The organism is Streptomyces sp. NPDC088097 (assembly GCF_044741845.1).
GTDB lineage: Bacteria > Actinomycetota > Actinomycetes > Streptomycetales > Streptomycetaceae > Streptomyces.
The window spans coordinates 738,544-794,746 of sequence record NZ_JBIUTJ010000004.1; the positions used below are offsets into that span (position 1 = coordinate 738,544).

The following is a 56,203-nucleotide window of genomic DNA, read 5'->3' on the forward strand; positions in this document are numbered from 1 at the left end:
ATCGCGACGGGCGGCCCGACGGGCGGCGCGGGGGCCCCGTACGACTTCGCGGTGTTGCACGTGACCCCGGAGAAGGGGAGCGGCGGCAAGTCGCTGGAGGAGACGGTCGGTTCGGCGCTTCCGGTGGAGTTCAACGCTCCGACGGCGGCGAAGGTCGCGAGCATCACGGCGACGGGTTACCCGGCGGCCGCTCCTTTCGACGGCCAGAAGGCCTTCCAGTGCGCGGACAAGCCCGGCCGGCTGGCGCTGAGCCAGGCCGACCCGGTGATGTACCGCATCGGTTGCACCATGACGGGCGGCGCCTCGGGCGGCGGCTGGGTCGCGGCGGGCGCCGACGGCAAGCCCGCGCTGGTGTCGAACACCTCGATCGGCCCCGTCAAGGCCGGCTGGTTGGCGGGGCCCCATCTGGGCCCGGAGGCCAAGGGGATCTACGCCGCGGTGAGCGCCAAGTTCAAGTAGGCCCCGCCCCGGACGTACGACGACCGGAACGCGAGAGGGCCCCCGCACACCGCGGGGGCCCTCTTTCGTGTCGCGCCGTTCCTACCGCTTGGCGGGAACGTACGGAGCCAGGTCGGCCGCCAGTTCCGCGTGGACCCTGGCCTTGAGCACGGTGCCCTCCGGGGTGTGCTCCTCGGAGAGGACCTCGCCCTCGGCGTGCGCGCGGGCGATCAGCGAGCCGCGGGTGTAGGGCACCAGCGCCTCCACCTCGACCGCCGGTCGCGGCAGCTCGGAATCGATGAGCGCGAGGAGTTCCTCGATGCCCAGGCCCGTGCGCGCCGACACGGCGATGGAGTGCCGTTCGATGCGCAGCAGCCGCTGCAGGACGAGCGGGTCGGCCGCGTCGGCCTTGTTGATCACCACGATTTCGGGCACGTTGACGGCGCCCACCTCGCGGATGACCTCGCGGACCGCCGCCAGCTGCTCCTCCGGCGCCGGGTGCGAGCCGTCCACGATGTGCAGGATGAGGTCGGAGTCGCCGACCTCCTCCATCGTGGAGCGGAACGCCTCGACGAGGTGGTGGGGCAGGTGCCGGACGAAGCCCACGGTGTCGGCCAGGGTGTAGACCCGGCCGGAGGGGGTCTCGGCTCGGCGCACGGTCGGGTCGAGGGTGGCGAACAGCGAGTTCTCCACCAGGACGCCCGCGCCCGTGAGGCGGTTGAGCAGCGAGGACTTTCCGGCGTTGGTGTAGCCGGCGATGGCGACCGAGGGCACCTTGTTCCGGCGACGTTCCTGCCGCTTGATGTCGCGGCCGGTCTTCATGTCCGCGATCTCCCGGCGCATCTTCGCCATCTTCTCGCGGATGCGGCGCCGGTCGGTCTCGATCTTGGTTTCACCGGGGCCACGGGTGGCCATGCCGCCACCGCCGCCGCCACCCATCTGGCGGGACAGCGAGGCACCCCAACCGCGCAGGCGCGGGAGCATGTACTGCATCTGCGCGAGCGCGACCTGTGCCTTGCCCTCTCGGGACTTGGCGTGCTGGGCGAAGATGTCGAGGATCAGGGCGGTCCGGTCGACCACCTTGACCTTGACGACGTCTTCGAGGGCGATGAGCTGGCCGGGGCTGAGCTCTCCGTCGCAGACGACGGTGTCCGCGCCGCTCTCCATGACGATGTCGCGCAGCTCGCGGGCCTTGCCGGAACCGATGAAGGTGGCCGGGTCGGGCTTGTCGCGGCGCTGCATGACGCCGTCGAGGACGAGGGCGCCCGCCGTCTCGGCGAGGGCGGCGAGCTCCGCGAGGGAGTTCTCCGCGTCCTGCACGGTGCCCGAGGTCCAGACGCCGACGAGGACCACGCGCTCCAGGCGGAGCTGTCGGTACTCGACCTCGGTGACGTCTTCGAGTTCGGTCGAGAGACCGGCCACGCGGCGCAGGGCCGCCCGCTCGGAACGGTCGAGCTGGTCGCCGTCCCGCGCTCCGTCGATCTCGTGGCTCCAGGCGACGTCCTCTTCCATCAGGGCATCGGCCCGAAGGCTCTCGGTGAAGCTCTGCGGATCCCGCGCGTCCTGCGCGTCCCGCTGTTCCTGGGAAGGGGAAGAAGAGGAGGTCATTGGATCCTTACGTCGATTCGATCGTGTCCGCGCCCGGCCGAGGCCAAAGCTACCGCTGAGCGTGACATCACACTGTCACGTCCAACGCGGCACCCCGTCCGGTGATTCCCCGAACGGCCTTGTCGATGGTGTCATGCCCGTTCCGCGCCCGTCATACCGTTTTCCCGGCGCCGGGACTCGGAACCCGTGCCCCGGGGGCAACGGGGGCGACGGGGGCCGGGGCCGCCTTGGCCGGGGCGCCGCTCCACTCCGGGTGGCCGGGCATCGGCGGGGTGGTCTGTCCGTAGAGCCAGGGCTCCAGGAACTTCGTCAGGTCGCGTCCGGCCTCCTGCGAGGCGAGGCGCACGAAGTCGGCCGTGCCCGCGACGCCGTCCTTGTGGTCTCCCACCCACCGCCGCTCGACGCGGTCGAAGGCCTCGGTGCCGATCTCCTGGCGCAGGGCGTAGAGGATCAGCGCGGCGCCGTCGTAGACCGCCGGGCGGAACAGCCCGATCTTCTCGCCCGGCGCGGCCGCCTTGGGGGCTGCCGGGGGGCCGCCGGCGGCGCGCCACTGGTCGGAGCGCTGGTACGCCTCGCGCATGCGCCGCTCCAGGGAGTACTTGCCGAGGCCGTCGGCGTACAGGGCCTCGTACCAGGTGGCGTGTCCCTCGTTGAGCCACAGATCGGACCAGGTGCGGGGGCTGACGCTGTCGCCGAACCACTGGTGGGCCAGCTCGTGGACCATGACGGACTCCACGTACCACTCGGGGTAGCCCTCCCCCGTGAAGAGGCCGTGCTCGAAGAGGGAGAGGGTCTGCGTCTCCAGCTCGAAGCCCGTGGTGGCGCGGGCGATGAGCACTCCGTAGTTCTCGAAGGGGTAGCGGCCGACCCGCCGCTCCATCCACTCGATGTGTCCGGCGGTCTTCGCCAGCCAGGGCCGGAGCTGTTCGCGGTCGACCTCGGGGACGACGTCGCGCAGCGGGAGTCCGTGCGGTCCGGTGCCGTGCAGGACGGCGGAGCGGCCGATGGAGACCTGGGCCAGCTCGGTCGCCATGGGGTGCAGGGTGCGGTACGTCCATACGGTCGCGCCGCCGGCGCGGGTCGCCGGGAGGGCTCCGGGAATCCCGTTGGCCACGGCGGTGAGCCCCTCGGGAGCGGTGATGCGGAAGGTGAAGAACGCCTTGTCGGCCGGGTGGTCGTTGCAGGGGAAGACCCGGTGGGCGGCGTCGGCCTGGTTGGCCATGGCGAGGCCGTCCTCGGTGGGGACCCAGCCCCCGTCGGCGCGACCGCGCGGATCGCTGGTGTGCCGGACGGTGATGCGCAGCGGCCCGCTCGCCGGGACCGGCCGCGCGGGGGTCAGTACGAGGTCCTCCCCGGCGCTCTCGAAACGCGCCGGTTCCCCGTTGACCTCGGCGGAAGCCACCGTTCCGTGCGTGAAGTCCAGGTTGATCCGCTCCAGCGGCCGGAGGCTGCGGGCTTCGATGACGGTGACCGCGTCGAGGGGGCTGCGGTTGTCCTTGTACGTGAGGGACAGGTCGTACGAGAGGACGTCGTAGCCCGGGTTGCCGAGCTCCGGGAACAGCCGGTCGCCGATGCCCAGGGCCGGGGGCGGGGGCAGGACGGCGGCGACGAGGGTGAGGGAGGCCGCGGCCAGCAGGGCGGCGCGCAGGCGCGGGGAGGTGAGCTGCATCCCCCACCGCTTACCAGCGCCCGACCGGGCGTCGCGCGCGACGCGCGACGGGGCCACCCGAACGGGGCCCTCCGCGCACGCCCCCGCGCCCTACGCCCGCTCCCCCACGCTCCCTGGTCCCCGACTCCCGTTCCGGCGGGGCGCCCGGCCGGCGCTACGCGCGGCTGACGTCGTACACGCCGGGTACGTCCCGCATGGCCCGCATGAGGGCGGGCAGCTGCGTCGCGTCGGGCAGCTGGAGGGTGTAGCTGTGGTGGACGCGCTGCTCGACGGGCGGCTCGACGGTCGCGGAGACCACCTCGACACCCTCCCGGGCGATGGCCTCGGTGAGGTCGGCCAGCAGGTGGGGGCGGCCGAACGATTCGGCACGGAGGGTGACCCGGCAGTCGGCGGTGGCCCGCCAGTGCACGGCGACGGAGGTGCGGCCCACGGAGCGCATCTGGGCCACGGCCGGGCAGTGGATCCGGTGCACGGTGACGGCTCCGCCGCGCACGACGAACCCGGCGACCGCGTCCGGCGGCACGGGCGTACAGCAGCCGGCGAGGCGGACGTGGGCGTCGGGCAGGTCGGCGACGGCGTTGGCCCCGCCGCCGCGGAGCCCGGTCACGGAGAGCGCGGCCCGGGGCACGGCGGCCGCGGGTCCGGCTCCGTCGGGATGGGCCTGCAGCCAGCTGCTGATGGCGATCCGGGCGGCGGGGGTCCGGGCGTGGTCCAGCCAGTCGGCGGCCGGTCCCGAGGAGGCGTCGTGGGCGAGGAGCAGCTGCACGGTGTCCCCGTCGGAGAGCCGGGAGGAGAGCGAGGTGAGGCGCCCGTTGACCCGGGCGCCGATACAGCCGTGGGCCGCTTCCCCGTACTGGGCGTAGGCGGCGTCGATACAGCTGGCCCCGGCGGGCAGGCTGATGGTGCCGGAGGCGCCGCCGTCCTCCCGGAAGACCGTGATCTCGCGGTCCTGGGCCAACTCGGCGCGCAGCACGGTCCAGAAGGTGTCGGGGTCGGGCGCGGACTGTTGCCAGTCGAGGAGGCGGGAGAGCCAGCCGGGGCGGGTGGGGTCGACGCGTTCCTCGTCGCAGTCGACCGGTTCGCCCGTGGTGTACGGATTGCCGAGGGCGACGACCCCGGCTTCGGCGACGCGGTGCATCTGCCGGGTGCGGACGATGACCTCGGCGACGAAGCCCTCGGGGACGGCGACGGCGGTGTGCAGGGACTGGTAGAGGTTGAACTTGGGCGCGGCGACGAAGTCCTTGAACTCCGAGACGACCGGGGTGAAGCAGGTGTGCAGTTCGCCGAGGACCCCGTAGCAGTCGGCGTTCTCCGCGACGAGGACGAGGATCCGGCCGAAGTCGCAGCCCCGCAGTTCGCCGCGCGTGCGGGAGATGCGGTGGACGGAGACGAAGTGCCGGGGGCGCACCTGGACCTCGGCGGCGATGCCGGCCTCGCGCAGGACGGTGCGGACGGATTCGGCGATGGCGGGGAGCGGGTCGGCCTCGCCGGTGTGGGCGGAGATCAGGGCGCGGGTGCGCTCGTACTCCTCGGGGTGGAGGATCGCGAAGACGAGGTCTTCCAGCTCGGTCTTGAGGGCCTGGACGCCGAGGCGTTCGGCGAGCGGGATCAGGACGTCGCGGGTGACCTTGGCGATGCGGGCCTGCTTCTCGGGGCGCATCACGCCGAGTGTGCGCATGTTGTGCAGGCGGTCGGCGAGCTTGATGGACATGACGCGGACGTCGTTGCCGGTGGCGACGAGCATCTTGCGGAAGGTCTCGGGCTCGGCGGCGGCGCCGTAGTCGATCTTCTCGACCTTGGTGACCCCGTCGACGATGAAGCAGACCTCCTCGCCGAACTCCTCGCGGACCTGGTCGAGTGTCACCTCGGTGTCCTCGACGGTGTCGTGCAGCAGGGAGGCGGTCAAGGTCGTTGTCTCGGCGCCGAGTTCGGCCAGGATCAGGGTCACGGCGAGCGGATGTGTGATGTACGGCTCACCGCTTTTGCGCATCTGACCGCGGTGGGAGGTCTCCGCGAGGAGGTACGCACGCCGCAGTACGGACAGATCCGCGTCCGGATGGTGGGCACGGTGCGCTTCTGCTACGTGTCCGATCGCGTCCGGGAGCCGGTCCCTGGACGTCGGCCCGAGCAGCGCAGCCCGCCCGAGCCTGCGCAGGTCGAGCCGCGATCGGCCCCGTCTGCGCAGCTCAGGGCGCACTTCGGCATGTGCTTCGGGGTTCGTGGCCTCTGCACTCATGGGCACCTCCGACGGCTTCGACCGGCGGTGGCGGGCATGGGGTGAGCCCTCAGGGCCGGTGCCTGATGTTACCGACCCCACCACGTGGCGCAGTCCACCTCTTGCTCAGCGTGAAACGGATCACTCGTGAGAGGGAATCTTCAGGCGAAAGCCGTCTCACTGAGCCAGGTCGGTTCGAACTCTCCGGCGGCCACGATGACGGCCGGTCCGGTCATGTCCACGCGCCCGTCGGGGTGTTCGGTGATGACGAGCGTGCCACCGGGCAGATCGACGGTGTACGTGGCCGGTTCGCCGGTGACGGCGGGTTCGACTCCGTCACGGCGGATGGCGGCCACGGCGACGGCGCAGGCGCCGGTGCCACAGGAGCGGGTCTCGCCGGAGCCGCGCTCGTGGACGCGCATCGCGACGTGACGGGGGCCTCGGTCGACGACGAACTCGACGTTGACCCCGGTGGGGTAGGCGGCGGCCGGGCTGAACGGCGGCGGGCTGTACAGGTCGCCGGCGTGGTCGAGGCTTTCAACGAACGCGACCGCGTGCGGGTTCCCCATGTTCACGTTCCGCGCGGGCCAGGTGCGCTCGCCCACGGAGACGGTGACGTCCCCTTCGGGGAGTTCGGCGCGGCCCATGGAGACGGTGACGTCTCCGGTCTTGTCGAGGTGGACCCGCTTGACGCCGCCCCGGGTGGCGACGGCGAGGTCGCCCGGCTCGATGTGGCCGGCGTGGTGGAGGTAGCGGGCGAACACGCGGACGCCGTTGCCGCACATCTCCGCGATGGAGCCGTCGCTGTTGCGGTAGTCCATGAACCACTCGGCCTCGGAGGCCATGGGGGCGGCCTCGGGGTGGGCGGCGGAGCGGACCACGTGGAGCACACCGTCGGCCCCGATGCCCGCGCGGCGGTCGCACAGGGCGGCCACGGCGGTCGGGGGCAGCTCGATGGCGTTGTCCGGGTCGGGAACGATCACGAAGTCGTTCTCGGTCCCGTGGCCCTTGAGGAAGGAGAGGGTGGTGTGCGTCACCCGCCCATGGTACCGAGCCGATCCGGACCGCATCGGGTGAGGTCAGCGCGGTGTCAGCCGGTCGGCGCAGGCCGGTGGCCGGGATCCGGTCGACGGGGCCCGGGCGGTCAGCGGAGCCGGGCCACCCGGTACACGGCGAGGGAGACGACGGCGAGCGCCGCGAGCGCGTACAGCGCGGCCATGCGCCAGTCGGGGCGGCGGCTGCTGCCGCGCGGCGGGAGTCCGGGCCAGGAGTAGCCGACGCGGCGGGCGGCCATCATGCCCCAGCCGCCGGCGCAGCAGCTGATGAGGAAGCCGAGCATGGCGACCACGGCTCCGCCGTCGCCGAACTCGAAGGCGAGGGGGAAGGCGAACATCAGGGATCCGGCGGCGGCCAGCAGCACGATCGGGGCGATCTGCCACAGGCGCAGGCGGCGCTGCGGCCTCAGCTCGACCTCGAAGGCGGGGCCGGAGGCGGCCTCCACCCCCGACTCCGGGACGTCGGGACCGTCCGGGGTCAACCGTGCCGGGTCGGCGGGCAGGCCGAGGCCGTCGAGGACTTCGGGAGCCCCCGCCGCACCGGGGCCGGACAAGCCGCTCGACCCGCCGGGAAGCATCGGGTCCGCTTCCTGTCTGGTGTCGTCCCGCCCGGTGTCACGAGGGCCGGCCTCCATAGCCACGCGCCCTCCCCACTCGGACTTCGTACGCCACTGTTCAGGAGTTTGATGATGGCACGGTCCCGGGCCGCGGACGGGCGTGCGGGGCGTCCCGATGCCATCACGTGATCAGGCTGTGACCGCTCGTTCGACCAACGACTGCGCGAGTCCGGCCAGTTCCCCGCGGTCGGCGGCCGCCCCGCTGAGCCAGTGCACCCGAGGGTCCCGGCGGAACCACGAATCCTGCCGGCGGGCGAACCTCTTGGTGGCGCGGACCGTCTCGGCCCGCGCCTCCTCCTCGGTGCAGGCGCCGGCGAGGGCGTCGAGCACCTGCTGGTAGCCGAGCGCCCTGGAAGCGGTGATTCCGTCGCGCAGGCCCCGGGACTCCAGGGCCCGGACCTCGTCGACGAGCCCGTCCTCCCACATCCGGTCCACGCGCAGCGCGATCCGTTCGTCGAGTTCCGGCCGCGCCACATCGACGCCGATCTGGACGGTGTCGTAGACGGACTCGTGGCCGGGGAGGTTGGCGGTGTAGGGGCGCCCCGTGATCTCGATGACCTCCAGGGCCCGCACGATGCGCCGGCCGTTGCTCGGCAGGATCGCGGCGCCGGCGGCCGGGTCGGCGGCGGCGAGGCGGGCGTGGAGGGCGCCGGGGCCGCGCAGGGTGGCCTCCTCCTCCAGTCGGGCCCGTACGACCGGGTCGGTGCCGGGGAACTCCATGGCGTCGAGCGCACCGCGCACGTAGAGCCCGGAACCGCCGACGAGGACGGGCGTGCGGCCCTCGGCGAGGAGCCTGTCGATCTCGACCCGCGCGAGCCGCTGGTACTCGGCGACGCTGGCGGTCTCGGTGATCTCCCAGACGTCGAGGAGGTGGTGCGGGACGCCTCCGCGTTCCCCGGTCGTCAGCTTGGCGGTGCCGATGTCCATCCCCCGGTAGAGCTGCATGGAGTCGGCGTTGACGACCTCGCCGTCGAAATGGCGGGCCAGGGCGACGCCCAAGTCGGACTTTCCGGCCGCGGTGGGACCGACGACGGCGATGACCCGCGGGGCGGGAGCTGCATTCCTCACCCGCACAGTCTCGCAAACCCGAAGGCATGTACCCGATCGAGTTACGTGACGGGCTGTGACGGGGGTCGTTGCCCTGAAGAGGTTCCGGCCCGGATGCGCCCGGTGCGCACCCGGCGGAGGCCGGTCCGGCCAGGGCGGAACTTCACCCGCACGAGTAGCGTTGAGGGAGTAGACATGGGCGTTTTTGACCGGCTTTTTCGCCGCAAGGAACAGGTAGTGACCGAGGCGGTCGCGGCCGAGACCGAGGCGACGGAGGAACTGGCGGCGGACACCGCTTCGGCCGACGAGACCGAGGAGGCCGGGACCGTTGCGGCGGCGACCCCCGCGGCGGAAGCCGTGGAGATCCCCAAGCAGCAGTCGGCGGAGGTGGCCGCGGACAGTGAGGCCGGCGAGGCCGCCCGCACGTAGCCACCGCCAAACGGAAGGTGTCCCATGGGCCTGCTGGACAATCTGAAGGCCAAGCTCGCTCCGGCCAAGGACAAGGTCGGTGACCTCGCGCAGCAGCACGAGGGCAAGATCGGCGACAGCCTGGACAAGGTCGCGAAGGCCGTGGACTCCAAGACCCATGGCAAGTACAGCGACAAGCTGGCGACGGGCACCGACAAGGCGAAGGGCGCCCTGGGCAAGATCGCGCACAAGGACACTCCCGGCGGGCCGACACCGCCGGCGGCCTCCTGAACCGCGCTCACACCTGTCCGAAGGGGCGCGGGATCAACTGATCCCGCGCCCCTTCGGCGCGTCCGGAGCCCGCCCGGGTGACCGGAGGGGGCCGGGGAACCTCAGGACCAGGCGGCCACGAAGTAGCCGACCCCGTAGGGAGCGTCCTCGTAGAGCAGGCGGCCGTCGAGGCCCGCGCCCTCGGCGGCGCCGGCGAGCACCTGCCAGGGGCTCCGCCCGGCGACCTGGAGTTCGGCGGCGAGCGAGGGATCGAGGGCGGCCAGCGCGGCGGTGTCGGCGGCGCCGAGGGCGCGGGCGGCCTCCGCGTCGAAGGCGGCCGCGCGGTCGTCGAGGTAGCCGGGGGCCTTGAGGGTGCGGCAGGCGCTGCCGTCGCCCATGACGAGCAGGGCGACCCGGGCCTCGCGGGCGGCGAGCTCGCGGCCCGCCTCCAGGCAGGCGGCGGTGGGCAGCGACCCGTCGAGGGCGAGCCCCTCGACGGGAGCGGCGCCCCAGCCGGCGCGGCCGAGCAGCCAGGCGCCGACGGAGAGGGCGGTGGGCAGCAGCCGTGGCCCCTCCTCGCCGTCGCCGAGCCGGACCTCGGCGGCGACGCCGAAGCCCCGGAAACTGCCCCGGGATCCTTGGGCATAGGCCCCGAGGTGGTCGGCGTCACCGGTACCGACCACCACGAGGAGGTCGGGTCGCGAGGCGGCGAGCACGGCCAGGGCGTCGGAACAGGCGGTACGGGCGTCGCCCAGTTCGGCGGCGGCGCCCGCGGCGACCTCCGGCACGAGGAGCGGCGGGGCGGGGCACACGGCGGCGGCTACGAGCATGATCGGCAGCCTAGCCGTCACCGGGCGGAGCGGGGGGCGGTGCGGAGGTCCGACCACGCGACGGGGCGCCGCGCCGGGCGGCCGGGGCCGGGGCTGCACGCGCGGGCAGCCCCGGCCCCGGCACGATCCGAGAGGGACGGCCTACGCAGGGGCCGCGCAGCCCGAGGTCGTCACGGGCAGCGGGGCCGGGACGCCGAGGGTGGGGATGCCGAGCATGACCCCGGCCGGCTGCGCCGGGGCGGCGTTGCGCTTCTCCCATGCCTCGCCCGCGCGGGTGCGGCGCACGCCGAGGGTCGGGCCCTCGGCGAGGAGGTGGTGCGGGGCCGCGTAGGTGATGTCCACGGTGACCACGTCGCCGGGGCGGACGTCCTCGGCCGGCTTGGTGAAGTGGACCAGGCGGTTGTCGGGCGCGCGGCCCGAAAGGCGGTCGGTGGCGCCGTCCTTGCGGCCCTCGCCCTCGGCGACCATGACCTCCAGGGTGCGGCCGACCTGCTTCTTGTTCTCCTCCCAGGAGATCTCCTCCTGGAGGGCGACCAGACGCATGTAGCGGTCTTGGACGACCTCCTTGGGGATCTGCCCGTCCATCTCGGCGGCCGGGGTTCCGGGGCGCTTGGAGTACTGGAAGGTGAAGGCGTTCGCGAAGCGGGCCTCGCGCACGGTGTGCATGGTCTGCTGGAAGTCCTCCTCCGTCTCACCGGGGAAGCCGATGATGATGTCGGTGGAGATCGCGGCGTGCGGGATCGCGGCGCGGACCTTCTCGATGATCCCGAGGAACCGCTCCTGCCGGTAGGACCGGCGCATCGCCTTGAGGATCGGGTCGGAGCCCGACTGCAACGGCATGTGGAGCTGCGGCATCACGTTCGGGGTCTCGGCCATGGCCGCGATCACGTCGTCGGTGAAGTCGCGCGGGTGCGGGGAGGTGAAGCGGACCCGCTCCAGGCCCTCGATCTGCCCACAGGCGCGCAGCAGCTTGGAGAAGGCCTCGCGGTCCCCGAGGTCGGAGCCGTACGCGTTGACGTTCTGGCCGAGCAGGGTGATCTCGGAGACGCCCTCGGCGACGAGCGCCTCGACCTCGGCGAGGATGTCGCCGGGACGGCGGTCCTCCTCCTTGCCGCGCAGCGCCGGAACGATGCAGAAGGTGCAGGTGTTGTTGCAGCCGACGGAGATCGAGACCCAGGCGGCGTACGCGGATTCGCGACGGGTCGGCAGCGTGGAGGGGAAGGCCTCCAGCGACTCGGCGATCTCGACCTGAGCCTCTTCCTGGACGCGGGCGCGCTCCAGCAGGACGGGCAGCTTGCCGATGTTGTGCGTACCGAAGACCACGTCGACCCAAGGGGCCCGCTTCACGATGGTGTCGCGGTCCTTCTGGGCGAGGCAGCCACCCACGGCGATCTGCATGCCGGGACGCTTGGTCTTCATCGGGGCGAGCCGACCGAGGTTGCCGTAGAGCTTGTTGTCGGCGTTCTCGCGGACGGCGCAGGTGTTGAACACGACCACGTCGGCGTCGCCGTCGGAGCCCTCGGGGGCGCGCGTGTAGCCCGCGCCCTCCAGCAGACCGGACAGCCGCTCGGAGTCGTGCACGTTCATCTGGCACCCGTAGGTGCGCACCTCGTATGTTCCCTTGACGTCCACTGCCGTGCTCCGGTCGCTGCTGCTGGTCATGCGACAAGGGTAGGCGGTACCCGGGAGACCTCCGCTCGCCCGTGGCGACCGTCCGGCCCGGGACCCGTGGTCGGACCGCCCGAGCCGCAGGTCACGGGCCCGGACCGCGTCCCGGACCCAGCGCCCCGGGCCGCCCGTCCCGTGACAGGACGGCGGGCGGGTGGCAGGATCGCCCGCATGTTCCGCGTACCTCCCCGCCTCACCCGACGCCACGCCCTGCGGGGTCTGGTCGCCGTGCTGGCGGTGCTGGGGGCGCTGCTGTGGTGGCTCAAGCCCTTCGGTGAGCCGGAGCTGAAGGGGCACCTCACCTTCAGCACCGGGGTGCGTACGGGCGTCTACCACCGCTACGGCCAGCTACTGGACCAGGAACTGGCCCGGGACATGCCCGGGGTCGAGGTCCGCCTGGAGCCCAGTGAGGGTTCGCAGCAGAACCTTCAGCGGGTGGCCGCCGGTGAGGCCGACTTCACGGTGGCGACGGCGGACGCGGTGTCCAAGTACCGGGCCGACGGCAAGCCGGGCGCGGACCGCCTGCGCGGTGTCGCGCGCCTCTACGACGACTACGTGCAGCTGGTGGTGCCGGCCGGGTCGCCGGTGCAGTCGGCGCGGGACCTGCGCGGCAAACGGGTCGCGATCGGCCAGGCCGGCTCCGGCGTACGGCTGATCTCCGAGCGGCTGCTGACCGCCGCCAAGCTGGATCCGGCGCGCGACATCACCCCGGTCGGGATCGGCATCGACACCATGCCCGCGGAGCTGGAGGCGGGCCGGATCGACGCCTTCTTCTGGTCGGGCGGGCTCCCGACGAGCGCGGTGCGCGAGCTGTCGGAGCGCTTCGACATCCGGCTCGTGCCGCTGGGCGACCTCTTGGAGCAGCTCCAGGCCACCGGGCCGCCGGCCCGCTACTACCGGGCGGCCGTGATGGCGCAGGACGCGTACGCACGGGCCCGCAACACCTCGGCGGTGGCCACGCTGGCGGTGCCGAACCTGCTCGTCACCCGGGACGACACCGGGGACGAGCTGACGGAGCAGTTCACGCGGACGGTGATCCTCAGCCGGGACCGGATCGGGCACGAGGTGCACGCCGCCCAGCTGGTGGACCTGCGGACGGCGATCTACACCGATCCACTGGCGCTGCACGAAGGCGCCCGGCGCTACTACCGCTCGGTCAAGCCGTAGCGGTCGCTCCCCCGGGCAGCAGCATCATCGCGGCGGCGGCGGCGCCGATCAGTCCGGCGTGCGTGCCCAGGGCGGCCGGGACCACCTGGAGGTCCCGGACGAAGGACAGGGTCGCGTACGAGGCCAGGTGGCGCCGGATCGGCTCGAAGAGGGTGTCCCCGGCGGCGGCGACCCCGCCGCCGATGACCGCGATGTCGGTCTCGACGAGGGTGGCGGTGGCCGCGATGGCGGCGGCCAGGGCCCGCCCGGCCCGGTCGAAGGCGGCCAGGGCGACCGGGTCGCCCTCGGCGGCGGAGGCGGCGACACCCGCGGCCGAGGGGTCGGGGCCGGTCCAGCCGTGGTCCAGGGCCCATCGGGCGATGGCCGTGCCGGAGGCGAGGGATTCCACGCAGCCCCGGCCGCCGCAGACGCAGGGCTCGCCGTCGAAGGCGACGCTGATGTGGCCGATGTGACCCGCATTGCCGGTGGGGCCGGTGTGGAGGCGGTTGTCCAGGATCAGCCCGCCCCCGACCCCGGTGGAGACCACCATGCACAGCGCGTTGGCGTGGCCCCGGGCCGCGCCGAGCCAGTGTTCGGCGGCGGTCATGGCCACCCCGTCGCCGGCGAGGACGACCGGGACGCGGGCGCCGCGGGCGCTCAGCTCGGCGGCGACGCGGGCTTGGACGGGGAAGTCCCGCCAGGCGCCGATGTTGACCGGGCTGACCGTGCCCCGGGAGGTGTCCACGGGGCCCGCGCTGCCGATGCCGCACCGTACGACCTGCGGCCACAGGGGAGCCCGGGAGAGGTCGGCGACCACCTCGCCGACGGCCGCCATGACCTCTTCGGCGTCCGCCGAGCGCGGGGTCGGCCGGCGGGTGGCGGAGGTCATCGTGCCGTCGGGGTGGACCAGCGCGCCCGCGATCTTCGTACCGCCGATGTCGATCGCCACGGTCGGACCGGCGACCGCGGCGGCGGCTCGCGGCGCGGGGAAGGCTGAGGTGGGAGTGGTCACGGGGCGCTCCTGGAAGGGGTCGGATTTCAGTATGCGTCCGACGGTGGGGCCGTACTCTCGCGGGGTTCGAGACGGGGCAGTTCGCTCTCCCGCTCCCGGGGCGGGCCGCCGGCGAGGAGGGCGAGGAGTTCCTCGGCCGCGAGCCGTCCGAATCCGGCGGTGTCGCGGACGAGGGCGGTGAGGCGGGGGTGGGTGACCCGGCAGAGCGCCGAGTCGTCCCAGGCGACGATCGAGAGCCGGCCCGGCACCGGGACGCCCAGCTCGGCGGCGACGGCGATGCCGGCCACCGCCATCACGTCGTTGTCGTAGACGAGTGCGGTGGGCGGCCTCGGCTCGGCGAGGACCCGGCGGGTGGCGGCGGCGCCCTCGGCATCGGAGTAGTCGGTGGGCACCGAGCGGACCTGGTCTGCGGGCAGGCTCAGGCGTGCGGCCTCGGCGCGGAGCGAGGCCACGCGGCGGGCGGTGTGGGCGAGGTCGGGCAGCCCGGCGATGTGGGTGACGCGGCGGTGGCCGAGGGCGTGGAGGTGGCCCAGTACGTCGGCCATGGCGCGGGCGTCGTCGGCCCGTACCGAGGAGATCCCGGACGAGGCCGGCGCGGTGGGTTCGGCGGCGGACTCCGAAGCGGATTTCCCGGCGGGCTCCGCTGCGGACTCCGCGAGGTTCCCGTCCGGCTCCGCGCCGCCTCCTATGAGGACGGCGGGCAGGCCGAGCCTGGCGAGCAGTTCGGGGCGGGGGTCGCTCGTACGGGGATCGACGACGAGGACCCCGTCGACGCGGCGCTCGGCCCACCACCGGCGGTAGACGGCGCACTCGGCATCGACGTCCTCGACCACCTGGAAGAGCAGGGCGATCCGGTCGGCGGCCAGCACTTCCTGTATGCCGGAGACCAGTTGGAGGAAGAAGGACTCGACGCCCAGGGTGCGGGCGGGGCGGGCCAGGACGAGGCCCACGGCCCCGGAGCGCTCCCCGGACAGGGCGCGGGCCGCGCTGTTGGCCTGCCAGCCGAGTTCCTCGGCGACCCGGCGGATCCGGGCGCGGGTGTCCTCGGAGACGCCCGGGCGGCCGTTCAGGGCGAAGGAGACGGCGCTCTGCGACACCCCGGCCCGGCGGGCGATGTCCTTGATGGTGGCTCTGCGGGCCATGCCTGCCTCATCCCTCGATGACGTGGACTGCGTGGGGCGGACCGTACGCGATCCGGCCCGCCGGCCGGTCGGCGAGCCCGGTCCGCGGGCCCGGCTGCGAGTTCGACCGCGAGTTCGACCGCGAGCCCCTGCGCGGGGCGCGTTCGCGAACGCGTCCGGCAATAGCGTCGGTTCATTCCGTCGAATCCCTCGGTGGGGGCGCGGAGCAGTTCACACTAAAGCGCATTAGCGCGTTCCGCCTCGACAGCCACAGTCCTTCTGTCAACTGGACTGAAGCGCATAAGTCACGTGCTCCGCAACAGAGTCAGAGGCCCTGTTGACTTCCTCCTCGGGAACGCGGCACTTTATGGGCGCCCGGTGAATTCCCCAGGACTTCAGGGACCTCCATGCGCACAGTCCGGCCCGCCTCCCGCGCCCTCCGCTTCGGCGTCAACTACACGCCGAGCCGCGGCTGGTTCCACCACTGGCTCGACTTCGACCTCGACGAGGTGCGGGCCGACCTCGACTCGGTGGCCGCGCTCGGACTCGACCACATACGGGTGTTCCCGCTGTGGCCGGTGTTCCAGCCGAACCGGACCCTGATCCGGCCGCGCGCCGTCGAGCAGCTCGTCGCCCTCGCGGACGCGGCCGCCGAACGCGGTCTCGACGTCACCGTGGACGGCCTGCAAGGGCACTTGTCCAGCTTCGACTTCCTGCCCTCCTGGACCGCGACCTGGCACCGGCGCGGCATCTTCGACGACCCGGACGTGGTGGCCGGCCAGGAGGAGTACCTGCGCACCCTGGCGTCCGCCCTCGCCGACCGGCCCAACTTCCTGGGCATGACCGTCGGCAACGAGATCAACCAGTTCTCCGACGACCCCCACCCCGACCCCGACCGGATCACCCGGGCCCAGGCCGACCGCTGGCTGGAGCGGATGCTCGCCGCCTGCGAGCGGGGCGCGCCGGGCCGGCTCCACGTGCACGCCGAGTACGACGCCGCCTGGTACCGCGACGGCCACCCCTTCACCCCGGCCCAGGCCGCCCGCCTCGGCGGGGCCACCGCCCTGCACTCGTGGGTGTTCAACGGCACCGCGCAGCGCCACGGCCGCACCGGGACGGCGACCGAGCACCACGCCGCGTACCTCGTCGAGCTGTCCAAGGCGTGGGCGGTGGATCCGGACCGCCCGGTGTGGCTGCAGGAAGTGGGGGCGCCCGCACCGCTGATCGGGCCCGAACACGCCGCCGCCTTCACCGACGCCACCCTCGCGGGCGCCCTGGACTGCACCGGCCTCTGGGGGGTGACCTGGTGGTGCTCGCACGACGTGTCACGGGAGTTGGCCGACTTCCCGGAGCTGGAGTACGGCCTCGGGCTGCTCACCAACGACCGCCGGGTCAAGCCCGCCGGCGCCGTGATCGCCCGGATCGCGAACGAGTGGCGGGGTCGCGCGCACCACCCCGACGTACGGTCGACCGCGCTCGCCCTGGACGTCGGCGGGGCGCTGGAGGCCCCCGCCCGATCGGTGTGCGCGCCGGGCGGGGCCTTCTTCGAGGCCTGGGCGGCGCTGACCGCCCGGGGGGTGCGCCCGACGGTGGTCCTCGCGGAGCACGCCGAGGACCGGGCGCACCTGTCCGCGCGCGGGATCACCGAGGTGCTGCGCGTCCCCGACGCCGTCTGAGGGGGGCCTAGGCCGGGGGCCCGGCACACCCCGCCCGCCCGTTGCACCCCGCCCGCCCGGCACACCCCGCCCGCCCGATACACCCCGCACGTCACACGCCCCGCACGCCCCTTACCCCGAGGAGCCCCGCATGGCCGTGCCCGACGACGCCGCCCCCCGCCCGCCCGCGCGGCGGCCCGCGCCTCCGACCCCGCCCGTGACCCCGCACCCGCCCGCCACCGGCCCGGCCCGCCGGTCCCTCCTCGGCGCGGCCGTCGCCGGAGCGGCAGCCCTGCCCCTGCCCGCCCTCGCCGCCCGACCGGCCACCGCCCGGACCCCGGCGGCCCCCTCCACACCCGGTCGCCGCGACCCGGCCGGGCCCCCGGCCGGCCTGGCCCCGTACGCCTCGTACTGGTTCCCGGACTCCCTCCCCCCGGGCGAGCCGGGGCCGGGCGTCGTGTGGCGCTCGCTCGCGCGGTGGAGCCCGAACGGGGATCCGGACCTGGCCCACAACACCGCGACGGTGCCGCTCGCCCCGCGCTTCACCCCGGTCCCGGCCAACGGCAGCGCCCGCGCCGGCCAGGCCCGGATCTCCGCCCTCGTCTCCTTCGGGCCGACCGCGCGGAACCCCTCCCAGGGCTCGGCGACGGCCGACCACTACGCGCTCACGCACTGGGCCTACCTCGACGAGCTGGTCTTCTGGGGCGGCTCCTCCGGCGAGGGGCTGGTGCTCGCCCCCAACGCGCCCGTGGTCGACGCGGCCCACCGCAACGGCGTCCCGGTCCTCGGGAACGTCTTCCTCCCGCCCGTGGCCTACGGCGGGGACCTGCGCTGGACCCGCGACCTGGTGCGGCGCGACGCCCTCGGCCGGTTCCCGATCGCGGAGAAGCTGGTGGAGGTGGCGCGGACGTACGGGTTCGACGGCTGGTTCGTCAACGCCGAGACGGACGGCGGCGACAGCGAACTGGCCACCCGGACCCGGGAGTTCCTACGGGCCCTGCGCGCCGCCGGCGAACCGCACGGGCTGCGGATCACCTGGTACGACGCGATGAACAGCACGGGCCGGGTCGGCTGGCAGGGCGCCCTGAACCACCTCAACCAGGAGTTCTTCGAGGACCGGGCCGGCAGGGTCGCGGACAACCTGTTCGTCGACTTCCGCTGGACGCCCGAGGGCCTCGCCTCCTCAGGGACGCTCGCCGAGAGCCTCGGCCGTTCCCGGTACGAGCTGTGGGCGGCCGTGGACCTGGAGTCCCGCGGCTGGGACACCCCCGTCCGCTGGGACGCGATCCTGCCGCGCGAACCCGACCGGGACCACGTCCTCAGCCTCGGCCTCTACCGGCCCGAGTGGACCCGGGACCACCTCGCCGACCGCTCCCCCGGCGCCTTCCACCGGGCCGACGACCGGCTCTGGACGGGCGAGTCCCTCGACCCGTCGCGGCCCGCGCCCGAGGCGCTCTGGCGGGCGCCCGCCACCACCGTCGCCGACCGTTCCACGGTGACCGCGCTGCCCTTCGCCTGCTCCTTCAACACCGGGCACGGGCTGCGCTGGTACGAGGACGGCGGCGCGGTCTCGGACACCGCGTGGAACCACCTCGGGCTCCAGGACCGCCTCCCGGGCCGCCGGTGGGTGGTGGACACCGACGGACCCCGCCCCGAGGTCGCCCTGGACTTCACGACCGCCTGGCGCGGCGGCTCCAGCCTCCTGGTCTCCGGCGCCCCCACCGCACGCACCGAACCCACCGCACGCCCCGCACCCACGCCCCCCACCGCCCCCCTCGTGATCGGCTTGCACTCCACGCGGCTGCCGCTGACCGGCTCCTCGCTCGCGGAGCTCGTCCACGCGAGCGGCGCCGGTCCGGTGACCGTGGAGCTGGGCGTGGCCGTGCGCGAGCCCGCCGGGCCGGGCGAGCCGGTCCCGTACACCTGGCTGGGCGGGCCGGACCGGGACGCGGGCCACGGTTGGCGGACCTCCCGCTTCCCCCTCGCGCGGCTGGCCGGGAAGACCGCGTACGCCCTTGCCGTACGGATCACCGCGCGCGGGGAGGAGCCCGTGTCCTGGCGGCTCGGAGCCCTGTCGGTACGCGACACCACCGCCACCCGGCACCCGTCCCCGCCCTCCCACCTGCGGGTGGACGCCTCGGCGCGGCGGGGCGAGGAGGTCGAGCTGCGCCTGTCCTGGCGGCGGGCGCCCGGCCCGGTGCGCCACTACGAGCTCCACCGCCTCCTCCCCGACGGCGCCCGCAGCTTCCTGGGCGGCACCTGCGGAACGGCCCTCCACCTGCCCGGCGTCACCCGCGCGGGTCGGGAGCGGGCGGCCTCCTTCGAGGTGCGGGCGGTCGACGAGCTGTACGCGGTCTCCGCACCGACCGTTACCCGGCTGCCCTGGTAGGGAGCGCCCGCGCCTTCAGTGGCCGAGGGGGTCGGTCCGCGGGACGGTCACCGTCACCCGGAGGCCGTGCGGCGGGTTCGTCTCGTAGGCGAGGGAGCCACCGCCGGCCGTGAGCAGGGCCCGGGAGATGGACAGGCCGAGGCCCGAGCCCTTGACGTTCTGGTGGCGGCCGCTGCGCCAGAAGCGGTCGCCGACGCGCGACAGCTCCTCCTCGGTCAGCCCGGGCCCCCGGTCGGCGACGACGACGAGCGTGCTGCGCCCGGCCGCCGACACGGAGACCTCGACCTCCTCCCCCGAAGGGGTGAACTTCAGGGCGTTGTCGATGACGGCGTCCAGCGCGCTGGACAGGGCGACGGGATCCGCCCAGCCGGTGACGGCGGCCCGGCCGGTCGCGGTGAGGCGCACGCCCTTCTCCTCCGCGTACGGCCTCCAGGCCGCCACCCGTTCGCCGGCCAGCGCGCCGATGTCGATGAGGCTGATCTCGGCGGAGGTGTGCTCGGCCAGCGCCAGGTCCAGGAGGTCGTCCAGGACCTGGGCCAGGCGCTTGCCCTCCGTACGCACGGAGGCGATCTCCTCGTTCCCCTCGGGCAGTTCGAGGGCGAGCAGCTCGATCCTCAGGAGCAGCGCGGCGAGCGGGTTGCGCAGCTGGTGGGAGGCGTCCGCGACGAACGCCCGCTGCTGCTCCAGTACCTCTTCGACGTTGTCGGCCATCTCGTTGAACGAACGGGCCAGTCGTCTGAGTTCCGGCGGCCCGCCGCCGGCGGCGACGCGGGAGTTCATCCGCCCGGTGGCGATGCCGTGGGCCGCCGCGTCCAGGGTCTGCACGGGCTTGAGCACCCAGCTGGTGAGCCGCAGCGCGGCGCCGAACGCGACCAGCATCGCGGCGGCGAGCCCGGCCGCGATGATCAGCCAACCGCGCAGGATCTTGGCCCGCATCTCGCCGGTCGGCGATTCGGTGGCGACGACGGCCACCACGTCCCCGTCGAGGACGACCGGGGAGATGACGAGCAGCCTGCCGTTGGTCTGCCAGGGCCAGACCTGGCCGGGGTCGTGGCTGCGGCGTCCGGCGAGGGCCTCCGCCAAGGCCTGCCGGCCCTCTCCCGACTGGGGGAGCTGCCACCAGCCGGGGGCCCGGACCATCGCGTTGTCGTCGCGGTAGAAGACGCCGGCGCGGATGCCGTACAGCTCCTGGTAGCGGGCGAGTTCGAGCTGGAGGGTCTCGCGCCGCTCGTCGGCGCCGATGGAGCCGGAGCCCTCGGCGTCGATGAAGAACTGGGCGAGGGCGGCGAAGCGGGCGCTGTCGTCGATCCGGTCGACGACCACCCGTTGCTGCTGGGCCGCGGCAAGGCTGACGGCGAGCGGGAAACCGAGCGCGAGCAGCACGCCCGCCATCAGGACGACGAGGAGCGGAAGCAGCCGGGCGCGCACGACGAACCCCTAAGGGGTGGGCGGGGTGACGAGCCGGTAGCCCACCCCGCGGACGGTTTCGATGAGGGCGGGCATGCCCAGTTTGGAGCGCAGGGAGGCCACGTGAACCTCCAACGTGCGCCCGGTCCCCTCCCAGCTGGTGCGCCACACCTCGCTGATGATCTGTTCCCGGCGGAAGACGACCCCGGGCCGCTGCGCCAGCAGGGCCAGCAGGTCGAACTCCTTGCGGGTCAGGGGGACGTCGTTGCCGTTCACGCTGACGCGCCGGGTGGGCAGCTCGATGGCGACGGGCCCGAGCCGGACGGGCGCGTGGGCGTCGCCGCCGGGACCGGCCTCCTCGGCGGCTCCGGTGCGCCGGGCGACGGCGTGGATCCGGGCGAGGAGCTCCCCGGTGTCGTACGGCTTGACCACGTAGTCGTCGGCGCCCATGTTCAGGCCGTGGATGCGCGAGCGGACGTCGGCGCGCGCGGTGACCATGATGACGGGGGTGGACGTGCGCTTGCGGATCTTTCCGCAGACCTCGTAGCCGTCCTGGTCGGGCAGCCCGAGGTCGAGCAGGATCACCCCGTAGGGAGGGGCGCCGGCCGGCAGGAGCGCTTGGAGGGCCTCCTCGCCGCTGCGGGCGTGGGTGACGCGGAAGCCGTGCCGGGCGAGGATCGCGGACAGGGCGGCGGCGACGTGGTCGTCGTCCTCGACGAGCAACAGTCTCATGACGTCCCCCTTTCCTGTTCGCGACGCCGGGACGAAGAATGGCCCACAAAGGGCCACCCTGCATCCACTCCCATGGAGAGTCCCACGTCAAGAGGGGTTCCGCTCCGGCGAGTCTTCCGTTATGCACCCGGTACGAGTAGAGGACGCCCGGTCGGAGGCCCGGCACGGAGCGTATCCGGGCGAGGCCCGATCGTTATCCTCAATTCTCGCTCAGATGTGATGACGCTGTGCGCGCCACGTCACTACTGTCCTCCCAACCGACGGAGGACGGAGCAAGAAGCCGATGAGCGGAGTATCAGTGACCAAGGACGCGGCGGAAGCGGCGGGGGCCGCGGACGGCCTGGTCGTACTGAGCAACGTCAACAAGCACTTCGGCGCGCTGCACGTGCTTCAGGACATCGATCTGAGCATTGCCCGCGGTGAGGTCGTCGTGGTGATCGGTCCCTCGGGATCGGGCAAGTCCACGCTGTGCAGGACGATCAACCGGTTGGAGACCATCGATTCGGGCTCGATCACGCTCGACGGCAAGGAACTGCCCGCGGAGGGCAAGGAACTTGCCCGACTGCGCGCCGATGTCGGCATGGTCTTCCAGTCGTTCAACCTGTTCGCGCACAAGACGGTCCTGCAGAACGTGATGCTGGGTCAGGTCAAGGTCCGCAAGACGGACCAGGCGGCCGCCGCCGAGAAGGCGAAGTCGCTGCTGGACCGGGTGGGCGTGGGCTCGCAGGCCGACAAGTACCCGGCGCAGCTGTCCGGAGGCCAGCAGCAGCGCGTGGCCATCGCCCGAGCCCTGGCCATGGAGCCGAAGGTCATGCTCTTCGACGAGCCGACCTCGGCCCTGGACCCCGAGATGATCAACGAGGTGCTGGAGGTCATGCAGCAGCTCGCCCGGGAGGGGATGACGATGGTGGTCGTCACGCACGAGATGGGCTTCGCCCGCTCCGCGGCCAACCGGGTCGTCTTCATGGCCGACGGAAAGATCGTCGAACAGGCCACGCCCGAGCAGTTCTTCAGCAATCCGCGCAGTGACCGCGCCAAGGACTTCCTGTCGAAGATCCTCCACCACTGACGCCCGCGTCTGGTAGTGATCCGGTCGACGGCTCGCGCCGTCGCCCCACGACGTGATTCCGCTCGTCGTCCAACAACGTCTCATCCGAGGGAAGTTCACATGAAGGTTCTCAAGGTCGGCGCAGCCGTCGCCACGGCCGTCGTTCTCGCCCTGACCGCGACCGCCTGCGGCGGTGACAGCGACAAGACCGACACCCCCGCCACGGGTGACGCGGGTGCCTCCGGCGCCGCCAAGGGCAAGATCGTCATCGGCATCAAGTTCGACCAGCCGGGTCTGGGTCTGAAGACCCCCGACGGCAAGTTCACCGGTTTCGACGTGGACGTCGCCACGTACGTGGCCAAGGAGCTGGGCTACGAGGCGAACCAGATCGACTGGAAGCAGACGGTCAGCGCCGAGCGCGAGAACATGATCCAGAACGGCGACGTCAAGTTCATCGCCGCGAGCTACTCGATCAACGACAGCCGCAAGCAGAAGGTCGACTTCGCCGGCCCCTACTTCGTGGCGCACCAGGACCTGCTGGTCCGCGCCGGGGACACCTCGTTCAAGAAGCCCGAGGACCTCAACAAGAAGAAGCTCTGTTCGGTCGCCGGATCGACTTCGGCCCAGAACGTCAAGACCAAGCTGGCCCCCGACGCGGACCTCCAGCAGTACCCCGGCTACTCGGAGTGCCTGTCGGGTCTGGAGAACAAGGCCGTCGACGCCCTGACCACGGACAACTCGATCCTCGCCGGCTACGCCGCGCAGGAGAAGAACAAGGGCAAGTTCCAGCTCGCCGGCCTGAACATGAGCAACGAGAACTACGGCATCGGCCTGAAGAAGGGCGACAAGGAGCTCCAGACCAAGATCAACGCCGCGCTCAAGAAGATGGTCTCGGACGGCGCCTGGGAGGCGGCCGTGACGAAGAACTTCGGCCCGGCCGGCTACAAGAGCGAGCCCGCGCCGCAGATCACCGAAGGCAGCTGATTTCCCGGTGAGGAGCGTCGCCGCCCGCCTGCCGCGGGCGGCGGCGCGCCCCACCGGCCATCCTGGGGAGAGCGCAGGGCAACGTGTTCGACTTTCTTGATTCCGGGCAGTACGACCTGCTCGGAGCCTTCTGGGTGACGGTTCAGCTCACCCTGTACTCAGCGATAGGTTCCCTGCTCTGGGGCACCGTCCTGGCCGGGATGCGGGTCAGCCCGGTCCCGCTGCTGCGGGGCTTCGGCACCGCGTATGTCAACGTGGTGCGCAACACCCCGCTGACCCTGCTGATCATCGGGTGCTCGCTGGGGCTCAACCAGACCTTGGGCGTCACGCTGGCCGGCAGCACCTTCAAGGAGATCGGCTTCCGACTGGCCGTCCTCGCACTGACCGCCTACACCGGCACCTTCGTCTGCGAGGCCATTCGCTCCGGCATCAACACCGTCCCCGTCGGACAGGCTGAAGCGGCCCGCGCGCTGGGGCTGAGCTTCACTCAGGTGCTCACCCTGATCGTGCTGCCCCAGGCCTTCCGCGCGGTCGTCGCACCGCTCGCCAACGTGCTGATCGCCCTCACCAAGAACACCACGGTGGCAGCGGCGATCGGCGTGGCCGAGGCGGCCCTGCTGATGAAGGAAATGGTCGAGAACGAGGCCGACGCGCTCTTCGCCGTCTTCGGCGTGTTCGCCCTCGGCTTCTGTCTGCTGACCCTGCCCACCGGCCTGCTGCTCGGCTGGGTGTCCAAGCGAGTGGCGGTGAAGCGATGAGTTCGGTCCTGTACGACACGCCCGGCCCCAAGGCCAAGGTCCGCAACCGGATCTACACCGCGGTCTTCGTCGTCGGCCTCGGGCTCGCACTCTGGTGGGTGCTGTCCGTCATGGCGGACAAGAACCAGCTCGACGCCGACAAGTGGACCCCCTTCGTCACCGACAGCCAGGTCTGGACGACCTTCCTGCTCCCCGGCCTGCTGGAGACCCTCAAGGCCGGCGCCATCGCCATGGTGATCGCCCTCCCCTTGGGCGCCCTCCTTGGCATCGGTCGACTCTCCGACCACGCCTGGGTGCGCGTTCCGGTGGGCACGGTCGTGGAGTTCTTCCGCGCCATCCCGGTACTGATCCTGATGGTCTTCGGCTCGGCCTTCTTCGTGAAGTTCGTTCCGGTCGCTTCCGAGATCCGTCCGCTGTACGCGGTGGTGACGGGCCTGGTCCTGTACAACGCCGCGGTCATCGCCGAAATCGTCCGGGCCGGCGTGCAGTCGCTGCCCCGCGGCCAGAGCGACGCGGCCCAGGCGATCGGCATGCGCAAGGGCCAGACCATGGCCTACGTGCTGATCCCGCAGGCCGTCACCGCGATGCTTCCGGCGCTCGTCAGCCAGCTCGTGGTGATCCTCAAGGACACCGCGCTCGGCGGCTCGTTGCTGGGCCTGACCGAACTGCTGTCGATGAACCGACAGATCTCGGCGAACTACAGCAACACCATCCCCGCGATCGTGGTGATCGGCCTGATCTACATCGCGGTGAACTTCGCCCTCACCACCTTCGCCTCCCGGCTGGAGGGTCGGCTGCGGAAGTCCACCAAGGGCACCGGCACGGTGCTGGGCGCGACCAAGGTCGACGAGCTGACCGGCGGCCAAGGCGTCTGACATCCGGTCAGTAGTAGCGCGTAGCCTGTGTGGTGCGGCGGAGTCCTTCCGCCGCACCACACCGCGTCGCACGCGCGGGTGTCACTTGACGCGGGCACCTCTAGTCGGTTGCATACGTTCTGTGATCACATACCGGACATCGGGAGCCGCGTCATGGACCCGGTGATCGTCGTAGGCTCGGGCCCCGTCGGACTGTCCCTGTCCCTCGCCCTGGCCGGCCACGGCGTGCCCTCCGTCCTCCTCGACGAAGGGCCCGGCAAGGAGGAACCCCGGCCCGCCCGTTCCGTCGTCCTGCACGCCGACACCGCGGCGATGGCGCACCGGCTGGGCTGTACGACCCTGCGCGACGAGGGCGTCCCCTTCGCCGCCTGGCGGACCATGAGGCGCCGTCAGGAGACCCGGCGGATCACCTTCGAGGACCGCCCCGCCCCCCTGCACCTCCCCCAGCACGCCCTCACCCGAGGACTGCGCGACGCCGCCCACGCGCACCCCCTGGTCCAGGTCGTCACCGACGCCAAGCTCGACGCCCTGGAGCAGGACGCCCACGGGGTCACCGCCCACACCCGGGGCTCCTCGACCACCTGGTGGCGCGGCAGCCACTTGGTCGGCTGCGACGGGGCCCGCTCCACGGTGCGCAAGCTCCTCGACATCCGCTTCCCCGGCCGGACCGCCGTCGAGCGGTACGCCGTCGCCGCCCTGCGCGCCGAACTGCCCTGGCCCGGCGAGGCGTTGCTCCACCGCAACCCGCCCTCGGGGCCCGAGGAGATCACCGCCCGCCCGCTGCCCGACGGGGTGTGGCGGCTGGACTGGCTGCTGCCCTCGCGCGGCGACCTGGTCACCCCGGACGCGCTGGTGAAGCTGATCCGGGACTCCCTGGCCCTGTGGTGCGGGGGCAAGACCCCTCCGTACGACCTCATCGACACCGGGGTGCACACCCTCCACCACCGCCTCGCGCGGCGCTGGCGCGACGGGCGGGCCTTCCTCGCGGGGGACGCCGCCCACCTGCTGGGGGCGGTCGGCACCCAGGGGGTCGAGGAGGGGCTGCGCGACGCGGAGAACCTCGCCTGGAAGCTCGCCCTGGCCTGGCACCAGGGGGCCTCCGAGGCCCTCCTCGACAGCTACGGGGGCGAACGGCGCACCGCCGTCGCCGCCCGGCTGCGCGCGGCCGACCAGGCCATGTCCGCCCTTCGGGGCGGCGGCGGGCTGCGCACCCTGGTCCCGGGGGCCACCCGATCCGCCGAGGCCCTGCTCACCGACGGGCACCTGGGGCGGGGTCCGCTGGGCTCCGAGCCCGTGTACGCGCCGCCGGTGGCCGTCCGCGAGGTCCCGACGGCGACGGAGCCGGGCGGACCCGTGGCCGACGTCCCGGTGACCGCGCCCGACGGGTCGACGGTCCCGCTGCGCGACCTGCTCGGGCGGGGCCGACTCCTGGTGCTGCTCGTCGCCCCGGGCACCGGGGTCTGGGACCGGCGCCACTGGGTCGGCGCCGGGCTGATGCCCCGCCTCGCCGCCGCCGTCGACGCCCTGCCGGTCCGCGCCGACCTGCTGGTCGCCGACGCCTATCCGGGGGCCCCGGCCCACACCGTGCTCCTCGTACGGCCCGACGGGCACCTCGCGGCGACCTTCGCGGGCGTGCTCCCGGCGGAGCTGTACGCGGCGGCGGACGCCGTCCGGGCGGGCGCCCCGGCCGCCGAGGACGGCGGCCAAGGCAGCGGCAAGGGGAGCGGCAAGGTGGCGGGGGCCGGCGTCCCGGCCCTCCGACCCGCTCTCGACGCGGTCACGTCCGCTCCTGTGATCGATTGACCCGTGATCGGGACTCGTGGTTCACTCGCGGACATGACCGGCAACGACGTACGCCTGTGGCGGAGGGTTCACATGGACCTGCTCCGCTACGCGGGCTGCGTGTGTCGCCCTTCCTGCTGATTCGCCTTTCCTCCGCGCGCCCCGTGCCCTTCCGGGCCCGCGCGCACCTCCGCGAACTCCAGGACGGTCATCTCCATGTCTGCGCCCACACCGACGCACGCCCCGGCTCCCGCGTCCACCTCCGCCCCCGCCGGCCCGACCTCGGCGGAGCTCCTCGCCTTCGCCCTGCGCACGGCCTCCGATCCCGCGGTCGTCGACTCCCTGCCGCTGGACCCCGAGGGCCGTACCTGGATCAGGCTCGACGGTCCCGGCGGCAGTGAGGCCTGGCTCATCGGCTGGCCGCCGGGCACCGGAACCGGCTGGCACGACCACGCCGAGTCGCGCGGCGCCTTCGTGACCGCCCGGGGCCGTCTCACCGAGCACTCCCTCGCCGTACGCCTGCCCTCGGAGGGCTGGCGGTCCCTGGAACTCAGCGCCGACGTGGACCGCACGCGCGGCCTCGGCGCGGGCATCGGCCGGGCCTTCGGTGAGCACCACGTGCACGAGGTGCTCAACGAGTCCGACTCCGAGCACGCGATCTCCGTCCACGCCTACTACCCGCCCCTGCCGCAGATCCGCCGGTACAGCCGCACCGGCCCTGTGCTGCGGCTGGAGCACGTCGAGCGTCCGGCGGACTGGCAGTGAGCGCCGCCGGCGTCGGCATCGACGAGCTGTTGGAGCGGATCCGCGCGGGCTACGCGCGGATCGAGCCGCAGGCCGCCTACGAGGCCTCGCGGGCCGGGGCGCTGCTGGTGGACATCCGCTACCAGGCGCTGCGCGAGCGCGACGGGCTGATCCCGGGAGCGGTCGTCGTCGAGCGCAACGAGCTGGAGTGGCGCCTGGACCCGCTCGGCTCCCACCGCCTCCCCGAGGCCACCGGGCACGATCTGCGGGTGGTGGTCATCTGCAACGAGGGCTACGCCTCCTCGCTGGCCGCCGCCTCCCTGCACGCGCTGGGCCTGCGCCGGGCCACCGATCTGACGGGCGGCTTCCAGGCGTGGAAGTCGGCCGGCCTCCCGGTGACTCCTCCGGCCTGACCCGCTCCCGGCGCCGCGCGGCGCGGGAGTTGCCGGGCCCCGGCCCGGATCCACAACGAAGGGCCCGCGCGACGGCGGGCCCGGTGTGACGGCTCCGGCTCCGGCCGGTGCGGTGTCCGGCGCTCCGGTCCGCTCCGCCGGGGCGGGTAGCTCCGCTCCGGCGGACAGGAGCCGCCCCGGGCAGGGTCGGAGTTCCCCCGCATCCCCGACCCGGGCCACGGTCCCGCGTGGCCCCGTCCGTCCTCAGTCCCCGGGGTACCCCAGGGCGTCGTCGGCGTCCTCGCCCTCCGCCTCCAGGGCCCGGCGGACCACCCTCAGGGCCATGCCCTCCGGGTATCCCTTGCGGGCGAGCATCCCGGCGAGGCGCCGAAGACGCTTGTCCCGCTCCAGGCCCCTGGTCGAGCGGAGCTTGCGCTCCACCAGCTCCCGGGCGGTCTCCTCCTCCTGCGCGGAGTCCAACTGCTCCAGGGCCTCCTGGACGAGGGTCGTGTGCACCCCCTTGGTCCGCAGTTCCTGCGCCAGCGCCCGACGGGCCAACCCGCGGCCCCGGTGGCGGGACTCGACCCAGGCCCCGGCGAAGGCGGCGTCGTCGATGAGGCCCACCTCCTCGTACCGGGAGAGGACCTCCTCCGACACCTCATCGGGGATGCCCCGCTTGGCCAGGGCGTCCGCGAGTTGCCGTCGCGTACGCGGCATCCCGGTGAGCAGGCGCAGACAGATCGCCCGCGCCTGCTCTTCGGGACTCTGGGGCGGCAGCTCCTGACGGCCCTCACGGCCGCCGCTCGCGCCGCCCCTTTCCTGCTCCCGCACGGGTCAGCTCTTGGCCACGGCGGCCTTGGCCGTCGTCTTGGCCTTCGACGCCGGGGCGGGCACGGCGGCGGCGTCCGCCGGAGCGGCGGCCGCGTCCGCGGTGGTCTCGGCAGCGGGCTTGCGGATGCCCACGCCCAGCTTCTCCTTGATCTTCCGCTCGATCTCGTCGGAGAGGTCGGGGTTGTCCTTGAGGAAGTTGCGGGCGTTCTCCTTGCCTTGGCCGAGCTGGTCGCCCTCGTACGTGTACCAGGCACCGGCCTTGCGCACGAAGCCGTGCTCCACGCCCATGTCGATCAGGCCGCCCTCGCGGCTGATGCCCTGGCCGTAGAGGATGTCGAACTCGGCCTGCTTGAACGGCGGCGCGACCTTGTTCTTGACGACCTTGACGCGGGTGCGGTTGCCGACCGCGTCCGTGCCGTCCTTGAGGGTCTCGATGCGGCGGATGTCCAGGCGGACGGAGGCGTAGAACTTCAGCGCGCGGCCACCGGTGGTGGTCTCCGGCGAGCCGAACATGACGCCGATCTTCTCGCGGAGCTGGTTGATGAAGATCGCGGTGGTCTTGGACTGGCTCAGCGCACCCGTGATCTTGCGGAGGGCCTGGCTCATCAGACGGGCCTGGAGACCCACGTGCGAGTCGCCCATCTCGCCCTCGATCTCCGCGCGCGGCACGAGCGCGGCGACGGAGTCGATCACGATGAGGTCGATGGCGCCGGAGCGGACCAGCATGTCCACGATCTCCAGCGCCTGCTCGCCGGTGTCCGGCTGGGACAGGATTAGGTTGTCGGTGTCGACGCCGAGGGCCTTGGCGTACTCGGGGTCGAGGGCGTGCTCGGCGTCCACGAAGGCGACGGTGCCGCCGGCCTTCTGTGCGTTGGCCACGGCGTGCAGGGTCAGGGTCGTCTTGCCGGAGGACTCGGGGCCGTACACCTCGACCACACGGCCGCGGGGCAGCCCGCCGACTCCGAGGGCGATGTCCAGCGCGGTCGACCCGGTGGGGATGACCTCGATGGGTTCGTTCGGCTTGTCGCCGAGGCGCATGACCGCACCCTTGCCGAATTGCCGTTCAATCTGTGCGAGAGCGGCGTCGAGGGCCTTCTCGCGGTCGGTGCCTGCCATGGGTTCCACCCGATTTGCTTGAGTCGATCGCTTCACGCCATTGACGCTAACGCCTGCCACTGACAATGCGCTCCCACACCCCCTGCGGCTGTGGATAACTCATCAGAATGGATGTTCGATTTCCCTGTCAAGCGCACCACGCCGCCCCCACCGAGCGGCGGGCCGTCCGGCGCCACCGGGCCCCGACCGCTCGCCACGGAAGTCGGACCGCCGCGTCGGCCCGCCCTCACTCGCACCCGGACCGCCCCTGGGCGGTTTGACGGCATGACGACACTGTTGACCCGCGCCCTCCGGGCGCTCGACCGGTTCCATGCCGCCCACCCGTGGGACCACAACGCCCACTACCACCGGTGGATCCTGCGGCAGCTGCCCCGGCGCTTCGGCAGGGCCCTGGACGTCGGGTCGGGGAGCGGCGACCTGGCGCGGCTCCTGGCCGCGCGCGCCACTTCGGTGCTGGGCTTGGACGCCGACCCCGCGATCACCGCTCGGGCGCGGGAGCTCACCCCGGCCGCCGCCCCGGTGCGGTTCGTCGTCGCGGACGCGCTGACCGGGACGCCTCCCGGTCCCTACGACGTGGTCACGTGCGTCGCCGCCGTCCATCATCTGCCGTTCTCCGACGCCCTGACCCACTTCCGCCGGAACCTCGCACCCGGCGGGACCCTGGTCGTCGTCGGGGTCGCCCGGGCGCGGTCACGCGGCGATCACCTCATCGGCGCCGCCGCCGTTCCCGCGAACGTCGCCATGGCCTGGGCCAAGAACAAGGGCCGCACGGCGCCGCGGCCGGCCTCGATGACCGCTCCCACCTTTCCCGCGGCCATGTGTTTCGCCGACGTCGTTCGTGACGCCCGCCGGGTCCTGCCCGGCGTTCGGGTGCGCCGGCGCCTGTTCTGGCGCTACACGCTGGTGTGGCGCGACGGCGGACGGGCGGTGACGACGACCGGCCCGTCATAGGCGTCGAGCACCCCGCGCGCGGGGCCCGCACAGACCCGCGGCCCCGTCGGCGGTGGTCGTCGACGGGGCCGGTCGGGCGGGGGCCTCAGGCGAGGCCGGGGGTCACGGCTTCGGCAGGGCGCAGCCGGGGCGGTTCAGGTCGATCTGGTTCCCGGGGCCGATGCAGGGGACGAGGATGTACGTCTCCTGGGCGTAGTTGATGCCCTGGCGGACCGTCACGGTTCCGTTCTGGTCCACCTCGCACGGGTTGTTGTCCGTGCAGCGCTGGCCGTCCTCGTTGCCCGTGTTGTTGACCGCCACGACCTTGCCGGTCGCCGTGTCGATCACCGGGGAGCCCGAGGTGCCGCCGATGGTGTTGCAGGACGAGGTGTAGCGGACCGAGTCCTTCCAGGTCCAGGCGCCCTCCTTGAGGCGGTAGGCGAACCCGTCCACGTTGCAGCTGTAGGTCCGCTTCCAGTAGCCGGACACCACCTTGATCGCCGAACCCTGCGTCGGGCGGACGTCGTTGAGGGTCAGGGCGCTGATGCCGTACTGGCTCTGTATCTGGCTGTAGGTCTTGGTCAGCTGGTAGAGCGAGACGTCCGTGTCCGTCATCGTCCCGTACGCGATCTTGCTCGCGCGCAGGGTCGCGACCTTCGAGCCGGCGGCGTTGAGCAGAGAGAAGGAGCGGCTTGAGGCGCGGTTGACGAGTACTTCGCCGGCGGCCGGGAAGCCGGTCTCCAGGCAGTGCCCGTTGGACAGGACGAGCGCCGGGTCTCCGGGCTGGGAGCCGGGCGCGCGGACGACGGAGCCGGAACAGTTGCTGAGCGCGACCGTGCCCGCGTACGTGACGGCGACGGCCTGCGCGGTCGGGGCGCTCGCCCGGTCCGTGTCCTGGGGGGTGGCGGCCAGCGCCGGCGCCGCCGCCGCTCCGGTCAGGAGCAGCGAGAGCAGGACGCCGGCAACGGGCTTTCCGGCGCGGGGCGTGCGGGACTTGGGTGCGTGGGGCATGTGGGGGTTCCCCTCTGGATGACGAATGCGACCGAAGATCCTCCGGTTGTCATGCGCATTCTCAAACGGTCGCACCCAACTCACAAGAGGGCCATCGGCGTTGGCCGACAGGGCGAACGAGGCGCCCCGGACGATCACCGCCCCAACCTGGCAACTCCCCCGAGAGGCCCGCCGTTGCCGATACCGGGACGGATGAACCACTCCCCCGGGCCGGCCCGAAACCGCCCCCGGCCGGCCGATACTCTGCGGTGCCCCCGACGACGGGGGACGCGAATTTCCGCTCAGGAGGACCCATGGCCGTCAAGAAGGCCACGATCCAGCAGCAGGTGGCCGACGCCCTCACCCAGGCGAACCCCACCGACCGACCCCTCGTCACGATCCAGGCCGTCGCGGGCCCCAGCGTGTGGCTGATGAGCATGCTCGGCCTCATCGGCCAGGCGTTCCTCAGCTACTACTTCGTCACCGTCACCGAGCAGGCCGTGGTCCTCCACAAGGCGAGCCGGATGAGCAACCGCCCGCAGGAGATCGTGTTCGCGATACCGCCCGCGCAGGTCGCCGGCACGATCACCGAGATCAAGCGCAACGCCGTCTGGAGCTCCTTCCGGATCCAGCTGCCCGGACAGCAGAAGCCGACCCGGATGAACGTCCACCGCCTCTGGCGGAACGAGATGGACGAGCTGCTCGGCCTGCTGACCACCGCGCCGCAGCCGACCGCCTGACGGTCGCACCCCGACTGACAACCAGAGGTTGACACCCCCCAGGTGTCAACCTAGGGTTGCAGTCATGACGAACCCCGACGTGGAACCCGTTCGCATGACCAACCCGGTACGCCTCGACGACCTGATCGAGGCCATCAAGAAGGTCCACACCGACACCCTGGAGCAGCTCAGCGGCGCCGTCGTCGCCGCCGAGGCCCTCGGTGACGTGGCGGACCACCTCATCGGCCACTTCGTCGACCAGGCCCGCCGTTCCGGCGCCTCCTGGACCGACATCGGCCGGAGCATGGGCGTCACCCGTCAGGCGGCGCAGAAGCGCTTCGTCCCCAAGGCGGACAAGGAGGGCGACCCCGGCCTCGACCCGAACCAGGGCTTCGGCCGGTTCACCCCCCGCGCCCGCAACGTCGTGGTCAGCGCCCAGAACGAGGCCCGCGCGGCCGGCCACACCGAGATCCGTCCCGAGCACCTGGCGCTGGGCCTGCTCGCCGAGCCCCAGGGCGCCTGGGTCGCGGGCCTGCGCCCCGCGCGGCTCTCGGTGGACGACGTGCGCGCCGCCGTCACCGCCGCCCTGCCCGCCCCCTCCGCCGACCCCGTCCCGGACCTGGTCCCCTTCGACGCGCGCGCGAAGAAGGCCCTGGAGCTCACCTTCCGCGAGGCCCTGCGCCTGGGCCACGGCTACGTGGGCACCGAGCACGTGCTGCTGGCCCTCGTCGAGCTGGAGGACGGCAACGGCGTGTTGAGCGGAGCCGGCCTCGACAAGGCCGCCTGCGAGGAGGCGATCAGCGCCTACCTGGCCACCGTGACCATCTCGCCCGGCGCGTAGCGACCGGCGCGGGCGCCGGTTCGGAGACCTCGTAGCGCTTCACGTAGGCGCCGAGGAAGGCCTGCAGCGTGGCGACGGCCGGGATCGCGATGAGCGCCCCGACCGCGCCCAGCAGGGCGGTGCCCGCGATCACCGATCCGAAGGCGACCGCCGGATGGATGTCCACGGTCTTCGAGGTCAGCTTCGGCTGGAGCACGTAGTTCTCGAACTGCTGGTAGACGACGACGAACCCGAGCACGTACACCGCGTACCAGGGGTCGACCGTGAAGGCGATCAGCATCGGCAGGGCGCCCGCCAGGTAGGTGCCGATGGTGGGGATGAACTGGGACACCAGTCCGACCCACACCGCGAGCGCGGGCGCGTACGGGATGCCGAGCAGCGCGAAGAGGACGTAGTGCGCGACCCCGGAGATCAGCGCCATCAGCCCGCGCGAGTAGAGGTACCCGCCCGTCTTGGTGACGGCGATCTCCCAGGCGCGCAGCACCTCCGACTGCTTGGCGGGCGGCAGTACGGAGCACAGCGCGCGCCGCAGTCGCGGACCGTCCGCGGCGAAGTAGAAGGAGAACAGGCCGACCGTCAGCAGGCGGAAGAGGCCGCCCAGCACGGTGGTGGAGACGTCCAGCACCCCGCTCGCGCTGTTCTGCACGTACTTCTGGAGCCAGTCGGAGTGCAGCAGGCTGTCCTGGATCTCCAGCCGGGACAGATCGGTGTGGAAGGTGGCGTTGATCCAGTTGATCACCGAGTCGAGGTAGCCCGGGAAGCTCTCGACCATGTCGACGATCTGTCCGGCGAGCATCGAGCCGAGCAGCACGACGAAGCCGACGCCCGCGACGAACACCCCGACGAACACCAGGAACGTGGCGAGTCCGCGGCGCATGCCGCGGGCCGCCATCCTGGCGACGGCGGGCTCGACCGCGAGGGCGAGGAAGAACGCGATCAGGATGTTGACCAGCAGCCCGATGAGCTGGTGGAAGGCCCAGCTGCCGAGCTGGAAGCAGGCGATCAGGGCCAGGACGAGGATCACCGCGCGCGGCAGCCACCTCGGCATCCGCGCCTCTCCCCCGACCCGGGCGCCGGCGGGCGGACGCCCTCCGGGACCCTCGGGGTCCGGGACGCCCGCTCCGGCGGGTGCCGCGGGGCCGGTCGCCCCCGTCGCCCCGGGGCCGTCCTGGGCCGGTGTGTCCACGGTTCCGGCGGGCGAGGGGATCCTCGCGGCCCGCTCGGTCGCGGGCGGGCGGATGGTGTCGTCGTCTGTCGCTGCCACGCCGTCCAGTGTGTCCCACCTGCCGGGTTCACGGGCATACGGCCCCGGTGTCAGCGCAGCGAGGCGGGGACGTCCATCGCCGAACACACCGCGCGCCACACGTCCTTGGCCTCCCAGCCCGCGTCGAGGGCCTGGTGCACGGTGCGCCCGCCGAGTTCCGTCATCACGTGGTCCCGGGCGAAGGAGTCCGCGTAGCCCGGACCGAAGTGCTCCGCCATCCGTTCCCAGAAAATCGTCAACCGCATGACTCCAGTATCCCGCTCCGGAGAGTGCACCGGCCCCGTTCCGCCCCTGCGGCCCGCCCCCCGCGCCCTACGGTGGCACGCATGCCTGGAGACGAAGCTCCCGCGCCGGCCCCGGCCGTCGCACCGGCCGCGCTGGCCCGCGCCGAGCAGTTCATCTGGCTCACGGCCCGGGTGCTGGAGCAGCGCCGGTTCGCGTTCCACTTCCTCGGCGGGGACGCCGACCCCGTCGACGCCGCCCTCGGCGCCTACCTCGGTGCGGACGGGGGCTACGGACACGCCCTCGATCCGGATCTGCGCGGACCGCTGAGCCAGCCCCCGCACGCGGCCCACGCCCTGCGGATCCTCGACGGCCTGGGCCGCTGCGCCGGGCAGCGCATCGAGAGGCTGTGCCGTCACCTGACCCTGGTGTCCACCCCCGACGGGGCGCTCCCCCTGCTCCGGCCGGGCCCGCGCGACCATCCGACCGCGCCCTACCACCCGGTGCGCGACGATCCGCCGGGCGAGCTGCTGACCACGGGGCCCGTCGTGGGGCTGCTGCACCGCAACCGGATCTGGCACGCGTGGCTGTTCCGGGCCACGGACTTCTGCTGGGACCGGGTCGAGAACCTGCGCCAGGGCGATCCGTACGAGATCCAGAGCGCGGTGGCCTTCCTCGACGGCGTCCCCGACCGGGCCCGCGCCTCGGCGGCGGCCGACCGGCTGGGCCGGCTCGTGCGCGAGCGGCGCCTGGCCGTGCTCGACCCGGGCCGGCCCGAGGAGTACCCGCCCTTCCCCGGGCACGCGCCGGGCGAGCGGCTGTTCCCGCACGACTACGCGCGCCGGCCGGATTCCCTGGCCCGGGGCTGGTTCACCGACGAGGAGCTGGGCCGTTCGCTGGACTTCCTGGCGGCCGACCAACAGCCGGACGGCGGCTGGCCCTTACACCGCCGGGCCTGGGCGCCGGGCAGTTCCCTGGAGCGGCGGCCGATCGCCACCCTGGAGGCCCTGTTGACGCTGCGGGCCTACGGGCGGCCGCTGGGCCCGACCGTCAGCCTCCCAGGGCCCGCACGCCCGCGGTGACCACCACCGCCGCGGCGACCACGAGGAGGAACGGGGCCCGCAGCAGCAGGGCGATCCCGGCGGCCGCGAGCCCGGCGGCCCGGGCGTCGAGGACCAGCTCGTGGCCGGTGCTGAAGGTCTGCTGGGCGGTGAGGGCGGCGAGCAGCGCGACCGGCAGCAGGGCGGAGAGCCTGCGCACGACGGGCCGCTCCAGGGCCCCGGCCGGCACGAGCAGTCCGGCGAGCTTGACGGCGTAGCAACCGACGACGGTGATCCCGATGGCGGTCCAGACGTTCACGAGCGGCGTCCCTTCAGCCAGAGCACGGCGGGCGCGGCCAGCGCGGCGATCAGTACGGGCACCCCGGCGGGCAGGAAGGGCAGGAAGCCCAGGCCCAGGACGAGGGCGAGCACGGCGACGGCCCGCTCGGTGGAGGTCTTCAGCATCGGCGCGAGCAGCGCCAGGAACACGGCGGGTCCGGCGGCGTCCAGCCCCCAGGCGGCGGTGTCCCCGATGGCCTCGGCGCCGAGCGCGCCGAGCAGCGTGGTGAGGTTCCACAGCACGTAGAGGGAGAGCCCGGTGACGGTGAAGCCGAGACGGGCCGACTTCCGGTCGGGCTGGGCGAGCGCCACGGCGGTGGTCTCGTCGATGACCCAGTGCGCGGCGAGCGGCCGCAGCGGCCGGGGCAGCGCGAGGAGCTGGGACAGCCGCAGCCCGTAGAAGGCGTTGCGGGTGCCGAGGAAGAAGGCCCCGGCGGCGGCGGTGAAGGGGTTCCCGCCCGCCGCGAGCGCGCCGACCAGCGCGAACTGCGAGGCGCCGGTGAAGACCAGCAGGCTCAGCACGCAGGCCTGGAGCGTACTGATCCCGGCCCCGGCCGCGGTCACCCCGAAGGCGAACCCGGACAGCCCGACGGCCACCCCCACCCCGAGCGCGTCCCGTACGACGGCGGCCCTCGGCCGTCCGTCGGCGACCCCCTGGGGGGTCTCCTGCGTCATCATCCGTTGATCTCCCACCCCTCGAACGTACGCGGACCGACGCGGCCGGGTCTTGTACGTTCTTGCGGACGCGGAGGTACGAAGCGGCAGGCGGGACCGGGGGCGGTGACCGGGACCGGGACCGGGGCGACCGTGATCCACCAGCCCCCTAGCCCGCGGCGCGTTCCCGCCGGTACGCGCCCGGCGGCACCCCGACGATGCGGGTGAAGTGCCGGTTCAGGTGCGGCTGGTCGGTGAAGCCGACGGTGACGGCCGCCTCGGCGGGCGGCGCGCCCGCGTCGAGGAGCCGTCGGGCTCGGCGGACCCGGGCGTCGGTGAGCCAGGTGTGCGGGGGCATGCCGTAGCGCGCGCGGAAGGCCCGCAGCAGGGCGAAGGGGCTCGTGCCCAGCTCCGCCGCGAGCTGCTCCAACGAGGGCGGGTCCGCCATCCGCCCCTCCAGGACGGCCCGGGCCCGTTCGGCGTCGGCGGCGCCCGCGCCCCGCGGGGTACGGGCCGGCAGCGGGCCCGCGTGCCGGCCGAGCATCCGGGCGACCACCCCGCGCAGCAGGGTGTCGGCGGCCAGGGCGTTGCCCGCCTCGGCGGCCCGGTGGACCTCGGTGATGGCCCGGGATCCCGCCGGGTCGGCGACCATGTCGACGGTGAAGCCCGGGGTGCCTCGCAGGGCGGCCAGCTCGTCGGCGACCTCGGCGATCAGGGCCCGCGAGGGGTAGAGGGTGGCGTACGCCCAGCCTTCGGGGACCCCGGCGCGGGCGGTGTGCGCCACCTCGGGGTTGATCAGGACCACGCTGCCCGGGCCGGCCCGTACGGTGCGCGAGGGCAGGCCGATCTCCTCGATGCCGCCGGTGACGGCCGCGATGACGTACCCGTCGTGGGCGTGGCGGGGGAAGGTGTGGCGGACGTAGTGGGCGCGCAGCAGGTCCAGCCCGGGAAGCCGGTCGTACTGCCAGTGCCGGGCCCACTCGCGCCGCCCTTCGGCGGGCCCGGCGGAGACGAAAGCGCCGGAGTCGGCCGCACCGGAACCGGCCGTGCCAGAAGCGGACGCGCCGGAAGCGGGTCCGGCGGGCCCGAACGGTCCCGCCGGCCCGACGGTCTCGCCCCGCGCGTCCGTGCCCATCTCCCCATTCTGCGCCCCGCCGGCGTACGGCGTTCTCCCAGGTCCGGCCCGTTGTCGGTGCCCGGGTGCACGATGGGGGCATGGCAGGTGCTGCGCTCGACTCGTTCTCCCCCGCAACCCGCTCCTGGTTCACGGGGGCCTTCGCCACGCCGACCGCCGCGCAGGAGGGCGCCTGGCGGGCGATCGGGGAGGGCTCCGACGTCCTCGTCGTGGCGCCCACCGGCTCCGGCAAGACCCTCGCGGCCTTCCTCGCCGCGCTGGACCGGCTCGCCTCGGTGCCGCCGCCCGCCGAGCCCAAGAAGCGCTGCCGGGTGTTGTACGTGTCCCCGCTCAAGGCCCTCGCGGTGGACGTCGAGCGCAACCTGCGCAGCCCGCTGACGGGCATCCGGCAGGAGTCGGCCCGGCTGGGGCTGCCCGAACCGGACATCCGGGTGGGGATCCGGTCCGGGGACACCCCGCCGGCGGAGCGGCGCGCGCTGGCGACCCGGCCGCCGGACATCCTGATCACCACCCCGGAGTCGCTGTTCCTGATGCTGACCTCGGCGGCCCGGGAGGCCCTCGCCGGGATCGAGACGGTGATCCTGGACGAGGTGCACGCGGTGGCCGGGACCAAGCGCGGCGCCCACCTCGCCCTGTCCCTGGAGCGGCTCGACGAGCTGCTGCCGCGGCCGGCGCGCCGGATCGGGCTGTCGGCGACGGTCCGCCCGGTGGAGGAGGTGGCCCGCTACCTCGCCCCGCGCGGGAAGGTGGACATCGTCCAGCCGCCCTCGACCAAGGAGTTCGACCTCTCGGTGGTCGTCCCGGTCGAGGACATGGGCGAACTGGGCGGCTCCCCCGCCTCCGAGGGCCGCGAGGGCGGCGACAAGCCCTCGATCTGGCCCCATGTGGAGGAGCGGATCGCCGATCTGGTCCAGGCCCACCGCTCGACCATCGTGTTCGCCAATTCCCGCCGCCTCGCGGAGCGCCTCTGCAACCGGCTCAACGAGATCGCCTACGAACGGGCCACCGGCCGGGCCCTGCCGGAGGGCGCTCCCCCGGCCGAGATCATGGCCCAGTCGGGCGCCGCCCAGGGCGCCCCGCCCCTGATGGCCCGCGCCCACCACGGTTCGGTGTCCAAGGAGCAGCGGGCGCAGGTGGAGGAGGACCTCAAGGCCGGCCGGCTGCCCGCCGTGGTGGCCACCTCCAGCCTGGAGCTGGGCATCGACATGGGCGCCGTCGACCTGGTGGTGCAGGTGGAGTCGCCGCCGTCGGTGGCCTCCGGGCTCCAGCGCGTCGGCCGCGCGGGCCACCAGGTGGGCGCGGTCTCCACCGGGGTGGTCTTCCCCAAGTACCGGGGCGACCTCGTCCAGGCGGCCGTGGTCACCGAGCGGATGCGCACCGGCTCCATCGAGGCCCTGCGCGTCCCGTCCAACCCGCTGGACGTGCTCGCCCAGCAGGTGGTCGCGATGACCGCGATGGACACCTGGCAGATGGACGAGCTGCTCGCGCTCGTGCGGCGGGCCGCGCCCTTCGCCGCGCTGCCCGAGTCGGCGTTCACCGCCGTGCTCGACATGCTGGCGGGCCGCTACCCCTCCGACGCCTTCGCCGAGTTGCGGCCCCGGGTGGTGTGGGACCGGGTCGCGGGGACGATCACCGGGCGCCCCGGCGCCCAGCGCCTCGCCGTCACCTCCGGCGGCACCATCCCCGACCGCGGCCTGTTCGGCGTCTTCCTCGCCGGCTCCGACCCGAAGAAGGGCGGCGGCCGGGTCGGCGAGCTGGACGAGGAGATGGTCTACGAGTCCCGCGTGGGCGACGTGTTCACCCTGGGCACCAGCACCTGGCGGATCGAGGACATCACCCGCGACCGGGTCCTGGTCACCCCCGCCCCCGGAGTGCCCGGCCGGCTGCCGTTCTGGAAGGGCGACCAGCTCGGCCGCCCCCTCGAACTGGGCCGTGCCCTGGGCGCTTTCCTCCGCGAACTGGGCGCGCTCGGCCCCGAGGACGCCCGGCTGCGGCTGCTCGCGGCCGGCCTGGACGCCTGGGCCGCGGAGAACGTGCTGGCCTACCTCGCGGAGCAACGCGAGGCGTGCGGCCACGTCCCGGACGACCGGACCGTCCTCGTGGAGCGGTTCCGCGACGAGTTGGGCGACTGGCGGGTCGTGATCCACTCCCCGTTCGGCGCCCAGGTGCACGCCCCGTGGGCGCTGGCCCTCGGCGCCCGCCTCGCCGAGCGGTACGGGATGGACGCCCAGGTGATGCACGCGGACGACGGGATCGTGCTGCGCCTGCCGGACGCCGACCTGCTCGGGATGGACCTGCTCGACCACGACCCGGCCCACGTGGGCTCCTTCGAGTTCGACGACGAGAAGGCCCCCCTCGGCGCCGGCGACGTCGTCTTCGACCGGGGCGAGGTCAACGGGATCGTCACGGACCAGGTCGGCGGCTCCGCGCTGTTCGCCTCCCGTTTCCGCGAGTGCGCCGCCCGCGCCCTGCTCCTGCCGCGCCGCAGCCCGGGCAAGCGCACCCCGCTGTGGCAGCAGCGCCAGCGCGCGGCGCAACTGCTCCAGGTGGCCTCCGAGTTCGGTTCCTTCCCGATCGTGCTGGAGGCCGTACGCGAATGCCTCCAGGACGTCTTCGACGTTCCCGGCCTGGTCGAGCTGATGGGGGACATCGAGGCCCGGCGGGTCCGCCTCGTCGAGGTCACCACACCCGAGCCCTCCCCCTTCGCCCGCTCCCTGCTGTTCGGCTACGTCGCCCAGTTCCTCTACGAGGGGGACTCGCCGCTGGCCGAGCGGCGCGCGGCGGCGCTCTCCCTGGACTCCCGCCTGCTGTCGGAGCTGTTGGGCCAGGCGGAGCTGCGCGAACTGCTCGACGCCGAGGTGTTGGAGGAGTTGGAGCGGGAGCTCCAGTGGCTCACCGAGGACCGGCGCGCCAAGGACGCCGAGTCGGTGGCGGACCTGCTGCGCATGCTCGGCCCGCTGACGGAGGCGGAGTTGGCGGCGCGCGGAGCCGAGCCGGACTGGGCTCCGGACCTCGCGACGGCCCGGCGCGCGATCCGGGTCCGGATCGGCGGGGCGGACCACTGGGCGGCGATCGAGGACGCGGGGCGGTTGCGCGACGCCCTGGGCACCGCCCTGCCCGTAGGTGTCCCGGAGGCCTTCACCGAACCGGTCAAGGACCCCCTCGGCGATCTCCTGGCCCGCTACGCGCGCACCCACGGCCCCTTCACCACCGCCGCCGTCGCGGCCCGCTTCGGCCTCGGCGCGGCGGTCACCGAGGGCGGCCTGCACCGGCTCGCGGGGGCCGGCCGGGTGGTCCAGGGCGAGTTCCACCCGGCGGGCATCGGTCAGGAGTGGTGCGACGCGACGGTGCTGCGCCGGCTGCGGCGCCGCTCCCTGGCGGCGCTGCGCCAGGAGCTGGAGCCGGTCCCGCCCGCCTCGCTGGCCACCTTCCTGCCCCAGTGGCAGCACCTGGGCGGCGGCCTGCGCGGGATCGACGGGCTGGCCCGCGCCGTCGAGCAGCTCCAAGGCGCCCCGGTCCCGGCCTCGGCGCTGGAGCGGCTGATCCTGCCCTCCCGGGTGACGGGGTACTCCCCCGCCCTGCTGGACGAGCTGACCACGACCGGGGAGGTGCTCTGGGCGGGCGCGGGAGCCCTGCCCGGCAAGGACGGCTGGATCTCCCTGTACCTGGCGGACGCGGCGCCCCTGCTGCTCCCCCCGCCGCACCCACTGGATCCGGGCCCCCTGCACCGGGCGGTCCTGGAGGCCCTCTCCTCCGGGCACGCCCTTTTCTTCCGGCAGCTGACCGAGGCGGTCCGCGCCGACCATCCCGAGGCCTCCGACCTGGACCTGTCCTCCGCCGTCTGGGACCTGGCCTGGTCGGGCCGGCTGACCAACGACACCCTGGCCCCGCTGCGCTCCCTGCTTGGCTCCGGCCGCACGGCGGGCGCGACCGCGCACCGGGCACGCCGTACGGTCCCCCGCGGCCGGTACGGCACCCTGAGCGCGACCGTCTCCCGCACCGGGCCGCCCACGGTCTCGGGCCGCTGGTCGCTGCTCCCCGAGCAGGCTCCGGACCCCACGCACCGCGCGCACGCCCTGGCCCGCACCCTGCTGGACCGCCACGGGGTGGTCACGCGAGGTGCGGTGGCGGCGGAGGGGATCGAGGGCGGGTTCAGCGCGATCTACCGGGTGCTGTCGGCCTTCGAGGACAGCGGCCAGGCCCGCCGGGGGTACGTGGTCGAGGGACTGGGCGCCGCCCAGTTCGCGATGGACGGGGCGGTGGACCGATTGCGGGCTGCCGAGCGGAATCCGCCCCCGCTGGCGGCGGTGGTCCTGGCCGCGGCCGACCCGGCGAACGCGTACGGGGCCGCCCTGCCCTGGCCGGAGCCTCCGGCCGGGGCCACCCACAAGCCGGGCCGCAAGGCGGGCTCCCTGGTGGTGCTGGTCGACGGCGAGCTGACCCTGTACCTGGAGCGGGGCGGCAAGACCCTCCTGGCCTGGCCGGAGGCCGGGGACCCGCGGCTGGCGGCGGCCACGGAGGCCGTGGTGGCGGGCTCGCGCGTGGGCGGCGTACCGGCCCTGACGGTGGAGCGGATCAACGCGTCGGCGGCCCTGACCTCCCCGCTGGGGGCGACCCTGGAGGCGGCCGGTTTCCACGCCACACCGAGGGGGCTGCGGCTGCGGGACTGAGGGGCTCCGCAGGCGGAGCCGGTGGCCGCCGACCGGTCTCAGCCCGGACACGTATGTCTTGGGCATGTCACGAAACCGCTGCCAGAGGCCCCTGGAGCGGTCGAAGTACTTATTCATGCTTTATCAAGGTGATCACACACGTCGCACTCGACGCTGTGCGAACGGCTTTCCTACATGGGGGAACAGAAAAGTGAGCACCTTCAGCATGCGCAAAACCACCGTGGGCGCGATCGGCCTGGCAGTCGCGGGCACCCTCGTCCTCACCGGCTGCAAGGACGGCAACGAGGAGTTGACCCCGGCGCAGCCGAGTACCCCCGCCGGCTCGGCCGCCCCGTCCTCCGCCGACCCGTACGCGAGCGGAGCACCGGGCGCCTCGGCGGCGCCCAGCGCCTCCGCGGCCTCCACCGGGGACCCGGTCGCCGGGGCCGGCGGCACCGCGAAGTCGGGCCAGACGTTCAAGATCGGTGAGGCCGCGCAGATCCCGTTCAGCTACGGCAGCAACAAGGGCGGCCAGATCGCCCTCACCGTCACCGCGATCGAGCAGGGCGCCCCGGCCGACCTGGACGCGCTCAAGCTCGGTGACAAGGTCAAGGGGATGATCCCCTACTACATCCGTTACTCGGTCAAGAACACCGGCACGACGGACCTGTCGTTCTCCTCCGTGGGCCACATCAAGGGCCTCCTCGGTGACGGCAGCGAGGCCCAGGGCGTGTCGATCATCGGCACGTTCGAGAAGTGCCCGAACGAGAGCCTGCCGAAGGGCTTCACCAACGGCCGGACGCAGACCAGTTGCGCCGTGGCCCTGGCGCCCTCGGCCCAGACGAAGATCTCCGCGGCCGAGTACTGGGGCGACCCCTACAACTCGCTGAGCAAGAACAAGGAACTCGTCTGGAAGTAACGGGCGACCGACCGGGCCCCGCCCGGCCGGAAACCCGCGGGCCCACCGGCCCCGGACCCACGGACCCACCCCCGGACCCCCTGCGGCGGCGCCCCCGCCGCAGGGGGTCCGCGCGTGACGGCGCCACCGCCCGAGACGCCCCCCACCAGGGCCACCCCGTACGAGAGCGCCGGCGCGCGCCGACACCCCAGACGCCCGCCCCGCCGCACCCCCACCCGCCCGCGGCCCCGCGCGACAATGTCCCCATGCCCGAAGGAGACAGCGTCCACCGCGCGGCGGCCCGCCTCCACGCCGCCCTCGCCGGCCGCCCCCTGACCACCTTCGACCTGCGCGTGCCCCGCTTCGCCACCGCCGACCTCACCGGCCGCACCACCCTGGAGGTCCTCCCCCGGGGCAAGCACCTCCTGACCCGCATCGAAGGCGGCCTCACCCTCCACAGCCACCTCCGGATGGACGGCGCCTGGCGCGTCTTCGCCCCCGACGAGCGGTGGCACGGCGGCCCCGTCCACGAGATCCGGGCCGTGCTGGCCACCGCCGACTCCACCGCGGTCGGGTACCGCCTCCCGGTGCTGGAGCTGCTGCGAACCTCGGAGGAGGGCCGGGCGGTCGGTCACCTCGGCCCCGACCTCCTCGGCCCCGACTGGGACCCCGACGCGGCCGCGGCGCGCCTCCTCGCCGCGCCGACGCGCCCCCTGGGCGAGGCCCTCCTGGACCAGCGCAACCTCGCGGGCATCGGCAACATCTACAAGTCGGAGCTCTGCTTCCTGGCCGGGGTCACCCCCTGGACCCCCGTCGGCGACCTCCCCGATCCACCCGTCACCCTGGTCCGCCTCGCCGGCGCCGCCCACCGCCTGCTGGCCGCCAACATCGGGGACCGCCCCGCCCGGCGCAACACCACCGGAATCCACCGCCCCGGCCGGGAGCTGTTCGTCTACGGCCGCGCCCGTCGACCCTGCCTGCGCTGCGCCACTGCGATCCGTGAGGCGGCGCAGGACGACCGCCCCACGTACTGGTGTCCGCGCTGCCAGTCCGGTCCGGTACCGCCCGCATAGTTGACGGCCCGTCAGATCCGCTCGTACGGTCCCTGCATGCCCACACCCACCGCCCCGTACGACCTCACCGGCCGCACCGCGCTCGTCACCGGAGCCGCCAGTGGCATAGGTCGCGCCACCGCCGTCCTGCTCGCCTCCTCCGGCGCGGCCGTGCACTGCGCGGACCGCGACGAGCCGGGCCTCGCCGAGACCTGCGCCCTGATCACGAAGGCCGGCGGCGCCGCGACCGCCCACCCCCTGGACGTGACGGACCGCGCCGCCCTGCGCGCCGCCGTCGCGGCGGCCGGCCCCCTGGACATCACCGCCGCGATCGCCGGCGTCATGCACACCAGCAGCGTGCTGGAGACCACCGACGAGGACCTCGACCGGATCCTGGACGTCAACTTCAAGGGGGTCCTGCGCACCTGCCAGGAGGCCGTCCGCGCCATGATCGCCGCCGGGCGCCCCGGCTCGGTGGTCACCATGGCCTCCGGCGCCGTGGACGCCGCCCAGCCCGGACTGCTCTGTTACAGCGCCGCCAAGGCGGCCGTGGTGCAACTGACGAAGACCCTGGCCACCGAGAGCGGCCCCCACGGCATCCGCGTCAACGCGGTCGCCCCCGGGTGGATCCGCACCCCGATGACCGGCCGCCACAGCCCCGAGGTCCAGGAGCAGACCGAGGCCGCCATGATCCGGATGTCCCCGCTGCGTCGGGTCGGGGAGCCCGATGACGTCGCCCGGGCGGTGCTCTACCTGGCCTCGGACGCCTCGTCCTTCATGACGGGCCAGATCCTGCGTCCGAACGGCGGAGTGTCGATGCCCTGGTAGCGTCCGCGCTCCGCGCCGCGGCCTCCCGGCTCCGCTCCGCGGCCTCCCGACGCCGACGTACGGGTCCTCGCCGCGTGCAGTGCACCGGCAGCAGACCCAGCCCCCAGCCTCCCACCGCCACCGCGCCCTCCACCGGCCCGGCCCCGCCCGGGGCCAGCGCCAGCCGCAGGACGGCCCACCACCACAGGGCCCCCATCGCCAGGGCGAGGGGTATGAGCAAGCGCCGCACGGCCACCTCCCATCGGGCCGGTTCCCGAACGGGCCCATCCTCCCGCACGGCTCCCGACCCCGCACCCAGAACGTTCCGGGCGAGGACCGCACACGACGCGGGAACCGCATACGACGCGCACGGCAGAGAGCCCCGGCCGGTGCTCACGCACCTTCCGGGGCTCTCGCCACGCTCACAAGCTCATGTGCACGCTCAAGCGGCTACGACGTTCACCGCTTCCACGGGTGCCTTGATGGTCACCCGTTCCGGACCGCCCGTGACCGAGGCCACGGAGACCGAATTGAGCATCGGGCGCACCGGTGCCGGCACCGGTTCGCTTGCGGCGGCCGACTGCGCGAGCTCCGCCAGCGACAGCTCGTCGCTGACTTCACGCATCAGCTCGGACATCCGTACGTCAAGCGCGTCGCAGATCGCGGAGAGCAGCTCGGAGGATGCCTCCTTCTGCCCCCGCTCCACCTCGGAGAGATAGCCGAGCGAAACTCGGGCGGACGAGGAGACTTCGCGCAGAGTACGGCCCTGGCGCTGGCGCTGCCGACGCAGCACGTCACCCAGCAGGCGACGGAGCAGAATCATCGGTGGCTCCCTCCTCTGACCGTGTAGCCGTAACCTTCACGCCCCACCGTACCGCCTCGCGCCGCGGCCGTGCGGGGAGCGATGTCGTGTTCACTCAGGGCTGCAAACATCAAATCCCCCCGTTCTGTTCCGTATCCTGCCCCCGCAGATTCTCGCGGAGTTCGCTCGAGAGGAGTTCGAGCACTGTCCGTGCACTCTCCCTACGAATTTCCGTCCGGGAGCCGTTCAACCTCAGCCGGACCGTTTTCCTGCCCGTCGGACCCGCGACGGCGACGAAGACGGTGCCCACCGGTCGGCCGTCCTGGGGCTCCGGACCGGCCACTCCGGTCGTCGCGATCCCCCACGAGGCGCCGGTCAGCGTTCTGACTCCGGCCGCCATCTCGGCCGCCACCTGGGCGTTCACCGCCCCTTCGGCCGCGAGCAGCTCCGCGTCCACCCCGAGGATCCGGTGCTTCAGTTCGGTGGCGTACGCCGTGACCGAGCCGAGGAAGGACCGGGAGGCCCCCGGGACGCCGGTCAGCTCGGCGGCCACCATGCCGCCGGTCAGCGATTCGGCCACCGCGAGCGTCTGCTCACGCTCCGCGAGCAGGCGCAGGACGTCCTCGGCCACCCGGGCCGTCCCCGTGGCGTCGGCGGCCCCCTGAGCGGCCTGCGACGCCTCCCCCGGCCCCTGCGTCACTGAGCGGCCCGCTCCACGGGCAGACCGGCCCGGCGCAGCACGACGGCCTGACGGACGTAGTCCAAAGCGGTGACGACGGTCAGCACGACGGCGACGGCCATCACCCAAAAGCGCAAGGTCGCGAGCGGCCCGGTCAACACGAGGACGTACATGCCCACCGCGGTGCCCTGGGCCAGGGTCTTCAGCTTGCCGCCCCGACTGGCCGGGATCACCCCGTACCGGATGACCCAGAAGCGCATCAGCGTGATGCCCAGCTCCCGCCCGAGGATCACGCCGGTCACCCACCAGGGCAGGTCCCCGAGCCAGGACAGACAGATCAGTGCCGACCCCATGATCGCCTTGTCGGCGATGGGGTCGGCGATCTTGCCGAAGTCCGTGACCAGGTTGTATGTGCGGGCGAGGTGCCCGTCGAAGATGTCCGTGATCATGGCCACGGCGAAGGCGGCCCAGGCGAGCGCCCGCCAGACGGGGTCATGGCCCCCGTCGGCGAGCAGCAGCATGACGAATCCCGGCACCAAGACGAGCCTGATCATCGTCAGGATGTTGGCGATGTTCCACAGGCTGGCCTGATTGACGGCCGCGGCCCCGAGCTTCGCGCCGGGCGCGGGCCGGCGGCCGGTCCCGCCCGCCGTCGATGCCGGGACTCCGGTCATCCGGTCGCCTCCTCGAATTCCAGTCCCAGGGGCTCGGCCACCAGGTCCACGCCCAGGGTGCCGACCACCTTTGCCGTGACGATACGCCCGGGGACCAGTCCCGCGCCGTCCGTGAAGACGACCTGACCGTCGGTCTCGGGGGCCTGGTGGGCTGCGCGCCCGTAGGCACCCTCGCCCTCCTCGGCCTCGTCGAGGGGCACGACGGTCTCGACGAGCACCTCCAGAGTCTCGCCGATCCGCTCCTCCGCGCGCTGGGAGGTCAGTTCCTCGGCGAGCCGCTGCATGTGGGCGAGGCGCTCGGCGATGGTCTCCGCGTCCAGCTTGTTCTCGTAGGTGACGGCCTCGGTGCCGTCCTCGTCCGAGTAGCCGAAGACGCCGATGGCGTCGAGGCGGGCGTGGGTGAGGAAACGCTCCAGCTCGGCGAAGTCCGACTCCTTCTCGCCGGGGAAGCCGACGATGAAGTTGGACCGGACGCCGGCCTGCGGGGCCTTGGAGCGGATGGTGTCGAGCAGTTCCAGGAAGCGGTCGGTGTCGCCGAAGCGGCGCATGGCGCGCAGCACGTCGGGGGCCGAGTGCTGGAAGGACAGGTCGAAGTACGGGACGACCTTGGGGGTCGAGGTGAGTACGTCGATCAGGCCGGGCCGCATCTCGGCGGGCTGGAGGTAGCTGACGCGGACGCGCTCGATGCCGTCCACCTCGGCCAGCTCCGGCAGCAGGGTCTCCAGCAGGCGGATGTCGCCCAGGTCCTTGCCGTAGGAGGTGTTGTTCTCGGAGACCAGCATGATCTCCTTGACGCCCTGCTCGGCGAGCCAGCGCGTCTCGCCCAGCACGTCGCTGGGGCGGCGGCTGATGAAGGAGCCGCGGAAGGACGGGATGGCGCAGAAGGAGCAGCGGCGGTCGCAGCCGGAGGCCAGCTTGACGGAGGCCACGGGGCTCTTGTCCAGGCGGCGGCGCAGGGGCGCGCGCGGCCCGGAGGCGGGGGCGAGCCCGTCCGGCAGGTCGGCCGGGGCCTCGGCGGGCTCCTGCGCGTGACCGGGCAGGGCCACGGCGGCGTCCTGGCGCTCCGCGGGGCTGATCGGCAGCAGCTTGCGCCGGTCGCGCGGGGTGTGGGAGGCGTGGATGCCCCCGTTGAGGATCGTCTGGAGGCGGTCGGAGATGTCGGCGTAGTCGTCGAAACCGAGGACCCCGTCGGCTTCGGGGAGGGCTTCGGCGAGTTCCTTGCCGTAGCGCTCGGCCATGCAGCCGACCGCGACGACGGCCTGGGTGCGCCCCTGATCCTTGAGATCGTTGGCTTCCAGGAGGGCGTCTACGGAGTCCTTCTTGGCGGCTTCGACGAAGCCACAGGTGTTGACGACGGCTACGTCCGCGTCCGCGGCGTCCTCGACGAGCTCCCAGCCATCCGCCGCCAAGCGGCCTGCGAGCTCCTCCGAGTCCACCTCGTTACGGGCGCAGCCAAGAGTGACAAGGGCGACGGTACGGCGTTCGGGCATGGACTCAAGACTACTTCGTCCCGACGGCGGCCCCCGCCGCCCGTCCCCCCAACGGAAGATCCCCGGGCCCGACGGCCGGAGCCGTACGGGATCCCGGGGATCTGGAATTTCTCGTTCCGTGCTGGTCAGCCCGCTTGGGCCTGACCCTGGCGGGGGTCGTCCTTGGTGTAGGTGAGACGTTGGACCTGTCCCGCCTGGAAGTCGTCCTTGATCTCCTTGCCGTTCACGAACAGCTTCACCACTCCCGCGTCGCCGAGGACCAGGTCCACGGACTCCTTGTCCGTGAAGGTCTTCGACTCGCCCTGCGCGAGGGTGCCGTCGAACAGCAGTCGACCGCTGTGGTCCTTGGCGGAGATCCAGCTCTCTCCGGTGTCGGCCGTCAGGACGACGGTGACGAGGTCCTTGGGAGCCGCCGCGATGGCGCTGTCGGAGGGCTCCGGCTTGGGCGCCTTCGGGGTCTGCTGCGGTGCTGCCGGCTTGCCCGCGGGCTGCTTGGGCGCGGCCTGCGGGGAGGCGGAACCTTCCGCCACCGGGTGCTTGCCCTGGTCGTCACTGCCCTTGAAGGCGGTGAAGCCGACGAAGCCGATCACGGCGACGATGGCGGCGACCATGGCGGCGGTCCAGTTGGGCCGCTGCCGTTCGGGGCGGATGCGCTCGGCTTCGAACATCGGCGCGGCCGGGGTGGGCGCCGGCCGGCCGCCGTGGGCCGCGTCGTAGGTGTCGATCAGGGGTGCCGGATCGAGGTGCACGGCGCGGGCGAGGGTACGGATGTGACCGCGGGCGTACACGTCGCCGCCGCACCGCGTGAAGTCGTCCTCTTCGATCGCGTGCACGATCGGGATGCGCACGCGGGTGGTGGAACTGACCTCGTCGACTGTGAGCCCGGCGGCGATCCGGGCCTTCTTGAGGACCGTCCCGATGGACGGCTCTTCGACGGAACGTTCGACGATGCGGTCCTCGGACCGGTCGTCGGTCGAAGGCCGCTCTTCTTCGGGGGAGTTGGCGTTGCCGATGGACACGGGGGCGCCTTTCGAGCGTGTAGCCACCTGCTGGATTCCCAGTCTAGGGGGGTGACGAAAGGGTGGGGCAACCGGAGGGTCCACTCCCTACGCCATCCGAATGGCTTCGGGTGTACCCGCCGCTTCTCCCTCAACTTGACGCACGTCCGGGGGAAACGGTTGCCCTCCGAGTCCGTACCGAGTCCATTCGGTCGAGTGAGCCCGGTGGGCGCCGTTCAGACCCCTGTCCTACGCCGGCTCCTCGCCCCGGATCACCGCGAGCACACCGTCGAGTTCGTCGGGCTTGAGCAGGACGTCGCGCGCCTTCGAACCCTCGCTCGGGCCGACCACGCCCCGGGACTCCATCAGGTCCATCAGCCGTCCGGCCTTCGCGAAACCCACGCGCAGCTTGCGCTGGAGCATCGAGGTGGATCCGAACTGGGTGGAGACCACCAGCTCCGCCGCCTGGCACAACAGGTCCAGGTCGTCGCCGATCTCCTCGTCGATCTCCTTCTTCGGCTTCTGCCCGACCGTGACGTCCTGCCGGAAGACGGGCGCCATCTGGTCCTTGCAGTGCTGCACGATCCCGGCGATCTCGTCCTCGGTCACGAAGGCGCCCTGGAGGCGGACCGGCTTGTTGGCGCCCATCGGCAGGAACAGCCCGTCGCCCTTGCCGATCAGCTTCTCGGCGCCGGGCTGGTCGAGGATGACGCGGCTGTCGGCGAGCGAGGAGGTGGCGAAGGCGAGGCGCGAGGGCACGTTCGCCTTGATCAGGCCGGTGACCACGTCCACCGAGGGCCGCTGGGTGGCGAGCACCAGGTGGATGCCGGCCGCGCGGGCCAGCTGCGTGATGCGGACGATCGAGTCCTCGACGTCCCGCGGGGCAACCATCATCAGGTCGGCCAGCTCGTCGACGATCACCAGCAGGTACGGGTACGGGGTCAGCTCCCGCTCGCTGCCCGGCGGCAGTTTGATCTTGCCCTCGCGGATCGCCCGGTTGAAGTCGTCGATGTGGCGGTAGCCGAAGGCGGCCAGGTCGTCGTAGCGCAGGTCCATCTCGCGCACCACCCACTGGAGGGCCTCGGCGGCCCGCTTGGGGTTGGTGATGATCGGGGTGATCAGGTGCGGGATGCCCTCGTAGGCGGTCAGCTCGACGCGCTTGGGGTCGACGAGCACCATCCGGACGTCCTCCGGGGTGGCCCGGACCATGACCGAGGTGATCAGGCAGTTGATGCAGGAGGACTTTCCGGAGCCGGTGGCTCCCGCGACCAGCACGTGCGGCATCTTCGCGAGGTTGGCCATGACGTAGCCGCCCTCGACGTCCTTGCCGAGCGCGACCAGCATCGGGTGGTCGTCCTCGGCGGCGTCCGCGAGGCGCAGGACGTCGCCCAGGTTGACCATCTCGCGGTCGGTGTTCGGGATCTCGATGCCCACGGCCGACTTGCCCGGGATCGGGCTGATGATGCGGACGTCCGGGGAGGCCACCGCGTAGGCGATGTTCTTGGCCAGCGCGGTGATCCGCTCGACCTTCACCGCCGCGCCGAGGGTGACCTCGTAGCGGGTGACCGTCGGCCCCCGGGTGAAGCCGGTGACCTGCGCGTCCACCTTGAACTCGGTGAACACGTTGCTCAGCGACGCCACCACCGCGTCGTTCGCGGCGCTGCGGGTCTTGCCGGGCCCGCCCTTCTCCAGCAGGTCCAGGGAGGGCAGCGCGTACGTGATGTCCCCGCGCAGTTGGAGCTGCTCGGCGCGGGGCGGCAGGGACTCGGACTCGCGCGGGGCCTTCGTCAGGTCGGGCACCGACAGGTTCCCGGAGGCGGCGGCGGTGCGCTCGTGGGGCGCCTCCTCGGCGGGGGCCGGGGCGGGGGCGGTCGCGGGAGTCGGGGCGGCGGGGGCAGGGCTCGCGGTGGCCGGGCTCGCGCCCGCCGAACCCGCGGCTGCCGGGCGTCCCTCGCGGGCCGGCGGCACCGGGGCGGTGACCTCCACGCCCTCCCGACCGGGCGAGATCCCCTGGGTGAGGTCGGCGACGAGCGGGGACGGCGGCATCCCCCCGTAGACCACCCCGTCCAGCGCGGCGGCGGCCGCCGCGGCCACGTCGACGGCGTCCATCTCCCGCTCCCCCGGACGGCCGGCGGCGCGCCGCGGTCGGCGGCGCCGGGCGAGGGCCGCCTCCGCCGCCGCACCGGCGGGGTCGGCGGGGGCGCCGTTGCGGGCCCGCCACCGCTCCGGGTCGTGACGGTCCGCCCGGTCCGACCGGTCCTGCCCGTCCACGGCGTCCCCGGGCTCCCCGTACCCCTCGTCGTACGCGTTCGGCGCGATGATCCCGAGCCGGATCCCGAGGCGCCGCATCCGCTGCGGGATCGCGTTGACCGGGGTGGCCGTGACCACGAGCAGCCCGAAGATCGTGAGCAGCACCAGCATCGGCACCGCCAGGGGCGCGCCCATGGTGAAGATCAGCGGCTTGGAGGCACCCCAGCCGATGAGCCCGCCCGCGTTCTGCATCGCGGTGGTGCCCTCGTCCCGGCCGGGCGCCCCGCAGGCGATGTGGACGAGCCCGAGGACGCCGATGACCAGCGCGGACAGGCCGATGCCGATGCGGCCGTTGGCGTCGCTCTGCTCGGGGTGGCGGATGAAGCGCGCCGCCATCACGCCGAGCAGGATCGGCACGAGCAGGTCGAGACGTCCGAAGGCGCCGGTGACCAGCATCGTGACCAGGTCCCCGACGGGCCCGCTCAGGTTCGACCAGGTCCCGGCGGCGACGATCAGGGCCAGGCCGAGCAGCAGCAGGGCCAAGCCGTCCTTGCGGTGTGCGGGATCGAGGTTCTTGGCGCCCCGACCGACGCCGCGGAAGACCGCGCCGACGGCGTGCGCGAGACCGAGCCAACAGGCGCGCACCAGCCGCAGCACGCCGCCCGTCGGGGACGGCGCCGGTTTGGCGGCGACCTTCCTGACCGGGGCGCGCCGGGCCGCCGCGGCCTTCTTGGCGGGCGGCTTGGCGGCGGGGGACGCCTTCTTGGCCGGCGCCGTCGTACGGCCGGCGCGGCTCTTCGCGGTGCCCGCGGTGCTCTGGGAACCCTTGCCGGACGTACTTGAGGCCATGGGCCCGAGGTTACCCGTGCGCACGCCGGTGCGAGTGTCTGCCCACCCCTTCACCCGTTCGTGTCGCCGCGTGCGTACGCGCTTTGACGGGCCGCCAGAACCGACGGCCGCGCGGGGCCGGGGCGTCCGGGCGGAGCGGCACCCCTTTGTCCGCCCGCCGCCCTCAGCCCTGGGCGGGGAGTACGGGGCTGACCCCGCCGGTACCGGGCTCCAAGGCGTCCAGGGCCCGGCGCAGGCCGGTCAGTTTGCGCTCCAGGTGTGCGGCCGTGGCCACCACCCCGGCGTCTGCGGAGTCCTCGCCGAGTTGCTTGGTCAGCGCCTCGGCCTGCTCCTCGACGGCCGCGAGCCGCGCGGACAGTTCGGCCAGCAGCCCGGCCGTCTCCTTGCTGCCCTCGCCGTTGGAACCGCCGCCCTCCAGTTGGAGGCGCAGCAGGGCCGCCTGCTCGCGCAGTTGGCAGTTCTTCGTGTAGAGCTCCACGAACACCGAGACCTTGGCGCGCAGCACCCACGGGTCGAACGGCTTCGAGATGTAGTCCACCGCGCCCGCCGCGTACCCGCGGAAGGTGTGGTGCGGACCGTGGTTGATCGCGGTCAGGAAGATGATCGGGATGTCGCGGGTCCGCTCACGGCGCTTGATGTGCGCGGCCGTCTCGAATCCGTCCATGCCCGGCATCTGGACATCCAGCAGGATGACCGCGAAATCGTCCGTCAGCAGCGCCTTGAGCGCTTCCTCCCCCGACGACGCCCGGACCAGTGTCTGATCGAGCGCGGAGAGGATGGCCTCCAGCGCCAGCAGATTTTCCGGCCTGTCGTCGACCAGGAGGATCTTGGCCTTCTGCACCATGCCCTGTCCTCCTCGCCCCGACACGGGGCCTCCCCGGCTCCTGGCTCCGGCCTGTGCGCCGGGCCCCACCCCAGAGGACGGCATCCTTGCGCCGTCCGTCCTTGTGCCGGTCATCGTAGCCCCAGTCCCGAGATCGCCACACCCTGTCACCAAGATGTCACTGTGCACGTAGCGGAAACGTGGGCGGAGGACAGATGGTTCCCCGTCCGCCCACCGACCACACCGCCCGCACCGGTCAGTTTCCCCGCATGTGCTGTTCCATGACCGTCAGCAGGTAGTCGGGCTCCACCGGCTTGGTCACGTAGTCGGAGGCCCCGGAGTCGATGGCCTTCTCCCGGTCCCCCTTCATCGCCTTCGCCGTCAGCGCGATGATCGGCAGACCCGCGAACTGCGGCATCCGCCGGATCGCCGAGGTCGTCGCGTATCCGTCCATCTCCGGCATCATGATGTCCATCAGCACCAGCGAGACGTCGTCGTGCTGCTCCAGGACCTCGATGCCCTCCCGTCCGTTCTCCGCGTAGAGCACCGCGAGCCCGTGCTGTTCCAGCACGCTCGTGAGCGCGAAGACGTTGCGCACGTCGTCGTCGACGATGAGCACCCGCTCGCCGTGGAAGTCGTACGTCCGCGGCGCCACCGGCAGCGGTTCGTCCAGCTCCCACGCCCCGGCGTCCTGCCGGCCCGGCACCTCGGTGCGCGCCGGCGCGTCGGTCGGCGGCTTGCGCCGGCGACGGAAGAGCGCCGAGGATCCCTGCGCGACGGGCTCCGCCGCGGGCAGTGCCTGCCGTACGGGGGCCGGTTCCACGGGCACGGGCGCCTGGACCACGGGGTCCGCCTCCCGGACCTCCTCGGCCGTCCTGCGGTACTCCCCGCGCGCCCCGCCCGGGGTGGGCGGCGCGTACCCCTGGGGCGGCAGCTCGCTCGGGTGCAGCGGCAGGTACAGGGTGAAGGTGGAACCCCGACCGGGCTCGCTGGCCGCGTGGACCTCGCCGCCCAGCAGGCGGGCGATCTCCCGGCTGATGGACAGGCCGAGGCCCGTGCCGCCGTACTTGCGGCTGGTGGTGCCGTCGGCCTGCTTGAACGCCTCGAAGATCACCAGCATCTTGCTCGCCGCGATGCCGATGCCCGTGTCGGTCACCGAGAAGGCGATCAGGTCCGCGTCCGCGTCGCGCAGCGACCCCGCCTCCAGCAACTGCTCCCGGATGGCCATCGGCACATCGGACCCGGCCGGCCGGATCACCAGCTCCACGGCCCCGTTGTCGGTGAACTTCACCGCGTTGGAGAGCAGGTTGCGCAGCACCTGCAAGAGGCGCTGCTCGTCGGTGTGCAGGGTGGCGGGCAGCTCCGGGGAGACCCGTACCGAGAAGTCGAGGCCCTTCTCCGCGGTGAGCGGGCGGAAGGTGGCCTCCACGTAGTCCACCAGCTGCACCAGCGCGATCCGGGTCGGGGAGACGTCCATCTTCCCGGCCTCCACCTTCGACAGGTCGAGGATGTCGTTGATCAGCTGGAGCAGGTCGGAGCCGGCGCCGTGGATGGTCTCGGCGAATTCCACCTGCTTGGGCGAGAGGTTCTCGTCCGCGTTGTCCGCGAGCAGCTTGGCGAGGATCAGCAGCGAGTTGAGCGGGGTGCGCAGCTCGTGCGACATGTTCGCCAGGAACTCGCTCTTGTACCGCATCGAGACCGCGAGTTGCTCGGCGCGCTCCTCCAGGACCTGCCGGGCCTCCTCGATCTCGGTGTTCTTCACCTCGATGTCCCGGTTCTGCTGGGCGAGCAGCTCGGCCTTCTCCTCCAGCTCCGCGTTGGCGGCCTGGAGGGCCTTCTGCCGGTTCTCCAACTCGTCGGAACGCTCCCGCAGTTGTTCGGTCATCTCCTGGGACTGCTTGAGGAGCATCTCCGTCTTGGAGTTGACGGAGATGGTGTTGACGCTCGTGCCGATCATCTCGGCGATCTGACTGAGGAAGTCCTTCTGGATCTGGGTGAACTGCGTGAAGGAGGCCAGCTCGATGACGCCGAGCACCTTCCCCTCGAAGAGCACCGGCAGCACGATCACGTGCGCCGGCGGAGCCTCGCCCAACCCCGAGGAGATCCGCAGGTAGCCGGGCGGGGTGTTCTCGACGAGGATCGTCCGCTTCTCCTCGGCGACCGTCCCGATCAGCCCCTCCCCCGGCCGGAAGGAGGTGGGCATCTGGCCGCCCGCGTACGCGTAACTCCCGCGCATCCGCAGCTCGTACGAGCCCTCGCCTGCCCCTTCCGTCCCGATCTC

51 protein-coding genes (2 of these 51 running past the window's edge) are annotated in these 56,203 nt (G+C 72.9%); 22 read left to right on the forward strand and 29 right to left on the reverse strand.

The annotated features are described in order from the left end of the window. Nucleotides 1-459, forward strand: the 3' end of a protein-coding gene (locus ACIOD1_RS17100) for a hypothetical protein (protein WP_365616311.1). 729 nt of this gene lie to the left of the window's left edge; the window shows 459 of its 1,188 coding nt (coding positions 730-1,188); the start codon falls outside the window, past its left edge; the stop codon is at nt 457-459. Between the two features lie 81 nt (nt 460-540). Here ACIOD1_RS17100 and hflX read toward each other — a convergent pair whose 3' ends face one another. From hflX to miaA, 6 genes are all read right to left on the reverse strand, one after another. After that, nucleotides 541-2,046 (reverse strand): GTPase HflX, encoded by a 1,506-nt coding sequence (gene hflX, locus ACIOD1_RS17105; RefSeq protein ID WP_401902995.1) that lies wholly within the window; start codon nt 2,044-2,046, stop codon nt 541-543. A gap of 151 nt (nt 2,047-2,197) precedes the next feature. Further along, nucleotides 2,198-3,715 carry a M1 family metallopeptidase gene (locus ACIOD1_RS17110; RefSeq protein WP_401902998.1) on the reverse strand — a complete coding sequence of 506 codons (1,518 nt, stop codon included), beginning with the start codon at nt 3,713-3,715 and terminating at the stop codon, nt 2,198-2,200. A 154-nt stretch (nt 3,716-3,869) separates the two neighbouring features. Next, complete coding sequence (locus ACIOD1_RS17115) at nt 3,870-5,951, reverse strand: HD domain-containing protein (protein ID WP_365616306.1); 2,082 nt, start codon at nt 5,949-5,951, stop codon at nt 3,870-3,872. Between the two features lie 140 nt (nt 5,952-6,091). Then, complete coding sequence (dapF, locus tag ACIOD1_RS17120) at nt 6,092-6,967, reverse strand: diaminopimelate epimerase (RefSeq protein ID WP_401903000.1); 876 nt, start codon at nt 6,965-6,967, stop codon at nt 6,092-6,094. A gap of 107 nt (nt 6,968-7,074) precedes the next feature. Further along, on the reverse strand, nt 7,075-7,620 hold the full coding sequence (locus ACIOD1_RS17125) for a hypothetical protein (protein WP_365616844.1): 546 nt from the start codon (nt 7,618-7,620) through the stop codon (nt 7,075-7,077). Between the two features lie 111 nt (nt 7,621-7,731). Further along, nucleotides 7,732-8,670, reverse strand: a complete 939-nt coding sequence (gene miaA, locus ACIOD1_RS17130) for a tRNA (adenosine(37)-N6)-dimethylallyltransferase MiaA (RefSeq protein WP_365616303.1) — start codon at nt 8,668-8,670, stop codon at nt 7,732-7,734. A gap of 216 nt (nt 8,671-8,886) precedes the next feature. On the opposite strand from miaA, the gene ACIOD1_RS17135 reads away from it, so the two are divergent. Together ACIOD1_RS17135 and ACIOD1_RS17140 are read left to right on the forward strand one after the other, a co-directional pair. Further along, nucleotides 8,887-9,078, forward strand: a complete 192-nt coding sequence (locus tag ACIOD1_RS17135; protein WP_401903002.1) for a gliding motility protein — start codon at nt 8,887-8,889, stop codon at nt 9,076-9,078. Between the two features lie 24 nt (nt 9,079-9,102). After that, complete coding sequence (locus ACIOD1_RS17140; protein ID WP_365616299.1) at nt 9,103-9,348, forward strand: antitoxin; 246 nt, start codon at nt 9,103-9,105, stop codon at nt 9,346-9,348. Nucleotides 9,349-9,449: 101 nt separating this feature from the next. On the opposite strand, the gene ACIOD1_RS17145 is transcribed toward ACIOD1_RS17140, so the two are convergent. Further along, the gene (locus tag ACIOD1_RS17145) at nt 9,450-10,157 is read right to left on the reverse strand and encodes a hypothetical protein (RefSeq protein WP_365616297.1); all 708 of its coding nucleotides are present in this window, start codon (nt 10,155-10,157) and stop codon (nt 9,450-9,452) included. Nucleotides 10,158-10,298: 141 nt separating this feature from the next. Continuing rightward, on the reverse strand, nt 10,299-11,819 hold the full coding sequence (gene miaB / locus ACIOD1_RS17150) for a tRNA (N6-isopentenyl adenosine(37)-C2)-methylthiotransferase MiaB (protein WP_365616295.1): 1,521 nt from the start codon (nt 11,817-11,819) through the stop codon (nt 10,299-10,301). A gap of 177 nt (nt 11,820-11,996) precedes the next feature. On the opposite strand from miaB, the gene ACIOD1_RS17155 reads away from it, so the two are divergent. Further along, nucleotides 11,997-12,992: a TAXI family TRAP transporter solute-binding subunit gene (locus ACIOD1_RS17155; RefSeq protein ID WP_401903004.1), complete on the forward strand. Its 996-nt coding sequence runs from the start codon at nt 11,997-11,999 to the stop codon at nt 12,990-12,992. Here ACIOD1_RS17155 and ACIOD1_RS17160 read toward each other — a convergent pair. Together ACIOD1_RS17160 and ACIOD1_RS17165 are read right to left on the reverse strand one after the other, a co-directional pair. After that, nucleotides 12,982-13,920, reverse strand: a complete 939-nt coding sequence (locus ACIOD1_RS17160; RefSeq protein WP_365616842.1) for an ROK family protein — start codon at nt 13,918-13,920, stop codon at nt 12,982-12,984. The genes ACIOD1_RS17155 and ACIOD1_RS17160 overlap by 11 nt on opposite strands. 89 nt (nt 13,921-14,009) lie before the next feature. Continuing rightward, a complete protein-coding gene (locus tag ACIOD1_RS17165; protein ID WP_365616291.1) occupies nt 14,010-15,125 on the reverse strand; it encodes a LacI family DNA-binding transcriptional regulator in 1,116 nt (371 codons plus the stop codon). Between the two features lie 386 nt (nt 15,126-15,511). Between ACIOD1_RS17165 and ACIOD1_RS17170 the strand changes: the two genes are divergently transcribed. Together ACIOD1_RS17170 and ACIOD1_RS17175 are read left to right on the forward strand one after the other, a co-directional pair. Continuing rightward, the gene (locus ACIOD1_RS17170) at nt 15,512-16,780 is read left to right on the forward strand and encodes a glycosyl hydrolase (RefSeq protein ID WP_401903007.1); all 1,269 of its coding nucleotides are present in this window, start codon (nt 15,512-15,514) and stop codon (nt 16,778-16,780) included. A 130-nt stretch (nt 16,781-16,910) separates the two neighbouring features. Beyond that, nucleotides 16,911-19,148 (forward strand): endo-beta-N-acetylglucosaminidase, encoded by a 2,238-nt coding sequence (locus ACIOD1_RS17175; protein WP_401903009.1) that lies wholly within the window; start codon nt 16,911-16,913, stop codon nt 19,146-19,148. Between the two features lie 15 nt (nt 19,149-19,163). Here ACIOD1_RS17175 and ACIOD1_RS17180 read toward each other — a convergent pair whose 3' ends face one another. Beyond that, a complete protein-coding gene (locus tag ACIOD1_RS17180; protein ID WP_365616286.1) occupies nt 19,164-20,576 on the reverse strand; it encodes a HAMP domain-containing sensor histidine kinase in 1,413 nt (470 codons plus the stop codon). Between the two features lie 9 nt (nt 20,577-20,585). Next, complete coding sequence (locus ACIOD1_RS17185) at nt 20,586-21,287, reverse strand: response regulator transcription factor (protein WP_401903012.1); 702 nt, start codon at nt 21,285-21,287, stop codon at nt 20,586-20,588. A gap of 283 nt (nt 21,288-21,570) precedes the next feature. Between ACIOD1_RS17185 and ACIOD1_RS17190 the strand changes: the two genes are divergently transcribed. From ACIOD1_RS17190 to ACIOD1_RS17225, 8 genes are all read left to right on the forward strand, one after another. Beyond that, nucleotides 21,571-22,356, forward strand: coding sequence for an amino acid ABC transporter ATP-binding protein (locus ACIOD1_RS17190; RefSeq protein WP_365616282.1), 786 nt, complete (start codon nt 21,571-21,573; stop codon nt 22,354-22,356). Between the two features lie 99 nt (nt 22,357-22,455). Next, on the forward strand, nt 22,456-23,319 hold the full coding sequence (locus ACIOD1_RS17195; RefSeq protein WP_401903014.1) for a glutamate ABC transporter substrate-binding protein: 864 nt from the start codon (nt 22,456-22,458) through the stop codon (nt 23,317-23,319). A gap of 83 nt (nt 23,320-23,402) precedes the next feature. Next, nucleotides 23,403-24,077 (forward strand): amino acid ABC transporter permease, encoded by a 675-nt coding sequence (locus ACIOD1_RS17200; protein ID WP_365616279.1) that lies wholly within the window; start codon nt 23,403-23,405, stop codon nt 24,075-24,077. Then, nucleotides 24,074-24,952, forward strand: a complete 879-nt coding sequence (locus ACIOD1_RS17205) for an amino acid ABC transporter permease (RefSeq protein ID WP_365616277.1) — start codon at nt 24,074-24,076, stop codon at nt 24,950-24,952. Before ACIOD1_RS17200 ends, ACIOD1_RS17205 begins: the two co-directional genes overlap by 4 nt. 153 nt (nt 24,953-25,105) lie before the next feature. After that, nucleotides 25,106-26,755 (forward strand): FAD-dependent monooxygenase, encoded by a 1,650-nt coding sequence (locus ACIOD1_RS17210; RefSeq protein WP_401903016.1) that lies wholly within the window; start codon nt 25,106-25,108, stop codon nt 26,753-26,755. A gap of 33 nt (nt 26,756-26,788) precedes the next feature. Next, nucleotides 26,789-26,875: a putative leader peptide gene (locus ACIOD1_RS17215; RefSeq protein WP_311318651.1), complete on the forward strand. Its 87-nt coding sequence runs from the start codon at nt 26,789-26,791 to the stop codon at nt 26,873-26,875. Nucleotides 26,876-26,950: 75 nt separating this feature from the next. Further along, nucleotides 26,951-27,499 (forward strand): cysteine dioxygenase, encoded by a 549-nt coding sequence (locus tag ACIOD1_RS17220; RefSeq protein WP_365616273.1) that lies wholly within the window; start codon nt 26,951-26,953, stop codon nt 27,497-27,499. Next, the gene (locus ACIOD1_RS17225; RefSeq protein WP_365616271.1) at nt 27,496-27,891 is read left to right on the forward strand and encodes a rhodanese-like domain-containing protein; all 396 of its coding nucleotides are present in this window, start codon (nt 27,496-27,498) and stop codon (nt 27,889-27,891) included. Before ACIOD1_RS17220 ends, ACIOD1_RS17225 begins: the two co-directional genes overlap by 4 nt. Nucleotides 27,892-28,134: 243 nt before the next feature. On the opposite strand, the gene recX is transcribed toward ACIOD1_RS17225, so the two are convergent. Both recX and recA read right to left on the reverse strand, forming a co-directional pair. Beyond that, nucleotides 28,135-28,701, reverse strand: coding sequence for a recombination regulator RecX (gene recX, locus ACIOD1_RS17230; RefSeq protein WP_365616270.1), 567 nt, complete (start codon nt 28,699-28,701; stop codon nt 28,135-28,137). 3 nt (nt 28,702-28,704) lie between these two features. Beyond that, nucleotides 28,705-29,817, reverse strand: a complete 1,113-nt coding sequence (recA, locus tag ACIOD1_RS17235) for a recombinase RecA (protein ID WP_365616269.1) — start codon at nt 29,815-29,817, stop codon at nt 28,705-28,707. Between the two features lie 264 nt (nt 29,818-30,081). Here recA and ACIOD1_RS17240 point away from each other — a divergent pair, with 264 nt between their 5' ends. Next, on the forward strand, nt 30,082-30,768 hold the full coding sequence (locus ACIOD1_RS17240; RefSeq protein WP_401903020.1) for a class I SAM-dependent methyltransferase: 687 nt from the start codon (nt 30,082-30,084) through the stop codon (nt 30,766-30,768). Between the two features lie 102 nt (nt 30,769-30,870). On the opposite strand, the gene ACIOD1_RS17245 is transcribed toward ACIOD1_RS17240, so the two are convergent. After that, nucleotides 30,871-31,758 (reverse strand): serine protease, encoded by an 888-nt coding sequence (locus tag ACIOD1_RS17245; RefSeq protein ID WP_365616265.1) that lies wholly within the window; start codon nt 31,756-31,758, stop codon nt 30,871-30,873. A 293-nt stretch (nt 31,759-32,051) separates the two neighbouring features. Between ACIOD1_RS17245 and ACIOD1_RS17250 the strand changes: the two genes are divergently transcribed. Next, complete coding sequence (locus ACIOD1_RS17250) at nt 32,052-32,477, forward strand: hypothetical protein (protein ID WP_365616263.1); 426 nt, start codon at nt 32,052-32,054, stop codon at nt 32,475-32,477. A gap of 64 nt (nt 32,478-32,541) precedes the next feature. After that, the gene (locus tag ACIOD1_RS17255; protein ID WP_365616261.1) at nt 32,542-33,297 is read left to right on the forward strand and encodes a Clp protease N-terminal domain-containing protein; all 756 of its coding nucleotides are present in this window, start codon (nt 32,542-32,544) and stop codon (nt 33,295-33,297) included. Here ACIOD1_RS17255 and ACIOD1_RS17260 read toward each other — a convergent pair. Next, nucleotides 33,254-34,345 carry an AI-2E family transporter gene (locus ACIOD1_RS17260; protein WP_365616840.1) on the reverse strand — a complete coding sequence of 364 codons (1,092 nt, stop codon included), beginning with the start codon at nt 34,343-34,345 and terminating at the stop codon, nt 33,254-33,256. The two genes, ACIOD1_RS17255 and ACIOD1_RS17260, sit on opposite strands and share 44 nt — an antisense overlap. 266 nt (nt 34,346-34,611) lie before the next feature. Continuing rightward, nucleotides 34,612-34,806 (reverse strand): DUF3046 domain-containing protein, encoded by a 195-nt coding sequence (locus ACIOD1_RS17265; RefSeq protein ID WP_365616259.1) that lies wholly within the window; start codon nt 34,804-34,806, stop codon nt 34,612-34,614. A gap of 81 nt (nt 34,807-34,887) precedes the next feature. Between ACIOD1_RS17265 and ACIOD1_RS17270 the strand changes: the two genes are divergently transcribed. Further along, nucleotides 34,888-35,865, forward strand: a complete 978-nt coding sequence (locus ACIOD1_RS17270) for a hypothetical protein (protein ID WP_401903025.1) — start codon at nt 34,888-34,890, stop codon at nt 35,863-35,865. Here ACIOD1_RS17270 and ACIOD1_RS17275 read toward each other — a convergent pair. The 3 genes from ACIOD1_RS17275 to ACIOD1_RS17285 form a co-directional block, all read right to left on the reverse strand. Continuing rightward, nucleotides 35,834-36,142 (reverse strand): AzlD domain-containing protein, encoded by a 309-nt coding sequence (locus ACIOD1_RS17275; RefSeq protein WP_401903027.1) that lies wholly within the window; start codon nt 36,140-36,142, stop codon nt 35,834-35,836. The two genes, ACIOD1_RS17270 and ACIOD1_RS17275, sit on opposite strands and share 32 nt — an antisense overlap. Continuing rightward, nucleotides 36,139-36,840 carry an AzlC family ABC transporter permease gene (locus ACIOD1_RS17280; RefSeq protein ID WP_365616253.1) on the reverse strand — a complete coding sequence of 234 codons (702 nt, stop codon included), beginning with the start codon at nt 36,838-36,840 and terminating at the stop codon, nt 36,139-36,141. The genes ACIOD1_RS17275 and ACIOD1_RS17280 overlap by 4 nt, the downstream gene beginning before the upstream one ends. A gap of 145 nt (nt 36,841-36,985) precedes the next feature. After that, complete coding sequence (locus ACIOD1_RS17285; protein ID WP_365616251.1) at nt 36,986-37,951, reverse strand: AraC family transcriptional regulator; 966 nt, start codon at nt 37,949-37,951, stop codon at nt 36,986-36,988. Nucleotides 37,952-38,031: 80 nt separating this feature from the next. Here ACIOD1_RS17285 and ACIOD1_RS17290 point away from each other — a divergent pair, with 80 nt between their 5' ends. The 4 genes from ACIOD1_RS17290 (at nt 38,032) to ACIOD1_RS17305 (ending at nt 45,378) form a co-directional block, all read left to right on the forward strand. Continuing rightward, nucleotides 38,032-42,621 carry an ATP-dependent helicase gene (locus tag ACIOD1_RS17290; protein ID WP_401903030.1) on the forward strand — a complete coding sequence of 1,530 codons (4,590 nt, stop codon included), beginning with the start codon at nt 38,032-38,034 and terminating at the stop codon, nt 42,619-42,621. A 190-nt stretch (nt 42,622-42,811) separates the two neighbouring features. Then, the gene (locus tag ACIOD1_RS17295; protein WP_365616247.1) at nt 42,812-43,519 is read left to right on the forward strand and encodes a hypothetical protein; all 708 of its coding nucleotides are present in this window, start codon (nt 42,812-42,814) and stop codon (nt 43,517-43,519) included. Nucleotides 43,520-43,764: 245 nt separating this feature from the next. After that, nucleotides 43,765-44,571, forward strand: a complete 807-nt coding sequence (locus ACIOD1_RS17300) for a DNA-formamidopyrimidine glycosylase family protein (RefSeq protein WP_401903032.1) — start codon at nt 43,765-43,767, stop codon at nt 44,569-44,571. Between the two features lie 36 nt (nt 44,572-44,607). Beyond that, nucleotides 44,608-45,378: an SDR family NAD(P)-dependent oxidoreductase gene (locus ACIOD1_RS17305; RefSeq protein ID WP_401903035.1), complete on the forward strand. Its 771-nt coding sequence runs from the start codon at nt 44,608-44,610 to the stop codon at nt 45,376-45,378. Here ACIOD1_RS17305 and ACIOD1_RS17310 read toward each other — a convergent pair. The 9 genes from ACIOD1_RS17310 to ACIOD1_RS17350 all read right to left on the reverse strand — a co-directional run. Further along, nucleotides 45,326-45,574 (reverse strand): hypothetical protein, encoded by a 249-nt coding sequence (locus ACIOD1_RS17310; RefSeq protein ID WP_401903092.1) that lies wholly within the window; start codon nt 45,572-45,574, stop codon nt 45,326-45,328. The two genes, ACIOD1_RS17305 and ACIOD1_RS17310, sit on opposite strands and share 53 nt — an antisense overlap. A gap of 225 nt (nt 45,575-45,799) precedes the next feature. Further along, entirely contained in the window at nt 45,800-46,180 is a 381-nt protein-coding gene (locus tag ACIOD1_RS17315; RefSeq protein ID WP_007266936.1) for a helix-turn-helix domain-containing protein, read from the reverse strand. Between the two features lie 109 nt (nt 46,181-46,289). Further along, entirely contained in the window at nt 46,290-46,790 is a 501-nt protein-coding gene (locus ACIOD1_RS17320) for a CinA family protein (protein ID WP_401903094.1), read from the reverse strand. A 65-nt stretch (nt 46,791-46,855) separates the two neighbouring features. Then, nucleotides 46,856-47,512, reverse strand: coding sequence for a CDP-diacylglycerol--glycerol-3-phosphate 3-phosphatidyltransferase (pgsA, locus tag ACIOD1_RS17325; protein ID WP_401903037.1), 657 nt, complete (start codon nt 47,510-47,512; stop codon nt 46,856-46,858). Beyond that, nucleotides 47,509-49,002, reverse strand: coding sequence for a 30S ribosomal protein S12 methylthiotransferase RimO (rimO, locus tag ACIOD1_RS17330; protein ID WP_365616239.1), 1,494 nt, complete (start codon nt 49,000-49,002; stop codon nt 47,509-47,511). The genes pgsA and rimO overlap by 4 nt, the downstream gene beginning before the upstream one ends. A gap of 125 nt (nt 49,003-49,127) precedes the next feature. Next, nucleotides 49,128-50,021, reverse strand: coding sequence for a RodZ domain-containing protein (locus tag ACIOD1_RS17335; RefSeq protein ID WP_365616237.1), 894 nt, complete (start codon nt 50,019-50,021; stop codon nt 49,128-49,130). A gap of 228 nt (nt 50,022-50,249) precedes the next feature. Continuing rightward, nucleotides 50,250-53,099 carry a DNA translocase FtsK gene (locus ACIOD1_RS17340; protein WP_401903041.1) on the reverse strand — a complete coding sequence of 950 codons (2,850 nt, stop codon included), beginning with the start codon at nt 53,097-53,099 and terminating at the stop codon, nt 50,250-50,252. A gap of 163 nt (nt 53,100-53,262) precedes the next feature. Beyond that, nucleotides 53,263-53,943 carry a response regulator gene (locus tag ACIOD1_RS17345; protein WP_365616233.1) on the reverse strand — a complete coding sequence of 227 codons (681 nt, stop codon included), beginning with the start codon at nt 53,941-53,943 and terminating at the stop codon, nt 53,263-53,265. A gap of 235 nt (nt 53,944-54,178) precedes the next feature. After that, nucleotides 54,179-56,203: the 3' portion of a HAMP domain-containing protein gene (locus ACIOD1_RS17350; protein WP_365616231.1), read on the reverse strand. It continues 3,471 nt past the right edge of the window; only the last 2,025 of its 5,496 coding nucleotides appear in the window; the start codon falls outside the window, past its right edge; the stop codon is at nt 54,179-54,181.

Bases quoted from the DNA above. Each gene is read 5' to 3' on its own strand.
- hflX (WP_401902995.1), bottom strand. From the start codon at position 2,046: ATGACCTCCTCTTCTTCCCCTTCCCAGGAACAGCGGGACGCGCAGGAC.
- ACIOD1_RS17110 (WP_401902998.1), bottom strand. From the start codon at position 3,715: ATGCAGCTCACCTCCCCGCGCCTGCGCGCCGCCCTGCTGGCCGCGGCC.
- ACIOD1_RS17115 (WP_365616306.1), bottom strand. From the start codon at position 5,951: ATGAGTGCAGAGGCCACGAACCCCGAAGCACATGCCGAAGTGCGCCCT.
- ACIOD1_RS17125 (WP_365616844.1), bottom strand. From the start codon at position 7,620: ATGGAGGCCGGCCCTCGTGACACCGGGCGGGACGACACCAGACAGGAA.
- ACIOD1_RS17140 (WP_365616299.1), top strand. From the start codon at position 9,103: ATGGGCCTGCTGGACAATCTGAAGGCCAAGCTCGCTCCGGCCAAGGAC.
- ACIOD1_RS17145 (WP_365616297.1), bottom strand. From the start codon at position 10,157: ATGCTCGTAGCCGCCGCCGTGTGCCCCGCCCCGCCGCTCCTCGTGCCG.
- miaB (WP_365616295.1), bottom strand. From the start codon at position 11,819: ATGACCAGCAGCAGCGACCGGAGCACGGCAGTGGACGTCAAGGGAACA.
- ACIOD1_RS17155 (WP_401903004.1), top strand. From the start codon at position 11,997: ATGTTCCGCGTACCTCCCCGCCTCACCCGACGCCACGCCCTGCGGGGT.
- ACIOD1_RS17165 (WP_365616291.1), bottom strand. From the start codon at position 15,125: ATGGCCCGCAGAGCCACCATCAAGGACATCGCCCGCCGGGCCGGGGTG.
- ACIOD1_RS17170 (WP_401903007.1), top strand. From the start codon at position 15,512: ATGCGCACAGTCCGGCCCGCCTCCCGCGCCCTCCGCTTCGGCGTCAAC.
- ACIOD1_RS17175 (WP_401903009.1), top strand. From the start codon at position 16,911: ATGGCCGTGCCCGACGACGCCGCCCCCCGCCCGCCCGCGCGGCGGCCC.
- ACIOD1_RS17185 (WP_401903012.1), bottom strand. From the start codon at position 21,287: ATGAGACTGTTGCTCGTCGAGGACGACGACCACGTCGCCGCCGCCCTG.
- ACIOD1_RS17190 (WP_365616282.1), top strand. From the start codon at position 21,571: ATGAGCGGAGTATCAGTGACCAAGGACGCGGCGGAAGCGGCGGGGGCC.
- ACIOD1_RS17195 (WP_401903014.1), top strand. From the start codon at position 22,456: ATGAAGGTTCTCAAGGTCGGCGCAGCCGTCGCCACGGCCGTCGTTCTC.
- ACIOD1_RS17205 (WP_365616277.1), top strand. From the start codon at position 24,074: ATGAGTTCGGTCCTGTACGACACGCCCGGCCCCAAGGCCAAGGTCCGC.
- ACIOD1_RS17210 (WP_401903016.1), top strand. From the start codon at position 25,106: ATGGACCCGGTGATCGTCGTAGGCTCGGGCCCCGTCGGACTGTCCCTG.
- ACIOD1_RS17215 (WP_311318651.1), top strand. From the start codon at position 26,789: ATGACCGGCAACGACGTACGCCTGTGGCGGAGGGTTCACATGGACCTG.
- ACIOD1_RS17220 (WP_365616273.1), top strand. From the start codon at position 26,951: ATGTCTGCGCCCACACCGACGCACGCCCCGGCTCCCGCGTCCACCTCC.
- recA (WP_365616269.1), bottom strand. From the start codon at position 29,817: ATGGCAGGCACCGACCGCGAGAAGGCCCTCGACGCCGCTCTCGCACAG.
- ACIOD1_RS17240 (WP_401903020.1), top strand. From the start codon at position 30,082: ATGACGACACTGTTGACCCGCGCCCTCCGGGCGCTCGACCGGTTCCAT.
- ACIOD1_RS17245 (WP_365616265.1), bottom strand. From the start codon at position 31,758: ATGCCCCACGCACCCAAGTCCCGCACGCCCCGCGCCGGAAAGCCCGTT.
- ACIOD1_RS17250 (WP_365616263.1), top strand. From the start codon at position 32,052: ATGGCCGTCAAGAAGGCCACGATCCAGCAGCAGGTGGCCGACGCCCTC.
- ACIOD1_RS17255 (WP_365616261.1), top strand. From the start codon at position 32,542: ATGACGAACCCCGACGTGGAACCCGTTCGCATGACCAACCCGGTACGC.
- ACIOD1_RS17260 (WP_365616840.1), bottom strand. From the start codon at position 34,345: ATGCCGAGGTGGCTGCCGCGCGCGGTGATCCTCGTCCTGGCCCTGATC.
- ACIOD1_RS17265 (WP_365616259.1), bottom strand. From the start codon at position 34,806: ATGCGGTTGACGATTTTCTGGGAACGGATGGCGGAGCACTTCGGTCCG.
- ACIOD1_RS17270 (WP_401903025.1), top strand. From the start codon at position 34,888: ATGCCTGGAGACGAAGCTCCCGCGCCGGCCCCGGCCGTCGCACCGGCC.
- ACIOD1_RS17280 (WP_365616253.1), bottom strand. From the start codon at position 36,840: ATGATGACGCAGGAGACCCCCCAGGGGGTCGCCGACGGACGGCCGAGG.
- ACIOD1_RS17285 (WP_365616251.1), bottom strand. From the start codon at position 37,951: ATGGGCACGGACGCGCGGGGCGAGACCGTCGGGCCGGCGGGACCGTTC.
- ACIOD1_RS17290 (WP_401903030.1), top strand. From the start codon at position 38,032: ATGGCAGGTGCTGCGCTCGACTCGTTCTCCCCCGCAACCCGCTCCTGG.
- ACIOD1_RS17300 (WP_401903032.1), top strand. From the start codon at position 43,765: ATGCCCGAAGGAGACAGCGTCCACCGCGCGGCGGCCCGCCTCCACGCC.
- ACIOD1_RS17305 (WP_401903035.1), top strand. From the start codon at position 44,608: ATGCCCACACCCACCGCCCCGTACGACCTCACCGGCCGCACCGCGCTC.
- ACIOD1_RS17310 (WP_401903092.1), bottom strand. From the start codon at position 45,574: ATGGGGGCCCTGTGGTGGTGGGCCGTCCTGCGGCTGGCGCTGGCCCCG.
- ACIOD1_RS17315 (WP_007266936.1), bottom strand. From the start codon at position 46,180: ATGATTCTGCTCCGTCGCCTGCTGGGTGACGTGCTGCGTCGGCAGCGC.
- pgsA (WP_401903037.1), bottom strand. From the start codon at position 47,512: ATGACCGGAGTCCCGGCATCGACGGCGGGCGGGACCGGCCGCCGGCCC.
- rimO (WP_365616239.1), bottom strand. From the start codon at position 49,002: ATGCCCGAACGCCGTACCGTCGCCCTTGTCACTCTTGGCTGCGCCCGT.
- ACIOD1_RS17340 (WP_401903041.1), bottom strand. From the start codon at position 53,099: ATGGCCTCAAGTACGTCCGGCAAGGGTTCCCAGAGCACCGCGGGCACC.
- ACIOD1_RS17345 (WP_365616233.1), bottom strand. From the start codon at position 53,943: ATGGTGCAGAAGGCCAAGATCCTCCTGGTCGACGACAGGCCGGAAAAT.